Source organism: Mycolicibacter heraklionensis, assembly GCF_001021505.1.
Classification (GTDB): domain Bacteria; phylum Actinomycetota; class Actinomycetes; order Mycobacteriales; family Mycobacteriaceae; genus Mycobacterium; species Mycobacterium heraklionense.
Window position 1 is genome coordinate 111,716 of record NZ_LDPO01000002.1, and the last position, 55,199, is coordinate 166,914.

The following is a 55,199-nucleotide window of genomic DNA, read 5'->3' on the forward strand; positions in this document are numbered from 1 at the left end:
AGCAGCAACGACGCTGTCGACGTCGTCAGCTCACATCGGCGAGAAAGCTCAGCCGACGACAACCCCTGCGGCGCAGCAGATAACGCCGTAAGGACGTCGACAACGCGGCGGGTCGGTGGCGACTTCACCCAGGGTCGCCTATCGCGTCCACCATTGACCGGCCTCCCGCCACGGACTTACCATCTGTCCGGATTATCGACGACAGTATCCTAATATTTGGAGAAAAAGTGGTCAAGGTAGGCGTTTGGGGTACCGGTTCCATGGGCGTGATCGCCCTACGCGGGGTGCTCGACCATCCAGAGTTGGAGCTCGTCGGACTGGTCGTACACAGTGACGCCAAGGCGGGACGCGATGCCGGGGAACTCTGCGGCGTCGATGCCGTCGGTGTCATCGCAAGCCAAGACCCCGCTGAACTGCTGGCCGGCGACGCCGAGGTTGTCGTCTACGCGGCGGCGGCCAATCTCCGGCCGTTCGAGGCAGTGGCCGACATGGCATCGCTGCTTCGCGCAAAGAAGAACGTCGTCTCGTGCTCGGTCGTACCGCTGGTGTTTCCCCACGCAGTCGATGACGCCATCGCCGGGCCGCTGCGCGAGGCTGCGCTAGCCGGCGGCTCCTCGTTCTTCACGACCGGCATCGACACCGGCTTCGCCAACGACGTGTTACCGCTGGTGCTTTCAGGAGTCACCCGAAGCATCGAATCGATCCGGGTGACCGAGATGTTCAACTACGCCACCTATCCCGACCGTCAGGCGGTCTATGAAATCCTCGGCTTCGGCAAGACGCCCGAGACCGAGGCGTTCGCGGCAATGCCCGGCGTCTTCACATTCGGTTGGGGGCCCGTCGTTCACCAGTTGGCTGACGGACTCGGGGTGGAAGTCGACGACATCCAGGAGAGCAACGAGCGCCTGACCACCGACACCACGTTCGACACACCCACCGGCCGGATCGAAGCCGGCACCGTCGCCGCCATGCGCTCGACATTGACGGGCTATGTCAACGGGAAGCCCACCATAGTCGTCGACCACGTCACCCGCATGCGTGACGACATCGCGCCCGACTGGCCACAGCCGCGAATCGCCATGCCGCCCAATGACCTTGGATACGGCACCGCATCCGGACAGGGCTGCTACCGCATCGAGATCGACGGTTCGCCGAATATTCGCTGCGAGTTCGAGATGGCCGAAGACGGCGACCACGACTTCGGCGCCCGAATTGCCGGTGCGATACGCATGGTGAACGCCATTCCGGCCGTAGTGGCCGCCAAGCCCGGGTTGCTGTCGGCGCTGGACCTGCCGACTGTGACCGGAAAAGGGTTGGTGCGGTCATTGCCGGGCCCGCCGCCCGACAGCCGCCTCTTTCGCTGAGCCGCTTCGGGTCCTGTCGTAAGCAGTCAGACCCGGCGCGATCGCCGTAGTATTCACACCGTGACTGCGATGTCTCCGGACTCTGCGGCCATGGCCGCCGCGACGCTGGATCTGCTGATCGCCGCCGTCGACGAGATTCGCCCTGGCGACTGGGACAAGCCCTCGAATCTCGAGGGCTGGAGCGTGCGCGAGTTGGTGGCGCACACAACCGGAAGTACCGCCAAGATTCGCGCACTGGTCCGGGGCGATGACATCTGGACTGCCCCGTCGGCGCCCGCCGACTGGATGGACGCCGATCCCGCCGGCCGACTCCGTGAGCTTGCCGCAGAATTGCACGAGTTGCTGCCCGGTGCAGACCTCGAGGCGCCCCGACCTTCACCGCAAGGCGAGGTCCCGCTGCGTCGTGCGCTTGCCTTCCCGGTGGCCGACCTCGCCCTGCACAGCTGGGATATCTACCGATCGCTGGGCCGTTCCGCGGAGTTGCCGGATGACGTTGTGGCGTTCTGTCGCGCACTGGTTGATGCGGTGCCCGAGAAGGCGTTGCGCCGTCCGGGCGGGTTCGGGCCAGCGCAGCAAGCACCGGAGCCGGCAACGCCTACATCCCGGCTGATGGCCTACCTGGGCCGTGCGGTTGGCGCGTCACCGTAGTGGCCACGAACCGGCCGGTCGCCGCATGGCCGGTGTACCTGCGGTGCAGGTGTAGTACTTCTCGAAAAGTGGTAACCCTCCTGGATGCCGAGCACAGGTCTGCGTCATGAGGTGGTCGAGATTCCCGAGCTGGCGCTGCCGGTAGGTGGTGCTCAGCTAGGACAGGGCGTGTCGCGATGATCACGTTGGTGGCGGAAGGATTCTTTACCGGAGCAGGCCAGGGAGCCCGCCAGATCGTCGAGTTGGTGGCTGCGTTCGGGCTGACCGCGCTCATCGGTCTGGAACGCGAGATCCGGGGTAAAAGCGCCGGGTTATGCACGCAGACGATCGTCGGTACGTCAGCGGCGTTGATTCTGCTGGTCAGCAAGTACGGGTTCGGCGACATTGTCGCCGCAGGCACGGTGATTCTGGACCCGTCGCGGGTAGCGGCCCAGATCGTTTCGGGTATCGGTTTTCTCGGCGCGGGCCTCATCATCACCCGCCGCGGCGCGGTCATCGGGCTGACTACCGCGGCCGCAATCTGGGAATCAGCTGCAGTCGGGATGGCCGCCGCCGCGGGGCTGCTGCTCTTGGCCGTCGTCGTGACCATGCTGCACTTTGTGATCGTGATCGGCATCGCCCCATCGGTGCGAAGAATGGCGACCAGGTTGCCCGGCTCGGTACGCGTGCATGTCATCTACCAGGACGGCCGGGGGATCTTGCGGCAGCTGCTGGAGACGTGCGATGCCCACGGTTGGCATCTGACCTCCCTGATCACCGACTCCTCACCTGTCACGGCGGCTTTGCCACTCGGACAGCGCACCGCGACTGCCGATCACGTCGGTGTCACGATGACCTTGTCGGGTTCCCGCGTTATCGAGGCACCGCGCATCCTTGCCGATATCGAGGGTGTTACCCGGATCGACCAACTGCACGATGACGCCGACTGACGTCACGTGACGGTTTCAGTTGGGCAAAGGTACTGCAGGGGAGCGGCGGCGACAGGGCCGATCTCGCGCGTTCGGTCTTAGTGTTGGCCGCTATGGCGGGGATCCACAGTTGCGTGAAACGCTGCCGTGCAGCGCTTCACGTTGCTGTTGCGGCAGTGATGGTTGTCATTCTCGGATTTGCGACCACCGCGGTGGCTCATGCGGCAGCGGCCAGGGCGACGTTGTCGGTGACCTCGACGTGGCAGACCGGTTTCATCGCCCGCTTCACCATCACCAACTGGAGCACGGTGCCGATGACCGATTGGCGCCTTGAATTCGACCTACCGGCCAATGAATCCATCTCGCACGCGTGGAACAGCAGCGTTGGCCGATCAGGCACACACTATGTTCTGGCCCCGGCGAATTGGAATCGGATCATCGCGCCGGGCGGTTCCGCCACGGGAGGCTTCCGAGGGGTGTTGTCCGGGACGTACTCGCCACCGGTCAACTGCATGCTTAACAGGCAGCTTCTCTGCAGCTAGAGGTCCGTTCAGTCCTGCTTCGCTTCGTAGCGCAGCAGGACCGTTCCGCCGGGGAAGGTGCGGTTCTCCAACAGCCGCAGCGAGATCCATGACGGCAGGCTCGGGAAGAACGGGGTGCCGCCGCCGACGGCGGTGGGGGCGATCACGATCCGATACTCATCTACCAGTCCGGCCTGCACGATCGGTGCGGCCAGCGTCGCGCCGGCCACCTCCAGGTTGCCCTCGGTTTCGGCTTTCAAATTGGTCACCACCGCGACCGGGTCGCCGCGCTCCAGCCGGGAATTCCAGTCGACAGACTCCAGCGTGCGCGAGAACACGACCTTGGGCATGGCGCGCCAGATGTGGGCGAAGTCGACGATCAACGGGGGAGCATCCGGGTCCTCATCGGCGGTCGGCCAGTATGCCGACATCAGTTCGTAGAGCCGGCGCCCGTAGAACGACAGGGCGGTCTCGCGCTCGAAGTCGTTCCAGTACTGGTGCAGTTCGTCGCTCGGCTCGCTCCAGTCGATGCTGCCTTGTGCGTCAGCGATGTAGCCGTCCACCGACACGGTGAAGCCGTAGATGAGCTTGCCCATGGAGATCAGTCTGCACTGGACACCTCCCGGGGCAAGGGGAGAATTGCTGCATGTCGCACGCGCTCTGGATCATCGTTGCCTTGCTCGCCGTCGGGACGATCGCCGGCGGACTGATGCGGATGCGGGTCTGGTTGCAGAGGCCGGTGCCGCCTGAGGTGATCGAGGCTGCGCACCGCGATGACGCCGAGGACGATTAGTCAGCGATAGCGTCCTGGAACGCGCGGCGATTCAGCCGACGAAAACGGCTATATCGCCGGTGAACCGCCTATTCGATTCCGTCGTATTCCCGCGGCCTTGTTCGATAGGCGAGAGTCGTTGCCTGGCAATGCAGTACAACGCAATTTGCCGGCAACCGGCCGTACTCGATCATGCCGTATTGCGGCCGATGCGCAACAGCGCATCACGCCAGATGCGGCAGGGGAGAGTCCCACCCGATCCGGGATCGATTCACATCCCAGTTAGACATTCTTTGGAAGCCGCCAGGCGACACTTATGCGCGCCCTCGCATATTTCCATGTGGTGCCGGTAGATGTTCATATCGGTGAACAGCAGATGACTTTAGTGGTTACCGGTACATGACTCAGCCTCGTTGTCTCAGTCCGGCGGCGATCACGTCAAGAACTGAATCGGAGGAGTAATGGACGTCGTTCTCGGTGTAGCCGCCGGGTCATCCGTACCCACGACCCTGCCGCGACTGGAGGCGTCGGCCGGACAGGCGGTGAGCGCGCCCCGTGATCCCGAGGCGGCGCTGGCGCAGGGCGCGGCATTGGCCACGGCCGGCTTGGCCGCAGCCGCCGAGGCGTCCACCGGTGCCCTGGCCTACACGCAGGAAGCCGAGTTCGGCCCGATCACCCCCGGCTACTACGACATCCCTGCCTGCCTCACCGGTTTCGCGGCCAACGATCTTGCATACAGCGCCGTTCCCGACGAGCAGGCGGATGCCGACACCGAGGCCTTCTACACCGCGCCCCAACCGGTGCGCCGTCCGCTGCTGGTCGGCGGAGCGGCACTGGCGTCCACGGCGTTCGCGGCAGCATCGGCACTCATGGTCTCCATGACCCTGGACGTCACTCCTAAATTGGTTGCGCTGCGGCCGGATATCGTTCGCACACTGACCATGCCGACTATTCCGTTCCGGATCCCCAACCTTCAGATTCCCGGCTCCAGACACCTCTCTGGACAGCCACCGGTCATGGGTCAGGCGCCGGTGAACCCACCGCCGCCTCCGTTGAACAGACCGCAGACTCTGCCGGCCCCGGTGAACTCATCGCCAGTGCCACCGGCCCCACCGGTCCCACCGGTTGCCGCGCCGTCGCCCGCTAGAGGGGCTGTCGCGCCGGAGTTCCAGAGGCTTCTCAATGACCCGTTTTTCAATCGGCCGCCGGAGTTCCACAGGTATTACAACGAGCCGTTTTTCGGTCGGTCGCGGGCGTTCGACAGTGTTTTCAATGATCCGTTCTTCACTCAGCCGACCCCGCTATCGACCTGGTATATCAATCAGCGGATGTGGGGACTGCCGCCGGGAACGGAGGTTCAAGAGTCGCACATCTCGTGGACTTTCCGGTCCAACGGGCCTTCCGGCTTTGTGCTGAGGGAGTCTTCTGGCGACTCAATGCGGCGGTCGGAGCCCCGGGGGATATCACCCGGGGTCGTACCAGCGCCACCGAACGTCATACCCGACCCGCCGATGGTCAATCCCCATCCACCCATCGAGCTTCCGCCTCCGCCTCCGCCCCCTCCGCTCGACCTTCCCGCACCGCCTGTGGTCGAACCCAACCCGGGCATTCCGCTTCCCGACCTTCCGGTCAAGATGCCCGAGGCGCCCGCCGCCAACCCCAACCCGGCGTAGTCGGGGGCCGGCGGCTGGTCACTTCAATGGCTCGGGCATGAAGGTGACGTCGACTCCGCCTACGGACATCGTCACCTGGCCTTCGATCACCATTACCTGCGCCGAGACCCGTCGATCGACGGTCTGGGCCAGTTGCTGCACCGATGCGTGCGGTATCTGCACCACCGACAGGTTCGGCAGCCCCGCCACTTTGGGGCCGACGGTGCGCCACCAGGTGGCCACGCCAGCGGCGAACGGGAAGAGCAGCACCTGGTCGGACTGGCTGGCCGCCTTGCCCAAGGCGCGTTCGTCGGGCTGGCCGACGTTGATCCACTCCAGGATCCGGCCGGTGTAGTCGGCGAGCGCCAAGTCCGGTACGCCGGGGGTGGACAGGCCCGGCCCGAACGCCAACTCACCGTCGATGTCGCTGAGTCGGTGCGCGCGCAGCCCAAAAGCCAACAATCGCACGACCATCCGCTCATCGTTCTCACTCGGATGACGGGCCACGGTCAGCGTGTGATCGGCGTAGTAACCGTGATCGATATCGGAGACGCCAAGTTCGACTTTGAAGACTGTTGCAGAAAGGGCCACGTCCATAGTGTCCACCCAGGTGGTGCCTCCCGGGGCAGTCGGGCCACGCTAGATCTGCGTTTGGTCGCGCACCCGGATCACTGATTCAGTGCGCCCTCTCGGTGCTGTGGCTGTCGTCGATCAGAACAGCGCGGTGAAATCGGTCATAAGCTGACTAAAATCTGATGCCGCAGAGGCAGGTTCAACCGTGGGAAACTCAAACACCGTCAAAAATGGCGGCTGCCCCTCAAAACTGAGCACGTCTTTGAAGCCCGCCGCGTCGCTGATGAAGGTATTGGTCAGTCCGACCCCGTTTCCGAAGAACCCCTGCACGGTGAATGCGTCAGCGAACCCGACTATAGGGTCGTTCAGATAGGAATTGACGAACATCGGCTCCACACCGCTCAGCCCGAGTTGCACAGGGGTGAACGGGAATAGTGCCAACACATCTTCAGTGGTCCCGACGTGGGGGAACGTGGAGTCGTCCAGCAGTGCGGTAACTTCTGAATGACTCACGCTTCCCAGAATCGGTATGTCGTACGACGGCATATAAGAAATAGTCGCGTGGGCCGTGTACCACCCATCAGTCACCGGCACGCCAACGGGATCGAGATGGTGTGTGTATGTCGCGACGTTTCCGTTAGAGGCTGTGGGCAATATGGTTAGTTCGCCGGGGAGTGTCGCCACCGGATACGGCGTTGACGACATCGAGAGATAGGGCCAGGCGTCGTCGATGGCGTCAGCGCCGGCGACTGGACTCGCAGCGAGGGCCACACCAAGACCGGTGCCGAAAGTGACTCCGAGAAGCACGATTACGCGGCGCGAGTGCAACAACGGACGAGTCGGCATCGCGGGTTCTCCCATCGGATGTCACCGGTACGGTACTGCCGAAAATGGATACGCTTACAAACAATACTACGTATTACGAACAGACGCACTGGTTACTATCGGGGGTGCCATCGCAACATGTCCTCGACAATCCCAGTCAAGGGGCATGCTCGACGCGTCGGACGGTGATTCTGTCCGGCCCGGCCGCGTAGGCTCAGCGTTACATGTAACATGTTGGCATGGCAGTGCGGGAAAGAGTCAGTGAGTACCGGCGGCGGATGCGCGAGCGGGGCCTGCGACCGCTGCAGGTCTGGGTGCCTGACGTGCGCACTGAGAGTTTTGTCGCCGAGGCGCATCGTCAGGCGTCGATGGTCGCACGAGCGGACGTAAGCAACGATGACCAGGACTTCATCGAGGCCATCTCGACGCCATGGGACGAGGAGTGAACAGAGGGGAGATCTGGACCGTAGCCGGGGGCGTGTATGCGAACAAACCGCGTCCAGCCGTCATTGTTCAGGACGATCTCTTTGATGCCACGAGTTCGGTGACCGTTGCTCCGATGTCCAGCACACTGTTGGATGCGCCGTTGATGCGCATCCGGATAGCCGGCGGAGACGGCCTGTTATCCGGACTTGATCACGATAGTGACGTGATGATCGACAAGCTCACAACCGTTAAAAGGTCGAACGTCCACACCCGGCTCGGTCGGCTGACAGCTGAGCAACTCGTCGAGGTCGAGCGAGCGATGATGGCATTCCTCGGCCTTGCGCGATAAGCGAGAGCCGTTGCCCGACAGTGCAATACGACGTACTTAACCTGACATAATGTACGTTATCGGCGTTAGGCGATACCTGCTGGAAGTGGTCAGATCGATCCGGTAACGTCGCTTTCTTCGCCTGATCTGCGGAGTCACCCTCTGGAGCGACGCAATGCCCAACCATCACCCGTCTCGATCCTGGCGCGGATGTCCGATGTGCAAGCCGCATAAGCGCCGTGGCGCCGGCCGCGCGACCAAGGACCCAGTAGCTATACGCCGCCGCCTTGGGTATGCCCGTCGCTATTCGCGTCGCTCTACCGGGCGCAACTGAAAACCTTGAGTCGACCCCTCGCTCACCCGCCCGACTGGCGTCAATACGTCACAGTGACGAAATGGTGATGACGCCCTGTGACGGGCGATCCGTGCGAAATCGGTTCTAGGAGTGACGAATCAACTGCGACCACACTCCACGAAGCGATTCGACAATCTCAGGCGACTCATCGGGCTGCGATCCGTTGAGGCCCTTGGCCGGGATCGAGAGTTCGATATCGTCGGGCACCTGAGCGCCGGCGATCGCGAGTGACTTGCGGGCATCGGCGTGGGCCCACGCCCCGCCGTACCTACCCAGAGCGCAACCGATAACCGCTGCCGGCTTGCCTTTCAACGCGCTGTTGCCGTACGGACGCGAGAGCCAGTCGATTGCGTTCTTCAGTACGCCGGGCAGGCCTCCGTTGTATTCGGGAGTGACCACTAACAGGGCGTCGCAGCTGGCCGTCTCGAAGCGAAGCGCTTCGGCCGCGGCGTCCGCTGGAGCAACATCGATGTCTTCGTTGTAGTGCGGCAACTCGCCGAGACGGTCGAACAGAATCGGCTCGATCTGAGCGGGTGCGTGAGCGATGGCCGTTGCAGCCAGCTGACGATTGAGTGACCCGGATCGCAAACTGCCCACGAGGACGAGAACACGGATGGTGGTAAGCGATTGGGGCATGGATAGCTGCGCATTCCGGGATAGGCGTCGCCGCCGCGGGCGTGGGTCTCGCTGATTGATGCTAGTTGGCGGTTGCTGCGTTCCGGCGGGGCCCCACCACGGCAGGTATCGCTGCCCTCCCCGCTCTCCCGCTGCGCCTGAATAGATACGTCACAGTGACGAATTGCCATGCCGGGACTCTGACCGACTGGATCACGCCAAAACAGTTACAGCAGAAGATAATTGACAGCTTCTGGCCGAGGCGCGCCGGCTGCGGCAACATGGAGTGCGGACCGCTGGCTCGACGCGGGCCGCCAAGGCGCGGGCGGCGGCTGCCGGTGTCACGCCATGGATCACCGGGCCGGGTCGGTTGGCCCTGGTGCTCGGTGATCGCACCACATCGATGACCGGATCACTGCATGTTAGCGACGCACACTTTCGCAAGGCCACAGGATGAGCGCCTCGCTATCGAAGTGTGCGAGAAGGCTATCGAGCCAGGGCGGCCATTGCCGGTGGCAGATGACCGCCAGGCCCTGTGTCGCCCCTAGCCGGGCGGTGGCGGCGTTACAGGCTGGCACCCATTGACGGCCGGATTCCACCAGTTGCCCGGACCGCAATTCGGCGGTGCGGTGGGCTGGCACGCGTTAGCTCCCGGGTTCCACCAGTTGCCTGGACCGCAGTCCGGTGGCTGAGCCGAGACCACACCAGGTGATACTGCTGCCACGTAGGACATGGGTGCCAACGCAATCGCGACGGCGCATGTCATGCGACGTAGGAACACGTTCATCGGTCCCCTCCTTCGGAAGTGCCCAGACCCTCAGTTTGGGCGTCGATCTACTAGCACTACCCCTTCCGGCGGTGTCACAATCACCAGGCCTTGATGCGCAGCCAGGTGTACATGAAACTGCTTGCAGAAGTGTCTAACTCGAGACAAAGACCGGACTGGCTATGAGGCCGCTGCTGCGACACTCGGTGGATATCGCCTTTGTTAGCCGAACAGCGCCGGATCTGCGACAGTGACGGTTGTCGGGACCTCTCCGGTGCGTACTGCGGTGACAGGGACCTCGAACCATGATCCGCGACCGCCGCATTCATTCGAATTGATCGTGTACTTGTACGTCCCCTTGAGGGTGCCATCTGGTAGCGGATCCAGCGTCAAAGAATCTTCCACTGTGTGCTCGCGGGTGTTGTCGTAGGCGCATGGGACACGGATTGGTGTTGATGTCTGGTCCCAGTGGCCATCGACCAGTCGCAGAACACTGGCGCGCCCCGTGGCTTCGGCGGGGTTCGCCTCGTCGAGCTTGGCTGCGGTAGCTACGCATCCTGACGCAGTGCATCGAGATCGATAAGCCCACCACCTGCGTTCCACGCCGCTACCGTGGCCGAATGTCCCATCCGAACGGGTCTGGCCGATATCGAGAGCCAGTTGATACAAACCCGACAAAACGGGCCCCGGCACAGTTTCAGGTGTGGGTGGCAGATCGTCGATTATCGGGTCTGGAATGGCGATCTCAGGCGGGTTGTCGCCGATTCGCACTGCTGTGAACGGTGTTTGGTAAACCATGCCTTGCCGTCCACACTCACCGGTAACCGCTGTCATGGTCAAGGCGCCCTGGAACGATCCGTCAGCTTGAGGTTGCAAGCGCCAAGCTGTCACGGTCGTGTCCTGTCCTTTCTGCATCGTGCCGTCATCGCCGATGGAACACTCGGCAATATCTTGGCGTTCCCGCCTCGGGAGTTCGGTCCAGTTGCCATCGGCAAACTGAAGGCGCACGGTATTGCCGTTCTCTTTCAGCCGACTGTGGTCGCCGGGATCCAATTGCAGTCCAATAGCGAAGCAGGTGGACTGGTTGCAGCTAGTCCGCATTGCCCACCACCGCTCGGAGTCATCGTCCGGCATGGGATTGGGCGCACCCATGAAGGTTGACTGCGCGGGATGGTATTGAACGCGAAATATTCCGTCGAGCGGGGCCGCCGCGACTATTGGGTGAAAGTGCTCGGTGTGGGTAGCGGCGTGGTTTCGGATATAGACGCCCATGGCGACCACAGCGGCGATCAGGATGGTTGTCACGGACAAGATTGCGACGCCGCGTCTCCGGACGCGTGGCCGATGGTTCTCCTGGGTTTGGACTGCGGCGGGGGTACCTGTGACCTGGCGTCTCACGGTCGAAGGGCCAGCATTATTTTCGGCCCGGCTCCGTAGTGCCGACGCGAACTCCGCACAGGTTGCGAACCGATCTGACGGGGCCTTGGACAGTGCTTTCCCGAGTACCTCGTCAAGAGCCGCCAAATCCGGACGTAGCGCGCTCAACCGGGGCGGCGCAGCGGTGAGGTGCTGCCCAATCACGGCTGCCGGGTTTGAGTTGCTGTACGGCGGCGTGCCGGTAAGCAGGTGGTATGTGGTGGCGGCCAGCGCGTACTGGTCAGCCCGCCCGTCGAGAGCCTGCCCCAGCAGCTGTTCTGGTGCAGCGTAGGCAACGGTCCCGACGGTGAGATTCGTTGCCGTGAGCCCAGCAGAGTCGACAATCTCCCGAGCTATCCCGAAGTCAGACAGGGCGATACGAGGCGGGCCGGAGGACGGGGTTTCGATCAAGATGTTTCCCGGCTTGACGTCGCGGTGCAGCAGACCGCGCTGGTGCGCGTAGTCCAACGCGTCGGCGATCGCCGAGACGATGGTTGTCACCTCGGCTACCGGCATGCCAGCTGGGTACTCAGTACGCATCAACTGGCCCGCGTCGCACCCGTCGACGTAGTCCATGGTGATCCACAGCCGGCCGTTGAACTCTCCGCGATCGTGAACGCCGACGATGTGAGGGTGCCAAAGGCCTGCGGCAAGATCGGCTTCGCGAACAAACCGATCCCGAAACTCGTGATTGCCAGTAAGCGCTTCGGGCAAGATCTTTAGGGCGTCACGCCGGGGTAGCCGTGGATGTTCTGCGAGATATACCTCCCCCATCCCGCCTACGCCAATACTTCTAATGATTGTGTAACCAGCGAATTCTGTGCCGGCCAGCAGCGCCATGTTGTTTCGTCCTAACGAGAAGGGGCCCAGAGCGCAGCGTAGCGGTTCGGTGCACAACGCTTGGCCGTTGAGCCGAATAAACAGAAGGTCGACGGCATTTCGGGCGCAGTCAGGTGGCATAGCGGCTGAGGCGCGATGTCGGTCATTGGGGTTACCAAGAGGTGCGGATAGTCCGATTCTTGTCGGTAGGTCACGCACGGTCACGACACCCATAGACAAAAGTTGGGCTGCCGCGTTCTTCTGGGCGGCCACCGGCGGGGCAACATTCGATCGGTCGGGAACCTCCATCGTGAAGGTGACCTCCCAGCTATCGTCGGTCAAACCTGCAGTGCGTCAAGCCCGACGGGAACCCGAAGAGCAACAGTAGGGGCTGCGGCCCGAAGACAAAGCCCGCTTGAACGCACAAATGCGCGCCGACCGCCCCACCGCGATGGTCGGTGACGGCGTCAACGACGCTCCGGCCCTGGCCGCCGCGGACCTGGGAATCGCGATGGGCGCCATGGGAACCGACGTCGCCATTGAGACCGCCGATGTTGCCCTGATGGGCCAAGACCTCCGCCATCTCCCCTATGCACTGCGCCATGCCCGTCGTTCCCGCCAGATCATGCTGCAAAACGTCGGTCTGTCTCTGGGCATCATCACGGTGCTGATGCCGCTGGCAGTCTTCGGGACTCTCGGGTTGACCGCGGTGGTGTTGGTTCACGAGCTCGCTGAAGTGGTCGTCATTGCCAACGGTGTGCGCGCCGGACGCATGGGTCCCGCCGCGCTGGGCGCACATCGCTAGGCGGAGCGCACCGCGGCAGGATGGCCGGCGCTGTCCGGCGCGGCATCCACCAGGTCGTGGTGCACCCCGTAGCGCTGCCGTTGTTCGGCCATCAGCCGCGGGTAGTTGGCCAAGGCGCGTCGTGTCCGCAGTTCGTTCATGCCCGGAATACGCGCCAGCACTTCGTTGACCCCGCCGACGGCCGGGCCGATCACCCGCGGCAGGTATTTGAACGGTGTATCAGCCACGCCCAGCCGGCTGGCGTCGGCATCACCGAGAAATGCCCGGGTCATGCCGTTGATGATGTTGACTCCCACGCGGTGCTTCCAGGAGCCGCCGAACGGAAGCAACTCGGCGATCTCGCGCGCCAGATAGTCGTGCGTCAACGCGCGGACGAAGTCGCGGTCTCCGTCGTCGGGTTCCACCGCGGTCAGTGCATACAACTCCGCGATACGGATCTGATCCGCCTCGGTGGCCGGATTCAGTTCGTCGCCAACGCCGTTGAGCCGACCGACGTAGCGCCAGAAGTGGTAGATGTCGTCGAGTTCTTCTCGCGTATAGCGGACCCCCAGTTGGTGCATCGCCGCCAGGGCGATCCGACCGAACTCGACGATGGTGAACGCCATGTAGCTCTGCGGAATCGGTGCGCCCCACGCCTCACTGTCCCAGTCGCCCTCGGTCAGCAGATGGCGCCGGACGAATGCGTGAATCATTCGGACCCGCAACGTCGTCGCCAACCCGGCGCCGTCGCGGCGCAGCCCACCGGGCGTGAGGATCTCCTCCAACCACGCGCCGACCTCGATCGACCGCACGGCCGCCTGGCTGGTGTAGCGACCGGTCAGCACCAGCGGCATCCCGGCGACGGAATTCATGGCTCCGGCCGTCAACGAGGCCGCACCCAAGACGATGCCGTAGGACGCGGTGTGGCGGACGATATGCCCCGCAGCGCGATTCAGACGGTCGTGGTCGAGCCAGTCGGGCTCGTGGTCGATCGCGGCGAACAACGCCCGCAGCGACTCCGGCGGCGACTCGACAGCGTCGATGCCGTGCTGGATCGCGGTCCGCAGCATGGTCATCCCCGCGCCGCGAGGCAACGTGGCGAAATCAGCGACCACGGCGTCGGCCAGCGGATCGGCGATCCGCGTTCCGTCGATCCAGTCGCGGCCGGCCTGGCCGTATCGCGCGACGGCGAGGTCGGCATTGGGAGTGTTGGGCACATCTGCCATACAAATATGGAAACATGAGAATGTCTCACTTACTACTCACTTTGATGCGGAGGTGAAATGCCCGTCCAGGCACGTTCGCGGCCGCAGCAGCAGCGAGCCCGCGAGATGCGCACCCGGCTGCTCGACACCGCCCGCCAGCTGATCGCGCGCCGCGGTGTGGAAACACTGACCACGCAGGCCATCGCCGATGCCGCGCACGTCAGCATCGGCACTGTATATCGGTATTTTCCGGACCGCGCCGCCATCATCGCCGAGCTGGTGGACAACGCGACCAGAGAGATCTCGTTCGAGTTGGTGCGCAGTGTCGGACAGGCCATCGACCTCGAGGTGGACCAGGCGGCGTTGCTGGTCGTCGACACCCTGACGACGGTCTATGAGCAGCACGCCCCGATCCTGCTGGCGGCGCTGACATCCTCATCTTTTGACCTGCCGCCGTACCTCAACCACACTGCGATGGACGAGATCGAGCGCAGCCTGCTGCCGCTGGGCACTGTGATCCCGAGCAGGTCCCGGCCGGACCTGTCACCGGCAGAGTTGGACGACCTGGTGTTCGTGACCATGGGCGTGACGTCGAGCGCCTGCCTGCGCATCGCATTGCAGCGGCCCGCTACCGCAGACCGCGACGCGATGGTGCGGCTGACGGCGACCATGCTGGCCGCTGCGCTCAAGACCCCCGGCGCCGCCTAAGCTTTACAATTCTGCGGCAAACTGTCACGCTTGCGGCCGGACGCGGGGCGGGCGGATTCAATCGGTTGGTCCGCTGCCGCAAACGTATCGACGACGACGAGGAGCCGGCAGTTGGCAGGCACCGAATTCTCCGGCCGCACCATGGTGGTGTCCGGCGCAAGCCGCGGTATCGGACTGGCCATCGGACTGGGTGCCGCACGCTTGGGCGCCAATGTGGTCCTACTGGCCAAGACGGCCGAGCCGCATCCCCGCCTGCCCGGAACGGTGCACACCGCCGCCGCCGAGATCGAGGAAGCCGGCGGCAAAGCTCTTGCCGTCGTGGGTGATGTGCGTAGCGAAGAAGACGTGCAGCGGGCGGTCGACGCCGCGGTGGACCGATTCGGCGGCATCGACATCTGCGTGAACAACGCCAGCTCGATTGCGACCGAGCCGACGGAACAGCTGTCCGCCAAGAAGTTCGACCTCATGCAAGACATCAACGTCCGCGGGACGTTCCTGTTGACCAGGGCATGCCTGCCTCATCTGCGGAAGTCCCCCGCGCCGCACGTGCTGACGATCGCGCCCCCGCTCAATATGAATCCGTACTGGCTGGGCGTGCATCCCTCCTACACGCTGTCCAAGTACGGGATGACGTTGTTGACGCTGGGCTGGGCGGCCGAATACGCCGAAGCCGGGGTCGCCTGCAACTGCCTGTGGCCGGAGACTTACATCGCGACCTCCGCGGTGGCCAACTCCCCCGACGGCGGTGAGTTACTCGCGAAGGCACGCAGCCCGCAGATCATGGCGGATGCCGCCGTGGAGATCCTGCGGCGCCCTGCCGCTGAGGCCAATGGCCAGTGCTACATCGACGCCGACGTGCTCGCCGAGGCCGGCGTGACGGACTTCTCCGGCTACGGGGGTGGCCCAGAGCCGCTGATGGATTTCTTCGTCGACCGGCCGCTGGGCGTCGGGGTCAACGCGGGCTGACCGTCAGGTCGGTCCTCAGCGCAGGTAGACCTCGCTGCCGCTGGGATATCCGCCGCCGGTGGTGGTGACGTGGACGTGGTCGTAATGGCCGTAGCCGCCGCGTTGCGCCCCGCCGTCGGGCGTGTAGTAGACGCCGCGCCAGATGGCGTCTTGGAGGCCGAACCGGCCGGCGTTCTCCATCACGTAGGCCACGATCGAATCACCGAGCGCGATGCCCTCCGCGCTGCCTGGATTGGGAATCATCACATCGAGCGCCAGCCCGTTGGGGTGCCACCGCAGCGCGTCGGCCCGTACGCCACCGATCTGCATGATCTGGGGAAAGGCGTCGCTGATGCTGCGAGCGGCCTGGATGGTTCGGACTTGCAGGCCTCGCTCCGGGGCGACTCCTGCGGGCAGGAACCGGGGCACGGTGCGCGTTCGTGACGCCACGGCGAACCGCGCCGGTGGACCCGTTTCCGGCGTCGCTGCCGGTGCTGCCACTAGCTGCAAACCGCCTGGTGAATTGTCTTCAGCAACCACCGCAATGGATTCTTTTGACACCGCAGGATTGGCGCTGCCGCCCACAGCAAAGAACAATGCCGTTGGTGCGAGGACTGCAGCCATCAATACCGAGGATCGTTTGCGCTGGCTGGCTAACTCGTGTCGGCCCACGGAGAGACACAATACGAGAAATTTGGCTAATAGTCACAAATTTATAAACCTCATAAATTCCTTATGTCTTGCTCGTCACATCTGAATGGGCGACGAGCGCCACATTGCGCGCGATTCGCGCAGGTGAGCGGGGCACTGCGGCCGGCCCCGCCGCCTGCAAAGGAAGACCACCTAAGCAGATGGGTCTACACTGCATCTCATGAAATCGACGACCCTCGCCGCAGCGGTCATGGGCTTGGCCGTGGCACTGGCAGCACCCGCCCACGCTGACCCCGACACCGATTTCGCCCGGGAACTGCACACCTACGGCATCTACGGCCCGCGGGACTACAACGCCTGGCTGGGCAAGATCGTGTGCGAGCGGTTGGACAAGGGTGTCGACGGCGACGCGGCCAAGTCGGTCCGCTTCATCACCCCCAACCTGCAGAAGGGCACCAACCAGGCGCAGGCCTGGCAGTTCCTCGGCGCCTCGGTCAACACCTACTGCCCGGACAAGCGCCCGGTGCTGGAGCGCGCGGCACAGCAAGGCTGATTGAGGGCCTTCTCCCCCTGGTCCCACCAGGAATGCGGACCTAGGGTCGGTGGTAACCGATCCGACCGGTGGGAGGGCCCGCGATGGCCACAGACAGCAACCTCGACAGCTTCGGAACCCGGGGCGAGCTCAGCGTCGACGACACCACGTATCAGATCCGACGGCTCGATCGCGTCGACGGCTCGGCGCGACTTCCCTACAGCCTCAAGGTTCTGCTGGAGAACCTGCTGCGCAACGAAGACGGCCGGCTGGTCACCGCTGAGCAGGTCAACGCGATGGCCGCCTGGGATCCGAGCGCCGCGCACGGCCGGGAGATCGCGTACACGCCGGCGCGGGTGTTGATGCAGGACTTCACCGGGGTGCCGTGCGTGGTCGACCTGGTCGCGATGCGCGACGCAATCGCCGACCTGGGTGGCAAGACGACCCGCATCAACCCGCTTTGCCCCACCGAGCTGGTGATCGACCATTCGGTGATCGCCGACGTCTTCGGCCGCACCGACGCGTTCGCGATCAACGCCGAGCTGGAGTTCGAGCGCAACGCCGAGCGCTATCAACTGCTGCGCTGGGGCCAGCAGGCGTTCGACGACTTCTCCGTGGTTCCGCCCGACACCGGCATCTGCCACCAGGTCAACCTGGAATACCTGGCTCGCGTGGTGTTCACCCGCGACAGCGCGGAGGGGCCGTTGGCCTACCCCGACACCCTCGTCGGCACCGACTCGCACACCCCGATGGTCAACGGCCTCGGCGTCCTGGGCTGGGGCGTCGGTGGGATCGAAGCCGAAGCGGCGATGCTCGGTCAACCGATGAGCATGCTGATCCCACCGGTGGTCGGCCTGAAACTGACCGGTGAACTACAGCCCGGTACCACCGCCACCGACCTGGTCCTCACCGTCGCCGAGCTGCTGCGCGCCACCGGGGTGGTCGGCAAGTTCGTCGAGTTCTTCGGCCCCGGCGTGGCCAACGTTCCGCTGGCGAACCGGGCCACGATCGGCAACATGAGCCCGGAGTACGGGGCTACCTGCGCGATCTTCCCGATCGACCGCGTCACCTGCGACTATCTACGCCTGACCGGCCGCTCTGAGCATCAGATCAAGCTAGTGGAGGCCTACGCCAAAGAGCAGGGCATGTGGCACGACCCGGATCGCGAACCCGTCTATTCGCAAACGCTGGAACTGGACCTGAGCAGTGTCGAGCCGTCGATCGCCGGCCCCAAACGCCCACAGGACCGCATTCCGCTGCGGCTGGCCCCGCACACCGTCGCCGCCCTGCTCGACGGCGCCGAAACCACCGCTCAGGCACTCTCGGACCTGGACAAGGCGTCGGCCGATTCGTTCCCGGCCAGCGACCCGATCGCGTTCGGTCACTCCCAAGCGACAGGCAAACCGCGGGAGCCGTGGGCCGGTGGTGAAAAGCTCCCCTGGCGGACCGATGCCCAGCCGATCGAGCTCGCCGACGGCACCCGCACCGAGATCGACAACGGCGACGTCGTGATCGCCGCGATCACCTCGTGCACCAACACCTCCAACCCCTCGGTGATGGTCGGCGCGGCACTGCTGGCGCGCAATGCCGTCGACAAGGGGCTGTCGCGCAAGCCGTGGGTGAAGACCACGCTGGCGCCGGGGTCGCGGGTGGTCACCGACTACTACGAGCGGGCGGGCCTGACGCCCTACCTGGATGAGCTCGGCTTCAACCTGGTGGGTTACGGCTGCACCACCTGCATCGGCAACTCGGGCCCGCTGATCCCCGAGGTGAGCAAGGCCGTCGTCGACAACGACTTGACTGTGTGCTCGGTGCTGTCGGGCAACCGCAACTTCGAGGGCCGCATCCACCCAGAAGTCCGAATGAATTTCCTCGCCTCCCCGCCGCTGGTGGTCGCATATGCACTCGCCGGCACACTGCGCGTCAACCTGCTCACCGATCCGCTGGGCACCGGCAGCGACGGCGAACCGGTGTACCTGCGCGACATCTGGCCCACCACCGACGAGATTGCCGCCGTGGTGGACGACAACCTGCAGGCCGCGATGTTCACCACCAGCTACGGCGACGTCTTCACCGGCGACGACCGCTGGCGTTCCCTGGATGTCCCCGACACCGACACCTTCTCCTGGGCGCCGGACTCCACCTACGTGCGCCAGCCACCGTACTTCGACGGCATGACCCGCGACCCGGCGCCGCTCACCGACATCACCGGGGCCCGAGTGCTGGCCAAACTCGGCGACTCGGTCACCACCGACCACATCAGCCCGGCCGGGTCCATCCGCTACGACTCGCCCGCTGGAAAGTACCTGTCGGAGCATGGGATTGAGCGCAAAGACTTCAACTCCTACGGCTCGCGGCGCGGCAACCATGAGGTGATGATTCGCGGCACCTTCGCCAACGTGCGGCTGCGCAACCAGTTGGCGCCCGATACCGAGGGCGGCTTCACCCGCGACTTCACCCAGCCGGACGGTCCGGTCAGCACCATTTACGACGCGTCGGTGAACTACCTCGCCGCCGGCACGCCACTGGTGATTCTGGCCGGTAAGGAATACGGATCCGGGTCCTCGCGCGACTGGGCCGCCAAGGGCACCGTGCTACTCGGTGTGCGGGCGGTGCTGGCGGTGTCCTACGAGCGCATCCACCGCTCCAATCTGATCGGTATGGGGGTGCTTCCCCTGCAGTTCCCCGACGGCGCCGACGCGGACTCGCTGGGCCTGACCGGTGAGGAGACCTTCGACATCACCGGGGTGACCGCACTGGGCGACACCATCCCCGACACCGTGCACGTACAGGCCGGTGACATCGAATTCGACGCGACGGTGCGCATCGACACCCCCGGCGAGGCCGACTATTACCGGCACGGCGGCATCATGCAATACGTATTGCGGCAATTGCTCGACTGATGGGCGCACCAGCAGGGATGGTGCCGGCGACGGGGACCCGCGAGGCCATCCGCACACTCAACCCGGGCTATTTCGCGTTGGTGATGGCCAGCGGCATGGTGTCGACAGCCATGTACCACCAGAACTCCCACTGGGTTTCGGTGCTGCTGTTGTGGGTGACGGTGGCCTCATACCTGGTGCTGATCGCGGTATCGACCGTGCGCGTCATTGCCTTTCGGCGCGAATTCCTGGCCGATCTCTACGATTCCGGACGTGCATTCGGCTTCTTCACGTTCGTCTCCGCCACCAATGTGCTCGGCGCTCGGCTGGTCATCGATGGGCACAGCAGTGTCGCCGTTGGCCTGCTGGTGGTCAGCACGCTGACCTGGCTGGTGCTGGGTTATCTGATTCCGTGGACCGCCGTGCTGGGCACCGCGGAGCGGCCGGTGGTGCGCCGGGCCAACGGCACCTGGTTCATCTGGGTGGTGGCCAGCCAGTCCATCGCGGTGTTGGCCGCGGTACTCGAGGTGGAGGTGTCCGAGCCGTGGCGCCAAAGCCTGGCGCTGCTCGCGGTGACGTCCTGGTCGGTGGGAGTGTTCCTCTACGGCGCCGCCGGAATCTTTGTCGCGCTGCGGCTGCTGCTCTATCCGCTGCTTCCCGAGGACCTCGTTCCGCAGTACTGGGTGGCGATGGGCGCCACCGCGATCACCGTGCTGGCCGGTGCTCATATCGTCGAGATGGCCGAAGCGCCGATGGTCCACGCCACCCGCGGTCTGATCGCCGGAACGTCGGTGGTGTTCTGGGCGTTCGGCACGTGGCTGATCCCTCCGATGATCGCCGCCGGAGTGTGGCGCCATGTTGTGCATCGCATTTCACTGCGCTACGAAGCGCCGTGGTGGAGTGTGATCTTCCCGCTGGGCATGTACGGGGTGGGCAGTCACTACCTGGGACAGGCCGACCATCTGCCGATCGTCTACTACATCGGATCGGTCGAGAGCTGGATCGCGCTGGCCGCCTGGAGCATTACGTTCGTCCTGATGCTGCACCACTTGGCGGTCACCCTCGGGCCCGGGCGGAGTGCCAGGGGCGGCCGCTCAGCCCAGCCGGGCGCCGTCGGTGCCGAAGAAGTGCAGATCGGTCACGTCGAAGCCCAGTGACAGCCGGGCGTGCGAGCGCACCTCGGTGTTGCCGGGAACCCGGGCGACCACTGATTGCGAGGCCTGGGAATCAGCCGCCGTGCCGTACAGGTAGGTGTCGGCGCCCAGTTCCTCGACGAAGTCCACCTCGACACCGATCCCGCGATCGGCGATCTGCAGGTGCTCGGGGCGAATACCGACGACCAGCTGCGTTGCCGCAGAAGATATTTCCACAGGTACACCGACGCGATAGCCACCCAGCGTCACCGCGCGGTCGACGACGGGAACGGTGAACAGGTTCATCGCCGGAGATCCGATGAACCCGGCGACGAACACATTGGCCGGCGTGCGGTAGAGCTCGCGTGGCGGGGCACACTGCTGCAGCACCCCGTCGCGCAATACCGCGACCCGATCGCCCATCGTCATGGCCTCCACCTGATCGTGGGTGACATAGACGGTGGTGATCCCCAGCCGCCGCTGCAGTTCGGCGATCTGGTTACGGGTCTGCACCCTCAGCATGGCATCCAGGTTCGACAGTGGCTCGTCCATCAAGAAGACCTGCGGGCGTCGTATGATCGCGCGGCCCATCGCGACTCGTTGGCGTTCGCCGCCGGAGAGATCCTTGGGCTTGCGCCCCAAGAGTTCGGTCAGGCCCAGCAGCTGGGCGGCTTCCGATACCCTGGCGCGGATCTCGGCCTTGGGGGTCTTGGCCACCTTGAGGGCGAAACCCATGTTCTGCGCCACGGTCATGTGCGGATACAGGGCGTAGTTCTGGAACACCATGGCGACGTCGCGATGGCCGGGGTCGGCCGCGGTGACGTCGTGGTCGCCGATGTAGATATGACCGGCGTCAACGGGTTCCAGGCCGGCCAGCATCCGCAGCGTCGTCGTCTTGCCGCAGCCCGACGGCCCGACCAGCACCATGAACTCTCCGTCGGAGACCGCCAGATTCAATGCGTCCAGGGCGGGGCGGTCGGCGCCCGGATAGCGCCGGGTCACCGAGTCGAAGGTCACTGAAGCCACTGCGTTCTCCTGACTACCGTCCACCGAAGCCCGTCGCCGCGATCCCGCTGACGAAGGCCCGTTGGGCGACCGCGTAGATCACCACCAGCGGGGCCAACATCAGCATGGAAGCGGCCATCAGCACCGGCCATTCGGCGACATACTCCCCCTGCATCCACACCAATCCGAGGGTCAGGGTGGCGATGCCCTTGCGCTGAATCATCAGCAGCGGCCACAGAAAGTCATTCCAGACATTGATCCAGGTCAGCACCGCCAGCACCATCACCGCAGGTTTGGCGTGCGGCAACAGAATCCGCCAATAAATCGCCCACGGTGAGCAGCCGTCCAAGATCGCGGCTTCCTCCAGATCGACGGGCAGGGTGGCGAAGAACTGCCGCATCAGATAGGTGCCGAAGGCGCTGCCGAACAACCCGGGAATGATCATCGCCCACATGGTGTCGGTCCACCCGAACACTCGCATCAAGATGAACTGCGGAATCACCGTGACCGTCAACGGCACCATCAGGGTGGCCAGATACACCACAAAGAGGGTGTCACGGCCGGTGAACGGCAGCCGGGCGAACGCATACCCGGCGAGCGAACAGAAGAAGACCTGCCCGGCCGTCACGCAGCCGGCGTAGAGAACGGTGTTGAACAGCATCCGCCAGAACGGCATTCGGGCGAATACCTCGGCATAGTTCGACCACTGCGGATGGGCCGGCAACAACATGGGCTGGCTGATCTCGGCTTGGCGCTTGAGCGAGCCCGACAGCGCCCACAGAATCGGGAACAACGCGCAGGCGGTGACGGCGCCCAACCCTGCGTAGACGCCCAGCAGCCCGGCGATGCGGTGGCGTGCCGGTGGACCGGTCACTGGTCCACCGCATTCCTGCGCGACAAACGCAATTGGATGACGGTCAGGGCCAGCAGCACGGCAAACATCACCCAGGCCAGCGCGGACGCATATCCGAAGTCCAAGAAGGCAAAGGCTTGCTGGAACAACATGATGGCCAACACGTAGGTGCCGGTCTCGGGCCCACCGCTGCTGCCGGTGAGCACGTAGACCAGATCGAACGCCTGGAACGCGTTGATCACCGAGATCACCACCACGAACCACACGGCACCGCGGATCATCGGCACCGTGATGGAAAGGAAGCGCCGCACCTCACCGGCGCCGTCGATGCGTGCCGCCTCGTGCAGGGAGTCGGGCACGCCCTGCATGGCCGCCAGCAGGATCACCGTCGCGAACGGCACGCTCTTCCAGACGCTGACCAGACACAACGACGCCATCGCCCAGTGCGGTTCGGTGAGCCACGGCACCGCGGCGATGCCGAACCAGCTGAGCATGATGTTGAGCAGTCCGCTGTCGGTGTTGAACACGAACTGCCAGACCACGGCGATCACCACCGATGACACCGCTAACGGCAGAAAGGCGATTGCCCGAAACAGGCCGATTCCCTTGATCTTCCGGTTCAGCAGTTCAGCCACCGCCAGACTGATGAGCACCGTTGGGACAACGGTGCCGATGGTGAACACCGTCGTGTTGCGGACCGCGATGCCGAACAACGGGTCACCGGTGAACAGGTCGCGATAGTTCGTGGCGCCGACGAACGTCGGCGGTGTGAACAGGTCCCAGTGTTGGAAGCTCATGTAGAGCGAGAAGGCCAGCGGGAAAGCCATGAACACCGCGACCGCCGCCAGGTTCGGGGCGACGAACCAGCGTCCGGCGCGTGCTCGTCTGCGGGTGGGATTCATGCGGTGGCCAGCACTTCGTCGATCTGCGGTGTGAGCCCGTGCTTCAGGCTCGTGGCGGGCCGCTTGCCGCGCAGTACCGGCCCGATGGCACGGTCCATCAGGGCGTGGACTTTCTGCCACTCCGGGGAGATCGGCAGCCCCTCGGAATGCGCCGGGCCACCGGTCAGCACCGCGAGGTTGCGAATCCCGGTGTGGGCGGCAGCGAAGCCGGGTGAGTCGATCGCCGAGCGCAGCACCGGTACGAAGAGCCCGGACTCCCCGATCAGCGACTGTCCCACCGGCCCCGCGGCGAATTTGAGGAATTCCCAGGCCTGTTCCCGGTGCCGACTGTCGGCGGCGATGGCCAGACCGGTGCTGCCGATGGCGGATCGAGCGGCCATGCCCTTGGCTGCGGCACCCGGACCGGTCGGCAGCACCGCCACGTCGAATTCCAGCTCCTCGGCTTGGACAAAGGTCTGGTAGCGCCAGTGCCCACCGAGCGCCATCGCCGCGTTTCCTCCGGTGAACAGCCCCATCGTGGAGATCGACTGGGTATCCGCGGCGGCGGGCGCCACGCGATGCACGTTGGCCAGATCCGCGTAAAACTGGATGCCGGCCAGGAAGTCGTCATCGTCGAAGTTCAGGTGAGTCGGGTTGACGCGCGGCACCGCCCACGGCACCCCGTTGTTCATACCGAACAGCGCTGCGGAATACGGCGGCGACCAGGTGTCGACGAAGCCCCACCGGGTGACTCGGCCGTTGCCGGACCGTTGGGTCAGTTCGCTCGCGGTGGCCAGGAATTCGTCGAACGTCCAGGGCGTGTCCCAGCGGCCCGGCGGTGGCGCCACACCGGCCTCGGCGAAGATTCGGGTGTTGTAGAACAGGAACGCCCCCGACCACTGCTCCGGGAACGCGTACTGGCCGCCGTTGAAGCCGAACGTCTCATACAGCGCGGGGATGCTGTCGGTGCGCAACGCCGCCGCGAACTGCCGATCCCGATCCAGCAGGGTGTTCAGATCCGCCAGCACGCCGCGCTCCGCGAGCCCGGCATAGTTGAACTCCCAGGCCATCAGCACATCCGGGCATTTCCCGCCGGCGCAGAACGTCGACATCTGCTGGGTCGGGTCGCCGCCGGCCAAAATGGTGCGCACCCGGATATCGGGGTGTTCGCGCTGGAACGCGTTGACGATCCGCATCCGGGCGTCGGCTTCTTCGGGGTTGGCCGCGAAGAAGAAGGTCAGTGCGTCGTCGTCGCTGCCGCAGGCCGACGTCGCAGGGAACAGCGCTGCCGCCCCCATCGCCCCGGCGCCGCGCAGCACGCTGCGTCGCGTGAGCGATGGTGTACCGGAGGACAGCACCCGCGAAACCGTCAGACTTCGATCGGCGGGTAGAGGCGTTCGAGGGTGTACTGACGATCTCGCCGCGCAGCCCAGGAGCTGGCAGCAAGTGACACCACCAGGATCCCGGCCAGTACGGCCACCGACGTCCACAGCCGCTCGTCGATGCCGCCGACGGTCAGCTGGCGTAACCCGTTGACGGCGTAGGTCATCGGGTCGTAGGGATGCAATATCTGGAACGGTTTGGCCGTCGTCTCCACCGGATACACCCCGCCGGACGACACCAGCTGGAACATCAGGAAGGCCAGGGTGAACACCCGACCCACGGCCACACCGAGCACCGCGTTGAACGCCTGGATCATCGCCAGGAACGATGCGGCGATCAACGCCAGGAACGCGACCATGCCCGCGGCGTGGCGGGCCTGCAACCCCACCCCGAAGTGCACCACCGTGTACATCAACAGTACCTGGCAGACCCCCAGCAGCAGGGCGGGCCAGTAAGACGCGAGTACCACCCGCAACGCGCCCAGGCCGTTGACGATGGCGCGAGTCTGCAACGGGGTCAACAACATCCAGACGATCAGCGAGCCGATGAACAATGCCAGCGGCAGGAAGAACGGGGCGAACCCGGTGCCGAAGGTGGCGGCGTGATGGGTGAAGTCCATATCGACGCCGACCGGGCTGGCCAGGATCTGGGCCACCTGGACACGTTCTTGGTCGGTGATGGTCGAGGCGCGCTGGTCCGCCTGCCCCAGACCCGATGCCAATTGCGCGGCACCGTCTTTGAGTTGGTTGCTGCCGTCGCTCAATTGCACCAGGCCGTCGCTGAGTTGGTGAGCACCGGCGGCCAGCGCGGCCGCTCCGTCACGCAGCGAGACCACATCGGATCTGAGGCCGCCGTCTAGGAGATGAGTCATGAAGGTGCGCAGCGCACTGTTGGGATCGGCGAGGTCATTCTCCAGCTGTTGGGTGTTCTCCCGCAGCTCGGCCAGCCCCTCGTCAGTGGCCGGGTCCATGCCCTCGACGTCGAGGAGCCGCTGGGCGCCGGCCAGGGTGTCGGCGAGCCCGCGCACTGCCGGGTCGGGGTTGGACCGCAGTCCGTCGACCACCTGATTGACGATCCCGGCGGCCTGCTGGTAGTTGACGTTGAGTGACGCGATCCGGTCGGTCACCGTCTTGAGGTTGCCGCTGAGATTGGCGGCGGCCGCGCCGGCGGCGTTCGGGTCGAATCCCATGGCGGCGAGGTCGTCGGTGACCTTCAGGATCGGGTCGGTGGCGTGCTGAACACCCGTCGACAGCTGACGGATTCCGTCGGCGAGCGCACCTGACCCATCACGCGCCGTCCCGAGGTTTTCGGCCAATGTTCTCGAGCCGTCCGCGAGCTGGCCGGCGCCATCGGCCGCCTTCTTGACCTCGTCGGTCACCTGGGTCAGCGCGGTGCCGATCACCTGTTGGCCGACTTTGGCGCTGACCTCGTTGAGCACCTCGCGGGCGGCGTTCTGCCCCATCACCGAGGCCAGGTAGTTGTTCGCGTCGTTGAACCGGAATTGGATCTGCGCCTTCTGCGGGTTCGGGCCCGCCGGAGACACCACCGCTTCGCTGAAGTCGGTCGGCAGGGTGATCGAGAAATAGTAGGTGCCGTCGGAAACACCTTTGACGGCTTCGCTTTCCGACACCTGGTGTAGATCGAGCTGGCGGGAGTCGACCAAGGCGCGGGTCACTTCGTCACCGGCCCGCAATTGGTTCCCGGAGACGGTGGCGCCGGTGTCTTCGTTGACCAGGGCGACGGGGATCTTGTCGATGGCGGCGAACGGATTCCAGAACGCCCACAGGTACATCGCGCCGTACAGCAGGGGCAGCACGATGATGGTGATCAGGGCCAGTCGCGGCATGGTGCCGCGCGAATAGCGTTTGAGGTCGGTGCCCAGCGACATTCCGGCGAGCATGGTCAGCGGTTCCCCTTCTCGTGTCGGCCGGGAACGAGCTCGGCGCGCTCCAGACGGTCGACGGTTATCTGCCCGGCGAGCCCGAACCCGTCGGGAATCGGGTTGGCCGACGAGGTGATCACGGTCTGCTTCTCCCCCAGCGCGACCAGCCGGGTAAGCAGGATGGCGCGGTCGCGGCTGTTCTTGATCTCGTCGATGCTGCCGACCACAAGCAGCGGTGGACGTGCGGTGTTGGCCAGTGCGATGCGCAACAGCAGTCCGGTCATCTCGTCGAGGTGCTCGACGTAGTCGTGCAGTTGGGGTACCGGCAGGTCGCCGAAGACCGGGCCGCAGATCGCGTCGCGCTCGGCGTCACCGGCACGGCGGACCAACTGGTACCAGGGTGCATCCCAGCGGATCTGTTCAGTGATCAGGTCGGCAACCGTCACCGACTCGAAAATCGCGTCGATCTGTTCGATCCCTGCCAGGGCGGCGACGTCGAAGATGTCGCGGGCTTTCCGGTGTCCGAGCACGGTGAGCGTGCCCGACGACGGCTTCATTCGGCCCGCCAGGTTCATCATCAGGGCGGTGCGACCCGACCCCGGAGGGCCGACCAGCACGGTGGTACCGCCGGCAGGGATATCCAGGTCCAGTGGCCCGAAGACGCGCCCCCACGGCCCGGTCATCGTGATGCCGCGCGCCGTCACCGCCGGCGGTGACGGCGCGGGCGCCGTACTCTCCCCTGCCGCCATGGTTTCCCCTGCGGCCGTCGTTTCATCTGGCACGGGACGTCCCCTTCACACATCGGTTCGCGTGACCCATCAAAGCAGAACCCGACGGTTCAGCGACGCTCGACGCAGGAGAGGCGAGCCGCATGACGCCCGCGCTGTGAGCGGCCGTCAGGTGTTCTTACAGCCGATTAGGACCCTGGGAGTTGCAGCGTCGCGGTGCGCAATCTGTCGGGGTCGCCTGCGATGTCAATGGTATGGATGCGTCCGTCGTCGCCGATTCCGATACGCAACAGGGCCAGCAGGTGCCCTCCGGGCGCGATCGCGATCCCCGGTGCGCCGTCGATGAGCAGCACGGCACCGGCTCGTGCCCGCCGGGTGAAGCGCCGGGTCTCGGTGGCCACATCGCCGGCGCCGCGCATCTCGATGGGCACACCGGCCGGCACCAGCACGGAATCGACCCGCCGCACCACGTCGGGCGCCAACAACTCCAGCAGCGCGGGGATGTCGCCGCCACGAGAGGCAGCCAGAAACGCGCTCACGACCGCGAGATGTTCGGTGCGGTGTCGCGGTTGCTCGGCCGGCCCGGCCTGCAGTCGGGCCCGGGCCCGACTGGCCAGCTTCTTGGCGGCGTCCGGTGAGCGGTCCAGTACCGCGCCGATCTGCTCGAACGGCACGTCGAACACGTCGTGCAGCACGAAGGCGACCCGCTGCGCCGGCGACAACCGGTCCAGCACCACCAGCAGTGCGCGGCTGACCGCCTCGGAGCGCAGCAGCTCCTCGTCGGCGGCCGGTGCGGCCAGGGCCGGGGCGTTGTCCAACTCCGGTGAGTCCGACAGCGATTGCTCAACGCGACGCGAACGTGCTCGCAGCTGGTCCATGGCGACGTGTGCGGTGATGGTGGTGAGCCATCCAGGCAGATTGTCCACCGTGGCGAAGTCGGCACGGCTGGCCTTCAGCCAGGCTGATTGGACCGCGTCATCGGCGTCGGCCGCCGAGCCGAGCAGATGAAACGCCACCGAATGCAGACGCCGGCGGTTGTCTTCGAACCGGCGGGCCAAAACGTCGGTGTTGCCCATGGGTCACCTTTCCCGTTCGGGAGTCGTCACACGGATATAGCCACATCCACCGACGAGGAGAGCAACATCATGAGCGTACCGACTGTCTACCTGGTGACGGTCGCGGTCACCGCGGCCATCACCATTGCCATCGCGGTCGCCGACTTCATTCCGGCGCAGTTCGTCTTGGCCAATTCCGCGCAGGTTGGCGTGCCGCGGTCGTGGTTGCCGCTGCTCGGTGCGCTGAAACTGGCTGGGGGCGTTGGGCTGATCATCGGGTTGGCGGGGGTTCCCCTGATCGGCGTCGCCGCAGCGGCCGGACTGGTGGCCTTCTTCGTCGGGGCCATCGCGACACACGTACGTGCCGGGGTGTTCTACAACATCGGGTTTCCGGCGTTGTTCCTGCTGGCGGCGACGGCGTCGTTGGTGATGCTGGTCTGACCTACCCGAATTCGGCGGCCGGGTCAGTGTGGCTGGCCGAGCCGGCCCGTCGCGGTAGTTCGACGACGACGTTGGTGGCCTTGACCGAGGCGACCACCAGGCTGCCGGGCTGCAGCTGCAGTTCGTCGGCGGCCTCCCTACTGACCAGCGAGACCAACCGGAACGGGCCGGCCTGAACCTCGACCTGTGCCATCACCGTGTCGCGGGTGACTTTGGTGACCAGACCGACCATCCGGTTGCGTGCCGACTGGCCCACCACCGGATTGCGTGACACCGGTTCGACGGACGCGCGCTCCTGGGCGAACCGTGCCAACTCAGCACCGTCGACCATGCGGGGCCCACTGCCCGCCGTCAGTGACAGGCGCCCGGAGTCGATCCACCGGCGGACGGTGTCGTCGCTGACCCCGAGTAGCTCGGCGACTTCGGCAATTCGAAAGCTCGGCACGTACGTGAGTTTATCGTCGTCGTCGGGCCTGCTCAGGCTCCTGGGAAATACCGCGAGCCCACCGGATCCTCCCGTCAGGCCGCCTCCACCACCGTGACACCGGCGCTGCGCATCGCGGCCAGCGCGGCGGCCGTCGACTCGGCGGACACGCCCGCGGTCAGATGCGGCAGCACGGCGGTCGAAAACCCTGCGGCGACAGCGTCTTTGGCGGTGGCGCACACGCAGTGGTCGGTGGCGACACCGGCTACGTCGACGCTGTCCACATCGTGCCGGTGTAACCAGTCGCCCAGCGAGGTGCCTTCGTCATCGACTCCCTCGAATCCGCTGTATCCCGCGCTGTAGGCGCCCTTTTTGAAGACCGCCTCGATCCGGTCGGTGCTCAGTGCGGGATGAAACTGCGCACCGGTACTTTCCGCGACGCAGTGCGGCGGCCAGGATGTCTGGTGGTCGGGGTGCTCGGAGAAGTGCGGGCCGGGGTCGATGTGCCAGTCCTGGGTGGCCACCACGTGCGCATAGCGGGCCTGGCCGGCCGGGCTGTCCACGTAACGGCTGATGTCGCGGGCGACGGTGACAGCGCCTGCCACCGGGAGGGCTCCCCCGTCGCAGAAGTCGTTCTGCACATCGACGATGACCAGCGCCCGCATGGGTCCACAGTATCGTCGGCGCCGCAGCGCTTCTCGCCCATACAGCAGCCAAGAACCGAGGACGGTCACCAGCACCGCGACGTCGACTTCGGTGGTCCAAGCGGGCGGGTAGAGCACACCGGCCAGATAGTGGGTGATGAATCCGTCCGGCGGCAGCGGGGCCATCCCGCCGGCGGCGCGAGCCCGTCGTTCCAGCCAGGTCAGCGGGCAGTCCAGATGCGCTACCACGATCAGCGCCGCCCAGAAGGCCGCTACACCGTGCAGCCACAGAGTGCGCGGCCACCGCACGGCGAGAAAGCCGCCGACCACGACGTAGCCGACGAACGCAAGGTGCGACGCGACGATGAGCGCCACCGCGATCTGGTACATCGGCCCGCCGTTTCGCCCTCCGCAGAAACCGCTTCCGCCCCTGATCGTCACGGTACATTGGCGGACATCCAACGTGGTCAGGAGCGAAACTGATGACAACCGGCGATTTCGGCCCGAACGGTCCAGGCTATGGTCCTGGAGGCCCCGGATATGGCCAGCCCGGCGGTTATCCGCCGCCGCAGGGCTGGGGGCCGCAGCCCGGATGGGGACAGCAACCGGGTGGGCTGGGCCGGCGCTTTTGGGCCCGCGTGCTCGACGGTGTGCTGGTCGGGATCGTGTCGTTCTTCCTGTCGGTGTTCGTGTTCTCCGACGATTACCCGTTCCTGGTGACCGGCCTGTTCTCCGGGGTGCTGACGTTCGGCTACTTCGTGCTGTTCGAGGTGTCCCAGGGGGCCACCCCCGCCAAGCGGCTGCTGGGCCTGGCGGTGCATGGGCCCGACGGGGTGTCGAAGCCGACGGCTTCGCAGTCGGCCATCCGCAATTCGTTCACCTTGCTGGCCGTGGTCCCCTACATCGGTCCGCTGCTGGCTTTCGTCGCCTACATCGTGATTGCGGTGACGATCAGCGGCAGCCCGACCAAGCAGGGCAAGCACGACGAGCTGGCCGGCGGCACCCGGGTCACCCGGGCCTGACGCGGAAGGTCAGCGGGCCAGCGAAAAGCCCTGCCAGGCCTTGCGTCGCTCCGGCGCCGGGTCGAATTCCAGACGGGTCTTGCGGTCGAACACCATGACGGCGCGCTCGTCGGCTGTGTAGGCCGGCCAGCCGTCGCCCGGTACTCCCGCCCGGCCGAACGCGCCCCAGCGTCGCTGCACCTGCTTGCTGACCTGCAACGCCGTCCGGCGGTCGGCGCCCGCGGTGAGCAGCCGCCCAAACCCGCCGCTGCGATACACGTCGAACACCGCGAACAACTCGGTGGCGTGCGTGGCACCCATACCCGACCAGCGCAGCATCCGCGGCGCGTAGTCGTAGCGGTAGACGTAGGTGGGGGCGTGGGCGCCGTGGGCTTCGGCGATCTCCCACACCGCCGCGTTGAAGGCGAAATCACCGCCGAGCTGGATGCAGGCCGCCCGCTTCGGGTAATCGGGATAGGCGGCGATGATGCGGTCACGCACCCCCGCGTCGGCGCCGGCCAATACCGCCTCGACCATCGGCTCGTCGACCGGCAGCATCCTCAAGAACCGAGTGAACAGGCGTCCTTCGTCGGCGTTGCTGCCCACGATGAGCGGCACCCCGTGGGCCGATCCCTGCCGCATCGCCTCGACCGGATCCACCGGCAGCACGTCGTCGCCGCTGACCGGGCCGATCGGGAACGCCCCCAGCATGTCCCGGTTGCCATCGGCGATCAACCGGTCCTGTGCGGCCAGCAGCTCCGACGGCGTCACCCGCAGCAGGGCCTGGGCGCCGTCGGACGGGCGTACCCCGAGCAACGCGGCGAATCGCTCTGCGAATGCGGCGGCGATGTCGGTGTTGCGCACCAGCCCCGCGGCCGGGCTTTCGGCGATCGCACGAGTGAACAGACCTTGCGCGGCGGGAACCGCCAACAGGGTGGCAACGGCATGCGCACCCGCACTTTCCCCGAAGATGGTGACGTTGCTGGGATCGCCGCCGAACGTCGCGATGTTCTCCTGAACCCAGCGCAGGGCGAGCACCAGGTCACGCAGGTACAGGTTGCTGTCCAAGGTGACGTCGGCAGTCGACAGGGACGACAGGTCCAGACACCCGAGCGCACCCAACCGGTAGTTGACCGACACGTACACACAGCCGCGCCGGGCCAGCGCCGCGCCGTCATAGATGGGGGTGGCCGAACTGCCCATGATGTAGCCGCCACCGTGGATGAACACCATGACCGGCAGTGGGCCTGCGCCGGTGTCCTCCGGGGCCACCACGTTCAGCGTCAGGCAGTCCTCACTGGTCGGCTGGAACCGGCCGGGGCCCAAGACGGTGTAGAACCGCTCCTGCGGCGCGCAGTTGGCGAATCCGTGGCAATGGCGCACCCCCGACCACGGCTCGGCCGGCTGGGGCGCGCGGAACCGCAGCGGGCCGACCGGCGGGCGGGCATAGGGGATGGACCGCCATCTGCGCACCCCGTCACGGACGAAACCCTCCACAACGCCGGTGGCGATGCGGGCCTGCACAGGGTGGTTATGCATGAGGCGAACGGTAGCGAATCACCCGGTGGTTAGCGAACCTCGACGAAGGAGAGGTGAGGCTGGACCGCCGCATGAGCCCGGTGGTTAGCGAACCTCGACGAAGGAGAGGTGAGGCTGGACCGCCGCATAAGCAGGGCCGGTTAGCCTAACGGCATGCGTCTCACCGGGCTGATCGCCGTACTGCTGTTGATCGCCGGATGTTCTGGCGCCAAGGTCGAAGAGCCGGAGCCCACTTCGACTGGGCCGGTCACCTCGAGCGCGGCACCGCCGTCGACGTCGGGGACGTCAACCTCAGCCAAGCCGGCGGGGCCACTGGCTCCCCCTGCTGCGGGCGCGGCGATCGCCGACGTCATCGCCTGGATCGAGGCCGGCCGGCCGGTCGACGCCGCCGAGTACCACAAGACCACCCGCGACGGTGAGGTCACCGACCTCATCGACGACGTCGCCTTCACGGTGCCCGCTGCGCCCCGCCGCGCCACCAGCTGCATCACCGATTCCGGTTCCCCCGACAGTGCCCTGGCGTGTGTGGTGGACCTGGCGAACCCGCCCGCGCAGCCAGCCGACGTCTACGGGGAGTGGAAGGGCGGCTGGGTCGACTTCGGCGGCAACACGCTGCGGGTGGGATCCGCGCACGGCGACCCGGGCCGGTTCGTGCACGGCGAGGGGGCGCAGCTGCCGGACGGATCGGCCTTGTCGTTCGGCGACTATCGCTGCCGGGCGGATCGAGTCGGGCTGATCTGCGTGAACTACGCCCACCGGTCGGCGGTGCTGTTCAGCCCGCAGGGCATCGGAACATTCGGCTGCCTGCACCCGGTGCCGCCACCGGCCGACGCCGGCGAGCTGTTCAGCTGCGCAAGCTGACCGTCAGCGCCAGCGGTCGGCCGAATCGACGGCCTGCAGCAGGATGTCGCACAGCTGCCGCAGCTCGTCGTGGGGAGCGTTTTCGGACAGCGCGGTTGCGATGTCCTCGGCCGCGCACCGCACCTGATAGACCCGGTCGGACAGTGCGGTCGCTTCGTCGGCCGAGAGCACCACGGAATCCGGCGTCAGCGCGGTCGTCTTCCCGCTGCTGATCAGGGCGCGCTGCTCGTACGCGCGCTGCCGGCACGACTGTCGGCAGTACTGCCGGCGCCGACCGATCCCGGCATCACCCACGTCGCGGCCACACCATCGGCACGGCTGCGGGCGGGGGCTGCGGGGCACGTCTGCACACCTTAGTCCGGGGACCGCGACGTTCCCGGTATCATGAGAGGTCGCGCCACGTGCGCCGGGAACTTCACAGGGTCCGCTCGCGTTGACACTCGCGAGGCATTTTTCACCAATAGGCATAAGGAGAGTGGGTCATGGCTGATCGTGTTCTGCGGGGCAGTCGGCTGGGAGCCGTGAGCTACGAGACCGACCGCAACCACGACCTGGCGCCGCGCCGCATGGCGCGCTACCGCACTGACAACGGTGAAGAGTTCGAGGTGCCCTTCGCCGACGACGCGGAGATCCCCGGCACCTGGATGTGCCGTAACGGCCTGGAAGGCACCCTGCTCGAGGGCGACCTGCCCGAGCCGAAGAAGGTCAAGCCGCCGCGCACCCACTGGGACATGCTGCTGGAGCGCCGCTCGGTCGAAGAGCTCGAAGAGCTGCTCAAGGAGCGCCTGGAGCTGATCAAGACGAAGCGGCGCGGCTAAGCCTTCGCCGCTCTTTCGGCCCCGGCGCTGTGCCCGCGGCGAACTAGCCGCGGGCGCCCCGGAGCCGGTTCACCCGGCCGCCGATCCCCCACCGCGCGACCTTGACCATCGCTTCGCGGATGTTGGAACCGCTCATCTTCGACACGCCCAGCTCACGCTCGGTGAACGTGATCGGCACCTCGGTGATGGTGAAGCCGCTGTTAACGGCCCGCCAGGTGAGGTCGACCTGGAAGCAGTAGCCCTTCGAGTCGACCGCGTCCAGACCGATCTTCTCCAGCACCCCGCGACGGTACGCGCGGTAGCCGGCGGTGATGTCGTGGATTCCGACGCCGAGCAGCAGACGCGCATAGGTGTTGGCGGTCTTGGACAGCACCAGCCGGCGCACCGGCCAGTTCCGCACCGTCCCGCCGTCGACGTAGCGCGAGCCGATCGCCACGTCGGCTCCGGCGTCGACGGCGTCCAGCAATCGGTAGAGCTGCTCGGGTGCGTGGCTGCCGTCGGCATCCATCTCCACGATCACCTCGTAGTTGCGCTCCAGCCCCCAGGCGAAACCGGCCAGGTAGGCCGCGCCCAGGCCGGCCTTGGAGGTCCGGTGCATCACGTGAATGCGGGCGGGGTCGGCGGCCGCCCGCTCGTCGGCCAGCTTCCCGGTTCCGTCCGGGCTGCCGTCGTCGACGACGAGGACGTGCACGTCGGGGCGAGCCTGCTGTAGCCGGTCCAGGATGAGCGGCAGGTTCTCCAACTCGTTGTAGGTGGGGATGACCACCAGCGTGTGCAGGCTGGGACGCTCACTCATCGGCGCCGTTCCTCCCGTTCTCCGCATCGGCGCCGGTGCGGCCCCGCTTGACATGACGTCGCGTAATCCGACCGCGCATGAACGTTCCATTTTGCCGTATGGCGGCCAGCAGGGCCGCAACGGCCGCTCCGAGCAGCACCCATTGGATCACTGGCGCCCACCGGGTCGCGGGCGTCAGCGTGGTCTTGAGCCGCAGGTGGCTGTCGAGATAGGCGGGCTGGAAGAAGGCGGTGCGGGCCAGCTCGCGTCCGTCGGGGGCGATCACGGCACTGATTCCGGTGGTCCCGGCGACCACGACGTAGCGGTCGTGCTCGACTGCGCGCACCTTGGCGAACGCCAGCTGCTGGTCGCTCATCGTCTCGTCGAACGTCGCGTTGTTGGTCGGTACGGCCAGCAGCTGGGCGCCGGCGAGCACCGACTGGCGCGGCGCGCGATCGAAGATCACTTCCCAGCAGGTGGTCACCCCGATCGGGACGCCGGCGACATGCACCACCCCATTGCCGTGGCCAGGAACGAAATACCCTGCCCGGTCGGCATAGTCGGACAGGTGGCGGAAGAACCCGCGCCACGGCAGGTACTCACCGAACGGCTGCACGATCCGCTTGTCGTGGCTCTCCCCCGGCCCGGTGCGCGGATCCCACACCAGCACTGAATTCGACGCCACCGGATTGTCCCGGCTCCAGCCGGACGCGGCACGTACCGTGCCCACCAGGATCGGGGCGTCGATCGCTTGGGCGGCGACGGTGATCTGCTGCGCGGCATCGATGTTCGTCAGCGGATCGATGTCCGAGGCGTTCTCCGGCCAGATCACGAACAATGGCTGCGGGGCGCGCCCGGCCGCGACATCCTCTGCCAACCGCAGGGTTTCGCGGACGTGATAGTCGAGCACCTCGCGGCGCTGGGCGTTGAAATCGAGGCCGAGCCGCGGCACGTTGCCCTGCACGGCGGCCACCGTGATCGTCGGTTCGTCACCCGCGCCCACCCCGGAACGGCGCACCCCCGGCCACACCACGACGGCGGTCAGCATCACCAGGCAGATACACAGTCCGGGCACCAGCACCGCCGGTGGGCGGTCGGCGGATCCGGGTGCCGGCGGATGCCGCAGCCAGCGCACGATCTCGATGGTCAGAGCGGTGCCGGCGCAACCGATCAGCACCACGCCGGTCGATAACAGCGGAACGCCGCCGAGCGCCACCAAGGGCAGCAACGGTCCGGCGGTCTGGCCGTATCCCGCGGCACCCCAAGGGAACCCGCCGAACGGGAATACCGACTTCGCCCATTCCTGGGCCGCCCACAGCAGCGCGAACCAGATCGGCCAGCCGGCCAAAGAGCGCACGGCGACCGCCGCCGATCCGAACAGCGCGGGAAACAGTGCACACATCAGGGCCAGCATCAGCCAGGGCAGCGCGCCGACCAGCCCGCCCACCCACGGCAGCAGCGGCAGATAGAACGCCAGGCCGAACAGCAGGCCGTAGCCGAAACCTCCGGCCACGGTGGTCTCGCGGCGAACGAGCACCCAGCTCAGCAGCGCGAAGGCCAAAATCGCGGCCCACCACCAGTTCAGCGGGGGAAAGCTGGAACGCAACAGCATGCCCGCGCCCACCGAGGCGGCCAGCTGCGCCCAGCGATCCGCGGCGGCGAAGCCCAGCCGTTCCAGTCGGTTCGGCCCCGGCGGGTCGGCGTGGGTGAGAACGTCACCGGCCGATTGGGTTGGCACCCCATCGGCCGGGTCGGCGGGGGTTTCGGCAGCCGGTTCGTCGGTGGTCTCAGCCATGCAGAACCACACCACGGTGCACAGTGCGACGGCATCGGGGGCTGGCGCCGGGCTCGATCACCGGCAGCACGGGCACCCGTGCGCGCGGATCGGTCGACCACCGCTGGACCTTGTCGCGGGGCGCCTCGACGGCCAGGGCGCTGGTCTCCCAGACTGCGTACGACGCGGGTGCGCCGGCCACCAGGGTCCCGGTGATGCCGTCGTTGATACCGGCTGCCCGCCAGCCACCCCGCGTCGACGCGGCGAAAGCGGCCCGCATCGACACCGCACTGCCCGGCGTGCGGTGGTGGGCGGCTGCGCGCACGGCAGCCCACGGATCCAATGCGGTCACCGGGCTGTCAGAACCGAACGCGAGGGGCACGCCTTGGGATGCTAACAGCGCGAACGGGTTCAGCCCGGCGGCTCGCTCGGCGCCCAGCCGCTGAGCGTACATGCCGTCCTCGCCGCCCCACAGGGCGTCGAAAGCCGGCTGCATGCTGGCGATCACGCCCCAGGAACCCAGCTTCGCGGCCTGTTCGGCGCTGACCATCTCCAGATGCTCCAGGCGGTGCCCGCACCGGGCCACCGCCGGCACCCCGAATTTCTCCACCACCCGTTCCAGTGCCGAAACCACCGTGGCGACCGCGGCGTCGCCGATCACGTGAAATCCGGCGGTCACCTCCGCCTCGGTACAGGCGCACAGGTGGGCGGTGACCGCGTCGATGTCCAGATGACTCACCCCGGTACAGCCGGGTGCATCGGCGTAGGGCTCGTGGAGCCAGGCGGTGTGCGAGCCCAACGCCCCATCGACGAACAGATCGCCGCCGAGCCCGCGGGCGCCGGTGTCGGCGATCAACTCACGTGCCCGGGCTGCGGTGGTGACCGCTTCGCCCCAGTAGCCGACGACCTCGACACCGTGGCCGGCATCGCTGCGGGCCCGTAGTTCGCGCCAGTCGTCGAGGCCGCCGATGTCCGGGCCTGCGCATTCGTGTACCGCGACGATCCCCGCCGCGGCGGCGGCATCCAGTGCCGCCGCCCGGGCTTCGGCGCGCTGCGAGGCGGTGAGCAGGGTGCCGGCCACGGCGCGGACGCGGTGGTGGGCGTCGCCGGACAGCGGGGCGTCGGCGTCGATACTCGGCGGCAATCCCGGGACCAGGTTCCGCAGCGCGGTGGAGGCCAGCGCGGAGTGGACGTCGGCGCGAGACAGGTATGCCGGTCGATCCCCCACCGCGGCGTCGATGGCCGCGGTGTCCGGGGCACGGCCCTCAGGCCAAACGGATTCGTCCCAGCCGTGCCCGCGGATCGGCTCGCCGGGATGGGCCGCGGCGTAGTCGGCGATGAGTTGCAGGCAGTGCTGCGCCGAGGTCGCCGGCCGGAGGTCCAGCCCGATGCGGCACAGCCCGGTCTCGGTGACGTGGAGATGACTGTCCACGAAAGCCGGTGTCACCAGCGCGCCGTCGAGTTCGATCACCTCGGCCTGCGGGAACTGCCCACGGCCGACGTCGTCGCTGCCCAGCCAGGCCACCACACCGTCCCGGACCGCCATCGCGGTGGCGTCCGGATGACTCGGGCTGTGGATTCGCCCGCCGAGCAGCAAAGAGACAGGTCTGCCGGTCACAACGGTCACGACGTAGAAAGTACGGGTTGGCGCAGGCTGCGGGTCAGGCGACCGGAAGGGCGCGCTGCCCGACCTCGGTGACGTCGACAAATTCGGCGTCGATGTAGTCGGCTCGGCTCCCGGGTGTGCGCCGGGTGGTGTACCACTGCCGACCGACCGCGGCCGCAGCCACCAGCGGGGTGTGCCTGCCCAGCGCGGTGGCGGCCACCGCGGCCAGCAGCGGGCGGGCCGCGGCCCGAGTCGGGGGCGCCAACAGCAGCAAACCCACCAGCGAGGTCACGGGTCCCGGAACGAGGACCAGCACGGTGCCGACCGTGACCAGCCCGCTGTCGGCGAGAACGCCGGGGTCGGCGGGCTTGCGCAGGCGACGGATCTGGCGCCTGATCTGCCCGCTCGCCAGCACCAGGCCGGCCAGGAAGGTGCCCAGCAGCACCAACGTCGTCCAGCCGAACCCGATGGTCCAGATCAACGCGACAACCGCCGCCACCTCGACCAGGGCGTAGAGACCGAACATTCGCAGCACAGTGCTCACCATGCCATCCCAACGTTCGGGCCGGTCATGTGGTTCCAGACCGTCGCGGCGACGCACTGGGACGGCAATACTGATGCGATGACGACGATCCACATCGACGCGCCCGCCGGACCCATCGACGCGCTGCTCGACATTCCCGCCGGGCCCGGACCGTGGCCCGGTGTGGTGGTGATCCACGACGCGATCGGCTACGGCAGGGACATGCAGTCCATCTCCGGACGTGTCGCGGGCGCGGGCTACCTCGCGCTGTCGCCGAACCTGTACTCCCGGGGCGGCCGGGCGCGCTGCATCACCCGGGTGATGCGGGAGCTGCTCACCCAGCGTGGCCGTGCACTCGATGACATCCTGGCCGCCCGCGATCACCTGCAGGCCATGCCGGAGTGCTCCGGCGCGGTCGGTATCGCCGGCTTCTGCATGGGCGGCCAGTTCGCATTGATCCTGGCGCCCAAGGGGTTCGGGGCCTCGGCGCCGTTCTACGGTGTGCCGCTGCCCCGCCACCTCGAGCAGACCCTCGACGGCGCCTGCCCGATCGTGGCCAGCTTCGGGGGCCGCGACCTGATGGGCCGCGGCGCCGCCGATCGGCTACGCCGGGTGGTCGAGGACAAGGACATCGCGCACGACATCAAGGTGTATCCCAGCGTCGGTCACAGCTTCGCCAATCAGCTGCCGGCCCAGCCGCTGATCCGCATCGCCGGCTTCGGCTACGACGAGGCCGCGACCGCCGATGCCTGGGCACGCGTGTTCGGCTTCTTCGGCGAGCACTTGCACGCCACGGCCTGACCGGTCAGGCCGGACCGCCGGCCGCTGCGAGCACCCGCGGGAACAGCACGTTGTTCTCCTTGTGCACATGCAGATGGATGTCGGACTCCAGGTCTGCAAGACCGGCCAGCATCGCGGTGTAGCTGGCGCAGGCATCCGCCGGGACGGTGTAGCCGTTGGTGAGCTCACGCAGTTCGGCCAGCAGATGACCGGCATTTTCGTGTTCCTGTTGGTTCTCCGCCAGTTCGGTGCGCACCTCGTCGGGCAGCGGGCGGTCCGGGCGCCCGGCGTGCAAGCTGATCTCGGGGAACAACAGCGTCTCTTCGGTGCGCAGGTGCGGCTCCATGCCGGCTCGAAGCTGGTGGAACACTTCCCGGACCCGGCGCAGTTCGCTGTGCTTGGGGCCGTGCACGCGCGCCACTTTGTCGACCAACTCCGCCAACCGCGGGAACTCGTCCCACAGGAACCGATGGTGGGTGCTGACAATGTGGGCGATCAGCGAGGTGTCGTCGTACTGCGCCCAGTCGGCCGGCCGGCCCGGTTCGTTGGCGTTGAGCGCGGCCAGCAGTTCGTCGGCGTCGACTCCGTCGGCGGCGCACGCCGCCGCCAGGGAGCGCTGACCGTGGCAGCAGAAATCGATCCCGAATCGGCTCAGGATGCGGGTGCTCGACGGGTCGGCGGTGACGATGTCGCCCAGGATCTGATCGGAAGTGACGGTGACCATGGTGGCTCCTAGCGGTCGGGGTTCCGATCTAACAATGCTAATTTTGATGAGCAAAATCCATTATATGTGACGCAGTCGATCACGCAGGGTCGGCCGGGGTCAGGGCCAGCCCGACGTTGGTGCGCATGCCACCACGCAGCTTGCTGAAAAAGTTGAACACGGGCCCGATGAGCTTGTAGCGCTTGCCGATCGCCGCATAGACGGCGCCGTTGTGCGACTTGTCCAAGACCGTGGCGACGGCCTCGATCGCCTCGCTCTTGGGTCGGCCTCGCACATCGCAGACCGCCAAGGTGACTCGCGGGGTGTTGCGGATTCGCTTGACTTTCCAGGACGACTCCTGGGTGATCACCAACAGCCGGTCTCCGTCGGCCGCGGCCCACACCGGGGTCGGCTTGGGCCGGCCGTCCTTGGTGAACGTGGTCAGCAGCAGATAGTCGGACTTGGCGATCTGGGCGAAAGTGGGGGCCATGCCCGCGAACCTACCCGCCCGGAGCCCCGGCGACAGCGACGCACACGGAACAGCCGAACGGCTACAGCGGTGGGCGGCTCGCGATTGGATGCAAGTCGGCGAGCTTGGGCAGCTCGGACTTCGGCTGCTCGGCTTTCGGCTGCTCGGCATCCACGAATGCGGCTACGGCATCAAGCGTGATCAGTCCGTAGCGGACCAGCAGATCAACCGCGTTCAGGCCGAAATGGGTGGCAACCCGGATCAGGTTGTCGGCGGTGATCAGACGCCCTTCATGCGCAGCCTTGTAATAGGCAGACTTTCGATAGCCGAAGGCCTCGTATACCTCGGTCGCCGGGAGCGGCCTACCGACCAGGTAGGGCAGCACAACCGACGGATCCTTTTTACGATCGTCCATGGTTTTACACGCTAGTCCTGTCAGGCTGGAATAGGTCAGTAAATTATATCGAAATTCTTCGGGTATTCCCACAACCTGGGAATGTCGGGTTCCGTGACATCGTACGTAACGCCCAGTCGCGGCCCTGGGCCGGGTCCCGCTTTGTTAACGCGGCATCCGGCGCCAAACGGCCTGCGGCAGCAGTCGCAGCGCGGCGAACAGCGGGCGCAGCTCCCACGGCACCCACACGGTGCGGCGGCCCCTGCGCAGGGCCCGGGCCGCCGCGAGCGCCACCTGCTGCGGGGTGCTCGCCAGCGGTGCGGGATCCATGCCGACGGTCATCCGGCCGACGACGAAACCCGGTCGCACGGTCAGCAGTCGCACACCCGTGCCGTGCAGTGCGTCCGCGAGCCCGCTGGCGAAGCCCTCGAGACCGGCTTTGGCCGAGCCATAGACGTAGTTGGCCCGTCGTACCCGCACCCCTGCCACCGAGGAGAACACCACCATGCGGCCCCGGCCGGCGGTGCGCATAGCCGTGGCCAGATGGGTGAGCAAGCTGATCTGGGCGACGTAGTCGGTGTGCACGACGGCCACCGCGTGCGCCGCGTCGGACTCCGCGCGGGCCTGATCGCCCAGGACGCCGAATGCCAACACCGCGGTGCCGATCGGGCCGTGCTCGGCAATCAGTGCCGCCACCAGGGGGCCGTGGGCGGTCAGGTCGTCGGCATCGAACTCTTTGGTGTGCACCGCGACCGCGCCCGCGTCGCGCACCGCGGCGACTTCGGCGTCGAGCCGATCGGCGGACCGGGCCGCCAGCACCACCGTCGCGCCCGGCGCGAGCTGCTGCGCCAGTTCGAGGCCGATCTCACTGCGTCCGCCGAAAATCACCACCGGCCCGTGCACCGTGTCGTTCACGGCTGAGATTATCGCCTGCGCTAGCGTGGGCGGTGATGGCGAACGCGACGACTCGACTCACCAGTGACGCGTTGGCGTTTCTCACCGAACGTCACCTGGCGATGCTGACCACCCTGCGGGCCGACAATTCGCCGCACGTGGTGGCGGTGGGTTTCACCTTCGACCCGAAAACCCACATTGCCCGCGTGATCACCACCGGCGGTTCGCAGAAGGCAGTCAACGCCGAACGGGCCGGGGTCGCCGTGCTGAGCCAAGTCGACGGGGCGCGCTGGCTCTCGCTGGAAGGCAGCGCCACCGTTAACGACGCCCCCGCAGCGGTTCGTGACGCCGAACTCCGTTACGCCCAGCGCTACCGCACGCCCCGGGTGAATCCGCAGCGTGTGGTGATCGAAGTCCAGGTGGAACGGGTGCTGGGTTCTGCCGATCTGCTCGACCGCGGCACCCGCTAGTCAGCCGACTCTGGCACCGGCACCACCACCAGCTCGTGCGGCCGATTGTTCAATGACTCCGCACCGTCGGCGGTGACGATCACGATGTCTTCGATGCGGGCACCCCACTTGCCGGGAAAATAGATGCCGGGTTCGACCGAGAACGCCATCCCCGCCCGAAGCGCCTCCTCATTGCCGGCGACGATGTAGGGCTCTTCGTGCACGGACAGGCCGATGCCGTGCCCGGTGCGGTGCACAAAGTATTCGGCCAGCCCGGCGCCGGCCAGCACGTCGCGCGCTGCGGCGTCGATCTGCTGTGCCGTCACCCCCGGGCGAACACTGGCAACGGCGGCACGCTGCGCCTCCCGCAGTACCGAATAGTGTTGTACCACATCTGGACTCGGTTCACCCAGGCTGTAGGTCCTGGTCGAGTCGGAATTGTATCCGGGCTCGACCGGTCCGCCGATGTCGACGACCACGATGTCCCCGGTCTGCAGAACTCGCTCGGAGCATTCATGGTGCGGGTCGGCGCCGTGCGGGCCGGAACCCACGATGATGAAGGCCACCTCCGAATGTCCTTCGGCCACGATCGCTTCGGCGATATCGGCGGCGACGTCGGCCTCGGTGCGGCCCGGCACCAAGAACTCCGGCACCCGGGCGTGCACCCGGTCGATCGCCGCGCCGGCCTTGCGTAGGGCATCGATCTCGCTGGGGTCCTTGATCATTCGCAGATCACGCAGGACTCCCGTCGCCAAGACGGGCGTGGTGCCGAGCACGTCGACCAGTGGTAGCAGATGCAGAGCCGGCATCGAGTCGGTGACAGCGACCGCCGACGACGAAACTCCACCCAGCGCCTCGCCCACCATGCGATAGGGGTCCTCACCGTCGACCCAGTCCCGCACCGCCACACCCAGGTCGGCCACCGCGGATTCGCGCAGCGCCGCCAGCTCCAGGCGCGGCACCACCATGGTGGGCGAACCCGCAGCCGGCAGCACCAGCGCGGTGAGCCGCTCGAAAGTCTGGGCCCGCGACCCGATCAGGTAGCGCAGGTCGTAGCCGGGGGTGATCACCAGGCCGGCCAGGCCGGCGTTCGCGGCGGCCGTGGCCGCGGCGCTCAAACGATGGGCATAGACGCTGCTTTCGAACCGGGAAGTCACGCACATCAGGCTATCGGGCGGGAAATAGGCTGGCACCCATGACTGCTCCCGTGTTGCTGCTCGACGGTGCCAGTATGTGGTTCCGCTCCTACTTCGGGGTGCCGTCCTCGATCACCGCACCCGACGGCCGGCCAGTGAACGCGGTGCGCGGCTTCTTCGACTCGGTGGCCACCCTGATCACCCGTCAGCGTCCGGGACGGTTGGTGGTCTGTCTGGACCTGGACTGGCGGCCGCAGTGGCGGGTGGACCTGGTCGAGTCCTACAAGGCGCACCGGGTGGCGGAAGAAGCGCCCGCCGGTGCCGACGCCCCCGACATCGAGGAAGTGCCCGACGAGCTGAGCCCGCAGGTGGAGATGATCGCCGAGCTGCTCGACGCGTTCGGGATCGCCACGGGCGGGGCGCCGGACTTCGAGGCCGACGACGTGCTGGGCACCTTGGCGGCCGCCGAACGACGTGACCCGGTGATCGTCGTCAGCGGTGACCGCGACCTGCTGCAGGTGGTCGCCGAGCAGCCCGTCGAGGTATCGGTGCTCTACCTGGGCCGGGGGTTGGCGCGGGCCACCCTGTTCGGCCCGAAAGAGGTGGCACAGCAATACGGTGTGCCAGCCGAGCGCGCCGGGGCGGCCTACGCCGAAATGGCGCTGCTGCGCGGCGACCCCTCCGACGGGTTGCCCGGGGTGCCCGGCATCGGCGAAAAGACAGCGGCCGGGTTGCTGACCCAGTACGGCTCGCTGGCTGCGGTGCTGGCCGCCGCCGCCGACCCGGGATCGCCGATGGCCAAGGGGGTTCGGGCCAAACTGCAGGCCGGGCAGGACTACATCAAGGCCGCCGGTCCGGTGGTGCGGGTGGCCACCGACGCGCCGGTCACGTTGTCCACACCGTCGGACACCCTGCCGCGGGTCGCCGCCGACCCGGCGCGGGTCGCCGAATTGGCGGAGCGCCTGGGGGTTGGATCCTCGATCGCCCGGCTCCAGCGGGCCCTCGACACGCTCCCGGACTAGGCGAGGCCGGGGCTAGAGGCCAGGCCTACTTGGGCCGGCCGACCTCGTAGGTGCCCGAGTTGTCCTGGAAGGTGACGGTCACCTGGCGTTTGGTCCCGTCGATGCTGACCTCGCAGTTGAACGTGTCGCCCTGCTTGACCACCGGGCTCTGCCCGTTGTTGCAGCGGACGTCCTTGACGTTCTTGGCGCCGTAGCCGTTGGTCTGGTCGGCCAGGATCTGCTGCACGCCTTCCTGGGCCTTGTCGATGTCGAGCTTCGTGGTGACGAAGAAACCGGGCTTCCAGAATCCCAGCACCAGCAACACCAGCACCGCGATTCCCACGCACGCCGCGAGCACCGTGCTGACGAGCCCGGACGGGCGCTTGGTCGCGGTGCCCGGCGCAGGGTATTGGCCGGGCTGCTGCGGGTACTGACCGTACTGGCCCGGCTGACCGTATTGCCCGGGCTGGCCATACTGTCCGGGCTGGCCGTACGGAGACGGCTGGCCGTACTGGCTGGGCTGGCCGTACGGAGACTGCTGACCGTACTGCTCGGGCTGTCCGTAGCCGGGATACTGCTGCGGCGCCGAGGGGTACGCGCCCTGCTGGGGGTATTGGGGGTACTGCTGCGGCGTGTAGGCCGGAGGCTGCCACTGCTGCTCAGCGCCGGTTGCGGGACCCTGTCCGGTGCCCGGCTGTTCCTCGGGCTGACCGGGCTGCTGAGGCTGCCACGGCTGCGTCGGGTCGTATCCCTGCGGTCCGCTCATCGTTGTTCCTCAAGTCCTCTCACGTAGCGGGTGCTGATCACCGCCGGCTCTCCACCGTAGCGCCCGGACCAGCCTACCCGGCGTCAACGGCAACGACGCCGCGCAAAACCGTGTCGATCGCCTGTTTTGCTGTGGCCCGCAACTCCGGACTGGGCGCCGCGTTGCGCAGCTGATCCAGCAGGTCGAGCACTTGGCGGCACCAGCGCACGAAATCACCCGCCGACAGCGGCGTCCCCCCACCGGCCGCGTCGCTGGCGGCCAGCGCCGACGCCAGATCGCCGCTGCGAGCCCACCGGTAGACCGCGGCGACGAACCCGTCGTCGGGTTCCCGGGTCGGGTTGATGCCATGCCGGCGCTCGTCGGCCCGCAACGCCGCCGAGAGCTTGCGGGTCTGTTGTAGCGCCTTGCGTATTGCTTCTGTGGGTGGCTGCAGCGTCGGCGGCCCACCGGGGCCATCGGCGCCGCGTGTCTCGTAGAGCACCGCGGAGACCACCGCAGCCAGTTCCGGCGGCTTGAGGTCGTGCCACGCCCCGGTACGCAGGCACTCGGCCACCAAAAGGTCGCTCTCACTGTAGATCCGGGCCAACATCCGGCCGTCGTCGGTGACTTTCGGATCGCCATCCTCGGCGCCTTCACCGATGAAGCCGCGTTCGGTCAGCAGCCCGACGATCCGGTCGAAGGTGCGCGCCAGCGAGTTGGTGGCGGCCTCGACTTTCCTGCGCAACTGCGCGTTGTCGGCCTCCACCCGCAGGTAGCGCTCGGCGACACGCACCTGGGTTTCGCGATCGGGCGCGTCGTGCACGGGATGGTCGCGCATGCGCTGACGCAGGGCCGCCAGCTCCGGATCTACCGGTGCGTCCTCTGCATCGCCGCGGCGTTTGCGCGAGCTGGGTACATCGAGGCCGGCGGCCGCCGACCGCAGTGCCGAGGCCAGGTCGCGGCGCACCCGCGGCTGGCGGTGCTCCACCCGCTTAGGCAGGCTCATGGTGCCGATCGGTGGAGCGGTGCCCGAATAGTCCGCCGAGGAGATACGACCGGCCCAGCGATGCTCGGTGAGCACCAGCGGCCGCGGCTCATCGGAATCCCGGTCGGCCTGCAGCACCACCGCCAATCCTCCGCGACGGCCGTGGCTGAGGTTGATGATGTCGCCGCGGCGCAGCGCCGCCAACGCATCACTGGCCGCCCGCCGCCGCTGCAACCGCGAGGCGCGGGCCTGGGCGCGTTCGCGTTCGGAGATCTTCGCCCGCAGCCGGGCGTAGTCGAGCACCGGGGAGTCGCGCCCGCCGATCTCGGCGGCGATCTCGTCGAGGGTGCGCTCGCCGCGGTCGGCGCTGCGCACCAGGCCGACGACAGACCGGTCGGCCTGGAACTGGGCGAACGACTGCTCGAGCAGCTGGTGGGCCTGCTCGGGCCCCATGTGCTGAACCAGGTTGATCGTCATGTTGTACGACGGCGCGAACGAGCTGCGCAACGGAAAGGTACGGGTGGACGCCAGCCCGGCGACCTGGTCGGGATCGGCGGTGCTCTCCCCGGGGTGCCACAGCACCACCGCATGGCCTTCGACGTCGATGCCGCGTCGGCCGGCTCGTCCGGTCAGCTGGGTGTACTCCCCCGGTGTCAGCGCGGCGTGCTGCTCACCGTTGAACTTCACCAGCCGTTCGAGCACCACCGTGCGGGCCGGCATGTTGATGCCCAGCGCCAAGGTTTCGGTGGCGAACACGGCTTTGACCAAGCCCGCGGCGAACAGCTCTTCGACGGTGTGGCGAAACACCGGCAGCAGTCCGGCGTGGTGGCCGGCCAGGCCGCGCAGCAGACCCTCCCGCCATTCGTAGTAACCCAGCACCTCCAGGTCGTCGTCGGCCAGATCCCCGCAGCGATGGTCGATCACCTCGGCGATCCGGGCCCGTTCGGACTCGGTGGTCAGCCGCAGTGGGGAGCGCAGGCACTGTTTGACCGCGGCGTCGCAGCCGGCCCGGGAGAACACGAACGTGATCACCGGCAGCAGACCTGCGGAGTTCAGGACCGCGATCACGTCCGGGCGCATCGGCGGCCGGTAGGTCGGCCGATCAGGGCGGCCCGAGCCTCCGTGCCGTTGTCGCCGGGAGCTGCCCCAGTCGGTAAGCCGGTCGGCTTCCCGGCGATGGGCGATGTGGCGTAGCAACTGGGGATCGACTCGTGGCCGGCCGCCGGCCGCACGGGCGTCGGACCCGGATTCGAACAGATCGAAAAGCCGTTTGCCGACCATCATGTGCTGCCACAACGGCACCGGGCGATGTTCGTCGACCACGACGGTGGTGTCGCCGCGCACCGTCTGAATCCAGCCGCCGAATTCCTCGGCGTTGCTGACCGTCGCCGAGAGGCTGACCAGTCGCACCTCCTCGGGCAGGTGCAGGATGACCTCCTCCCACACCGCACCGCGCATCCGGTCGGCCAGGAAGTGCACCTCGTCCATGACCACGTGGGAAAGACCTTGCAGCGCAGACGAATTCGCGTACAACATGTTGCGCAGCACCTCGGTGGTCATGACCACCACCGGCGCATTCGCGTTGATCGACAGGTCACCGGTCAAAAGGCCCACCCGGTCCTTGCCGTACCGGGCCACCAGGTCGGTGTGCTTCTGGTTGCTCAACGCCTTGATCGGCGTGGTGTAGAAGCATTTTCCGCCCCCGGCCAGAGCCAGGTGGACCGCGAACTCGCCGACGACGGTCTTGCCGGCGCCGGTGGGCGCACACACCAGCACTCCCCGACCGTCCTGGAGGGCCTCGCAGGCCCGACGCTGGAAGTCGTCGAGGCCGAAGGGGAGTTCCGCGGTGAACCGACTCAGCTCAGTCATGCCGACGAGCCGCCGGTATTGTGTGCCGAGGTCGGCTGAGCGTGCACAGTTGTACAGCCAAACCGGCGTGTCGCCGTACAAACACGCTCCCCCGCAAGCGGGAGGTGCCCCCACCTCGCGGGGATGGCTGCGGGGATAGGGGCGGGGATACGAGACTACTCATGCGGCGCGGTGACCGGTGTGGGCGCTTCGATGGGCGCCGCTTCGTCGTCGGCAAGCGCGGTGGCTGCTTCCCGCTTGGCCTTGCGCTTGTCGTGCAGCCGGGCGATCTGGATGGCGAACTCCTGTAACAGGGTCAGGGTGCAGCCGAGCACGATCATCGAGAACGGGTCCGAGCCCGGGGTGAAGAACGCGGCGAACACGAACATCGCGAAGATCAGCCCGCGTCGCCACTCCTTGAGCCGGGCATAGCTCACCACACCGACCATGTTGAGCATCACGATCAACAGCGGGAACTCGAAGCTGATCCCGAACACCACCAGCAGATTCAGCAAGAACCCGAAATAGCGATCACCCGACAAGGCGGTCACCTGGACGTCGCTGCCGACGGTGAGCAGGAATCCGAGCGCTTTGGACAGCACCAGATAGGCCAGGATGGCGCCGGTGACGAACAGCACCGCCGCCGAGACCACGAAGGCCACCGCGAAGCGCCGCTCCTTGCGGTAGAGCCCCGGGGTGATGAACGCCCACAGCTGGTAGAACCAGACCGGACAGGCCAGCACGATTCCGGCGGCCAACCCCACCTTGAGCCGCAGCATGAACTGGTCGAACGGCGCGGTGGCCAACAGCCGGCACTGTCCGTCAGGCCCGATCGCCGCACGTGATGAGGCCGGCAGCTCGCAGTACGGGTGGCGCAGCCACTCGCCGAGGCTTTCCAGCCCGAAGAGCGGTTGGGTGTACCAGACGAAGCCGATGATCGTGGTGAGCACGATCGCGGCCATCGAGATCAGCAGCCGGGTTCGTAGCTCCCGCAGGTGGTCGACGAGCGACATCGTCCCGTCGGGATTGGTGCGGCTACGCCGCTGACGGGGGTCGAGCCGCCGCAGAACTCCGAGCGTGCGCACAGTCGAATGGGGCGCGGTCGCCGCGACGGCGGGACCGGGTTACGCCGACTGGCCGCCGGCCGCCGGCGGATCGATCCGCTCGGACTGGACGGTGGTCGAGGTGGCAGTCGAATCCGGCTTGCTCTCGTTCTGCAGCTCGCGGACCTCGGACTTGAAGATGCGCAGCGACTTACCCAGCGAGCGTGCCGCATCGGGCAGTCGCTTGGCGCCGAACAGAATGATCACGGCGACGGCGAGGATCGCCAGGTGCGACGGTCCTAAAGCGTTCACTTTGGTTACCTCCAGACGTCGCCACGATGCTACCGCAGCTCAGGAAGCCGGCGGTGCATCCCGCGGCCGGGTGGCCCCCGTCCAGTTCTGACCATCGAAGTAGCGCAGCAGCTCTGGGTCATCCGGATCGGGATACCAATTCGGCACAGCAGGTAGTTGACCAGCGCTCTTCGCCTTGGCCTTGACCAGGAAAACGATGCCTACCACCACTCCTGTCATCAGGGCCAGGAAGGCGATGTCGGCTACGAGGGCTCCGACGCTATACAGCGTCAAGGGCGTACCTGCTCATACATCGCCAACGCGGCCACCGACGCCTCGCGTACCCCGGCCACCACCGATTCGGGCGCCATCACCTGCACCTCGTCGCCCATCCCCAGCAGCAGCCGGATCAGCCACTCCTGCGACGCGTACGTCAGCTGGGCTTCGCGCCAGCCATCGGCCAGCTCCCCGAGGGCCTGCATCGGGTAGTACTCGAACATCCACGCCGCCGACGGCGCCACCCGCACGATGGCGACCGGCAGCGACGGGTCGGCGTCGAACAGCGAGGTGTCGGTCTCGGCCTGGCGCACCGGCTCCGGCGGCGCCGACGGCTCGTCGAGCAGCCGGGCGTCGTCAATGCGGTCGAACCGGAACAATCGCACGCCCTCGGATTCGCGGCACCAGGCCTCCAGGTAGCTGTGCGCCCCGATCAGCACCACCCGGATCGGATCCACGATCCGATGCGACACGCTGTCCCGGGATGCCGCGTAGTAGTCGATTGCCAGCGCGCGACGCTGCCGGACGCCGTCGCGGACGACGTCTTGTCGGACAAAGTCGGCGGCGGACTCGTCGTGCACGGCGGAGGCGGGCGCCGCCGGTGCCGCGGCTCCGGCCGCCGCCTCAACCTTGGCTATCGCACTGCGCGCGGCCCGCGGGTCGACGATGCCGGGCATGTCGACCAGGGTGCGCAACGCCATCAGCATGGCCGTGGCCTCCCGCGACGTCAGCCGCAGCGGCCGATCCACGCCGGCGGACTCGAACACGTCTAGGCGGTCGTCGTAGAACGTCACGTCGATCAGTTCGCCGGGCCCGTAGCCCGGCAGGCCGCACATCACCAACTGCTCCAGATCGGTCTGCAGCTGACTCAGGCTCACGCCGAGTTCGGCGGCGGCCTGCTCCTTGCTGATCCCGGGGCGAGCCTTCAGATACGGCACCATGTTCAGCAGCCGGACCAGGCGCTTCGACAGCTGGGTCACACCGGCACCTCCCCCACGCGAGCACTCAGTCGCGCCACCACATCGTCGCGCAGCGACGGCGGGTCCAGCACGACCGCGTCGGCTCCGTACCCGGCGATCTCCCGGGCCAGCCGGTCATGGGTGCCCATGTCGACGCCGATGACGTCGCCGTCGCGGCCGGCGAGCTCCTGACGAGCCAGCACCGTACCGGCCCGGCGCAGCGCCACGGCGCGGCCATCGGCGACCCAGATGCGTGCCTGCACCCCGCTGGGCGCATCGCCGACGGCATCGGCGACGATCGCTCGCAGATCGGCGGTGTCGGGTCGGGTGACGGCGTCGGTCGGCCCGATCGGCCGTACCTCCGGCCCGATCCGCGACATCCGGAAGGTGCGCACCGCGTTCCGGTCGCGGTCATGGCCCACCAGATACCAGCGGCCGGCGTGGGTGACCACTCCCCACGGCTCCACGGTGCGGGTGACGGACGGCTCGACCGGTGAGGGTCGGTGCTCGAACTGCACGGCCTGCCCGGCCTGGACGGCATCCATCAAGGCGCCCAGCGCCGGCTCGGCCCGGTGGATTCCCGGGAGCGCGGCCGGCGCCGCAACCAGCACGTCGGCCCGGTCCGGGTCCACCTCGACGCCGGCGGCGTGCAGCTTGGCGACCGCGCCCTCGGCGTTGGCGCGCAACTCCGGGGACTGCCACAGCTGAACCGCGACCGCGACCGCGGCGGCCTCTTCGCGGGTCAGGTCAATGGCCGGCAGGGCGTAGGCGTCGGGGTTGATGCGGTAGCCGTCCACCGTGTCGAACCCCGAGGCTTTGCCGGTCTCCAGCGGAATGCCCAGGTCACGCAGCTCGTTCTTGTCGCGCTCGAACATCCGCGAGAACGCGTCGTCGCTAGGGCTGTCGCCGTAGCCGACGACGGTGGCCCGAATCCGCTCGGCGGTCAGGTAGCTGCGGGTAGCCAGCAACGCGATGACGAGATTCAGGAGTCGTTCGACTTTGGCGGTCGCCATGACAAGAGAGGATATGCCTCGCGGGTTGCCTGGTTGTTCAGATGTGGGTTGCCGGCGTGCATGTCATACCCGGGAAGTCCCAGGTGCTGCACTGGTAGTCCGCGAATGCGGGGTCGTCGGCGCTCGGCTCGCCCGGAAGATCGGTGCGTACCGATGCTTTCGCGCCGTAGACCCCCGGGTACAGCGGCATCAATCGGTCATCGTTGGGAAACGACACCGAGAAACTGTCCCCGTTGTGCACCTCACGGGTCTCGGAGTAGGTGAGGGTATGCGACGGACCGGCCAGCTCCAGCGGCGCGCCGGAGGCGGTCAGGTGCATCTGCAGGGTCAGCGGCGCAGCGGGAAGATCGGTCCGGCAATCGCTCACATCGACACGGCTGCCCATGTAGTCGGCCCCGTTGACCGAGTAGACGAACGGCTTGGCCACGCTGAACTGACAGCTGACGACGCCGTCTGCGTGCGCGGCCGGCGCTGCGGTCAGCGCGATCCCCAGCGTGATGAGCGCGGCCAGGCCGCTGGTCCGAGTCATCGCTGGTGCGCTACATGCTGGCGATCAGGCGCTTGACGCGCTCGTCGACCGACCGGAAGGGGTCCTTGCACAGCACGGTGCGCTGAGCCTGGTCGTTGAGCTTGAGGTGCACCCAGTCGACGGTGAAGTCGCGGCCGGCTGCCTGTGCGGCGCTGATGAATTCGCCGCGCAGCTTGGCGCGGGTGGTCTGCGGCGGGGTGTCGACGGCCTCATCGACGTCCTCGTCGGTGGTGACGCGGGTGGCCAACCCCTTGCGCTGCAGCAGGTCGAACACCCCGCGGCCGCGCTTGATGTCGTGATAGGCCAGGTCCAACTGGGCGATCTTTGGATCCGACAGCTCCATGTTGTAGCGATCCTGGTAGCGCTGGAACAGCTTTCGCTTGATCACCCAGTCGATCTCGGTGTCCACCTTGGCGAAGTCCTGGGTTTCGACGGCGTCGAGCTGACGGCCCCACAAATCGATGACCTGCTCGAGTTGGGGGTTGCTGGCCCGGGTCTGCACGTACTCCACGGCCCGCCCGTAGTACTCGCGCTGGATGTCCAGGGCGCCCGCTTGGCGTCCGCCGGCCAGCCGCACCGGCCGCCGGCCGGTGACGTCGTGGCTGACCTCGCGGATCGCCCGGATCGGGTTGTCCAGCGAGAAGTCCCGGAAGGGCACTCCGGCCTCGATCATCTCCAGCACCAGCGCCGCGCTGCCCACTTTGAGCAGGGTCGAGGTCTCGGACATGTTGGAGTCGCCGACGATGACGTGCAGGCGCCGGTACTTCTCGGCGTCGGCGTGCGGCTCGTCGCGGGTGTTGATGATCGGCCGAGAGCGGGTGGTCGCGCTCGAGACGCCTTCCCAGATGTGCTCGGCGCGCTGGGACAGGCAGAACGTGGCGGCCTTGGGGGTTTGCAGCACCTTGCCGGCGCCGCAGATCAGCTGGCGGGTCACCAGGAAGGGCAGCAGCACGTCGGAGATCCGGGAGAACTCCCCGGCCCGCACGATCAGGTAGTTCTCGTGGCAGCCGTAGGAGTTGCCGGCCGAGTCGGTGTTGTTCTTGAACAGGTAGATGTCGCCGCCGATGCCCTCATCGGCCAGCCGCTGCTCGGCGTCGATCAGCAGGTCTTCGAGCACCCGTTCCCCGGCCCGGTCGTGGGTGACCAGCTGAATCAGGTTGTCGCACTCGGCGGTGGCGTACTCGGGATGACTGCCGACATCGAGATACAGCCGAGCTCCGTTGCGCAGGAACACATTCGAGCTACGCCCCCACGACACCACCCGGCGGAACAGATAGCGCGCCACCTCGTCGGGCGACAACCTCCGATGGCCGTGGAAGGTGCAGGTGACACCGAACTCAGTCTCAATGCCCATGATTCTGCGCTGCACGCCATCGAGCGTACTGGTTGAACCAACGCAGCGGGGCTCAGCGCCGATGGTGGCGTGGCGGTCAGGCCGGTGGGTTGACCGGGGCCTCGACGTTTTCCAGCACCACTTCGGCCACCTGCCGCATGGTGGTCCGCTTGTCCATCGCGGCGCGCTGGATCCACTTGAAGGCCTCGGGCTCGGTGAAGCCGTGCGCGGTCTGCAGCACGCCCTTGGCCCGCTCGACGAGCTTGCGGGTCTCCAGCTGCTCTGACAGGTTGCTGACCTCGCGCTCCAGGGCGGTGATCTCGTCGGCCCGGCTGACCGCCAGCTCGATGGCTGGGACCAGGTCACCGGCGGTGAACGGCTTGACCAGGTAGGCCATCGCCCCGGCGTCGCGGGCACGTTCCACCAGGTCGCGCTGGCTGAACGCGGTCAGGATGACGATCGGCGCGATGCGCTTGGCGGCGATCTCGGAGGCCGCGTCGATGCCGTCGCGGCGCGGCATCTTCACGTCGAGGATCACCAGGTCCGGGTGCAACAGTTCGGCCAGCTCGACGGCTTCCTGCCCGTCGCCGGCCTCGCCCACCACCTCATAGCCTTCTTCGCGCAGCATCTCGGCGAGATCCAGCCGGATCAGCGCTTCATCCTCGGCGATCAGCACCCGCCGGGCTGGGCGCGGGCTGCTGTCGGACGTGGGCTCGGTCATCCCCCCATTCTGTCGTGGCTGCCGGCTGGGGCAACAGTGAGGGGCATCGTCTAAGGTAGGAAGCCGCGCGTCAGCGCCGGGCCCTCGTATCCCAACTGGCAGAGGAAACGGATTCAAAACCCGTGCAGTGTGAGTTCGAATCTCACCGAGGGCACCGTCGGTAACAGGTCTGGACGGATCTACACCGTGCTCGACATGCACTAGGATCTAAACGCGCAGCTCGAGCAAGCGTGGTCGACGTGTGGCATCGGCCAGCGCGACAAGGCGAACAGGTCTACTACCCCGCCGACGAGGCAGACGGCGCGGGCTGGTGTATCGAGCGGACGCACTTCAAGCAGCCGGGAGCAATGGTCTGCACCACCCGGTACGGTCAGGGCAGCGCTGGCGTGCGGCATGTGTTGACGACGAGGGCAATCAGCGTGCGGCGGTGTTCGCCAAAAGGCACCTCAATGGGGCTTTGCTGCCCGCCGAGCAAGCCGGAAGCTAAAAAGTCCGACTACTTAACGCATCGACAACCGCACGGCGGGTGAACCGTCCGTGCATCAAATGCGGGACACTGATAACCAAGGACAGCAGATGCGCCGGCTGCAAACTGCTGCACCGCACAGC

At 66.8% G+C, this 55,199-nt stretch carries 58 protein-coding genes, 1 tRNA gene and 2 pseudogenes (1 of these 61 cut by a window edge); 22 read left to right on the top strand and 39 right to left on the bottom strand.

Features of this window, described 5'->3' with window-relative positions:
- Positions 1–128 carry the start of a MarR family transcriptional regulator gene (locus ABW16_RS03910; RefSeq protein WP_047317843.1) on the bottom strand. The gene continues 736 nt to the left of window position 1, outside the view, so 128 of the gene's 864 nt are visible here — the first part of the coding sequence; its start codon is at positions 126–128; its stop codon lies beyond the left edge, outside the window.
- Between the two features lie 99 nt (positions 129–227).
- Here ABW16_RS03910 and ABW16_RS03915 point away from each other — a divergent pair, with 99 nt between their 5' ends.
- The 4 genes from ABW16_RS03915 (at position 228) to ABW16_RS24160 (ending at position 3,462) form a co-directional block, all read left to right on the top strand.
- Positions 228–1,364: an NAD(P)H-dependent amine dehydrogenase family protein gene (locus ABW16_RS03915; RefSeq protein WP_082133943.1), complete on the top strand. Its 1,137-nt coding sequence runs from the start codon at positions 228–230 to the stop codon at positions 1,362–1,364.
- A gap of 69 nt (positions 1,365–1,433) precedes the next feature.
- Positions 1,434–2,012: a TIGR03086 family metal-binding protein gene (locus tag ABW16_RS03920; protein ID WP_047317845.1), complete on the top strand. Its 579-nt coding sequence runs from the start codon at positions 1,434–1,436 to the stop codon at positions 2,010–2,012.
- Between the two features lie 176 nt (positions 2,013–2,188).
- Entirely contained in the window at positions 2,189–2,941 is a 753-nt protein-coding gene (locus ABW16_RS03925) for an MgtC/SapB family protein (RefSeq protein ID WP_047317846.1), read from the top strand.
- A 92-nt stretch (positions 2,942–3,033) separates the two neighbouring features.
- Positions 3,034–3,462 carry a cellulose-binding domain-containing protein gene (locus ABW16_RS24160; RefSeq protein ID WP_082133944.1) on the top strand — a complete coding sequence of 143 codons (429 nt, stop codon included), beginning with the start codon at positions 3,034–3,036 and terminating at the stop codon, positions 3,460–3,462.
- An 8-nt stretch (positions 3,463–3,470) separates the two neighbouring features.
- On the opposite strand, the gene ABW16_RS03935 is transcribed toward ABW16_RS24160, so the two are convergent.
- Positions 3,471–4,037: a dihydrofolate reductase family protein gene (locus tag ABW16_RS03935; RefSeq protein WP_047317848.1), complete on the bottom strand. Its 567-nt coding sequence runs from the start codon at positions 4,035–4,037 to the stop codon at positions 3,471–3,473.
- Positions 4,038–4,087: 50 nt separating this feature from the next.
- On the opposite strand from ABW16_RS03935, the gene ABW16_RS25240 reads away from it, so the two are divergent.
- Positions 4,088–4,234, top strand: a complete 147-nt coding sequence (locus ABW16_RS25240) for a hypothetical protein (protein WP_109519472.1) — start codon at positions 4,088–4,090, stop codon at positions 4,232–4,234.
- A gap of 440 nt (positions 4,235–4,674) precedes the next feature.
- Positions 4,675–5,886, top strand: a complete 1,212-nt coding sequence (locus tag ABW16_RS23790) for a hypothetical protein (RefSeq protein WP_052956784.1) — start codon at positions 4,675–4,677, stop codon at positions 5,884–5,886.
- 18 nt (positions 5,887–5,904) lie between these two features.
- On the opposite strand, the gene ABW16_RS03945 is transcribed toward ABW16_RS23790, so the two are convergent.
- Both ABW16_RS03945 and ABW16_RS25945 read right to left on the bottom strand, forming a co-directional pair.
- Positions 5,905–6,456: a YaeQ family protein gene (locus ABW16_RS03945; RefSeq protein WP_047318096.1), complete on the bottom strand. Its 552-nt coding sequence runs from the start codon at positions 6,454–6,456 to the stop codon at positions 5,905–5,907.
- Between the two features lie 120 nt (positions 6,457–6,576).
- Positions 6,577–7,284 (bottom strand): hypothetical protein, encoded by a 708-nt coding sequence (locus ABW16_RS25945; RefSeq protein WP_131721466.1) that lies wholly within the window; start codon positions 7,282–7,284, stop codon positions 6,577–6,579.
- Between the two features lie 218 nt (positions 7,285–7,502).
- Between ABW16_RS25945 and ABW16_RS03955 the strand changes: the two genes are divergently transcribed.
- Together ABW16_RS03955 and ABW16_RS03960 are read left to right on the top strand one after the other, a co-directional pair.
- Positions 7,503–7,709 carry an antitoxin MazE-like protein gene (locus ABW16_RS03955; protein WP_047317851.1) on the top strand — a complete coding sequence of 69 codons (207 nt, stop codon included), beginning with the start codon at positions 7,503–7,505 and terminating at the stop codon, positions 7,707–7,709.
- Positions 7,706–8,038 (top strand): type II toxin-antitoxin system PemK/MazF family toxin, encoded by a 333-nt coding sequence (locus tag ABW16_RS03960; protein ID WP_047317852.1) that lies wholly within the window; start codon positions 7,706–7,708, stop codon positions 8,036–8,038. Before ABW16_RS03955 ends, ABW16_RS03960 begins: the two co-directional genes overlap by 4 nt.
- Before the next feature lie 418 nt (positions 8,039–8,456).
- Here the strand turns inward: ABW16_RS03960 and ABW16_RS03965 are convergent, their stop codons facing one another.
- Both ABW16_RS03965 and ABW16_RS24170 read right to left on the bottom strand, forming a co-directional pair.
- Positions 8,457–9,008 carry an NAD(P)H-dependent oxidoreductase gene (locus tag ABW16_RS03965; protein WP_047317853.1) on the bottom strand — a complete coding sequence of 184 codons (552 nt, stop codon included), beginning with the start codon at positions 9,006–9,008 and terminating at the stop codon, positions 8,457–8,459.
- 967 nt (positions 9,009–9,975) lie between these two features.
- Positions 9,976–12,009 carry a serine/threonine-protein kinase gene (locus tag ABW16_RS24170; protein ID WP_109519474.1) on the bottom strand — a complete coding sequence of 678 codons (2,034 nt, stop codon included), beginning with the start codon at positions 12,007–12,009 and terminating at the stop codon, positions 9,976–9,978.
- Positions 12,010–12,379: 370 nt separating this feature from the next.
- Between ABW16_RS24170 and ABW16_RS03975 the strand changes: the two are divergent.
- Positions 12,380–12,793 (top strand): annotated as a pseudogene (locus tag ABW16_RS03975) (HAD-IC family P-type ATPase); the annotation flags it as partial.
- Here ABW16_RS03975 and ABW16_RS03980 read toward each other — a convergent pair.
- A complete protein-coding gene (locus ABW16_RS03980) occupies positions 12,790–13,998 on the bottom strand; it encodes an oxygenase MpaB family protein (RefSeq protein ID WP_047317856.1) in 1,209 nt (402 codons plus the stop codon). The pseudogene ABW16_RS03975 and the gene ABW16_RS03980 overlap by 4 nt on opposite strands.
- Before the next feature lie 57 nt (positions 13,999–14,055).
- On the opposite strand from ABW16_RS03980, the gene ABW16_RS03985 reads away from it, so the two are divergent.
- Both ABW16_RS03985 and ABW16_RS03990 read left to right on the top strand, forming a co-directional pair.
- Positions 14,056–14,685, top strand: a complete 630-nt coding sequence (locus ABW16_RS03985) for a TetR/AcrR family transcriptional regulator (protein ID WP_230987553.1) — start codon at positions 14,056–14,058, stop codon at positions 14,683–14,685.
- Positions 14,686–14,796: 111 nt separating this feature from the next.
- The gene (locus ABW16_RS03990) at positions 14,797–15,651 is read left to right on the top strand and encodes an SDR family oxidoreductase (protein ID WP_082133947.1); all 855 of its coding nucleotides are present in this window, start codon (positions 14,797–14,799) and stop codon (positions 15,649–15,651) included.
- 15 nt (positions 15,652–15,666) lie between these two features.
- Here the strand turns inward: ABW16_RS03990 and ABW16_RS03995 are convergent, their stop codons facing one another.
- Positions 15,667–16,302, bottom strand: a complete 636-nt coding sequence (locus ABW16_RS03995) for a hypothetical protein (RefSeq protein WP_200900610.1) — start codon at positions 16,300–16,302, stop codon at positions 15,667–15,669.
- 199 nt (positions 16,303–16,501) lie between these two features.
- Between ABW16_RS03995 and ABW16_RS04000 the strand changes: the two genes are divergently transcribed.
- From ABW16_RS04000 to ABW16_RS04010, 3 genes are all read left to right on the top strand, one after another.
- Positions 16,502–16,834, top strand: a complete 333-nt coding sequence (locus tag ABW16_RS04000; protein WP_047317858.1) for a DUF732 domain-containing protein — start codon at positions 16,502–16,504, stop codon at positions 16,832–16,834.
- An 83-nt stretch (positions 16,835–16,917) separates the two neighbouring features.
- Positions 16,918–19,716 carry an aconitate hydratase gene (acnA, locus tag ABW16_RS04005; protein WP_047317859.1) on the top strand — a complete coding sequence of 933 codons (2,799 nt, stop codon included), beginning with the start codon at positions 16,918–16,920 and terminating at the stop codon, positions 19,714–19,716.
- The gene (locus ABW16_RS04010) at positions 19,716–20,852 is read left to right on the top strand and encodes a tellurite resistance/C4-dicarboxylate transporter family protein (RefSeq protein WP_233424698.1); all 1,137 of its coding nucleotides are present in this window, start codon (positions 19,716–19,718) and stop codon (positions 20,850–20,852) included. The genes acnA and ABW16_RS04010 overlap by 1 nt, the downstream gene beginning before the upstream one ends.
- On the opposite strand, the gene ABW16_RS04015 is transcribed toward ABW16_RS04010, so the two are convergent.
- The 7 genes from ABW16_RS04015 to ABW16_RS04045 form a co-directional block, all read right to left on the bottom strand.
- A complete protein-coding gene (locus ABW16_RS04015; RefSeq protein WP_047318099.1) occupies positions 20,790–21,854 on the bottom strand; it encodes an ABC transporter ATP-binding protein in 1,065 nt (354 codons plus the stop codon). The genes ABW16_RS04010 and ABW16_RS04015 overlap by 63 nt on opposite strands.
- 13 nt (positions 21,855–21,867) lie before the next feature.
- Positions 21,868–22,707 (bottom strand): carbohydrate ABC transporter permease, encoded by an 840-nt coding sequence (locus tag ABW16_RS04020; protein WP_047317861.1) that lies wholly within the window; start codon positions 22,705–22,707, stop codon positions 21,868–21,870.
- Positions 22,704–23,588, bottom strand: coding sequence for a carbohydrate ABC transporter permease (locus ABW16_RS04025; protein WP_047317862.1), 885 nt, complete (start codon positions 23,586–23,588; stop codon positions 22,704–22,706). The genes ABW16_RS04020 and ABW16_RS04025 overlap by 4 nt, the downstream gene beginning before the upstream one ends.
- A complete protein-coding gene (locus ABW16_RS04030; protein WP_047318100.1) occupies positions 23,585–24,865 on the bottom strand; it encodes an ABC transporter substrate-binding protein in 1,281 nt (426 codons plus the stop codon). Before ABW16_RS04030 ends, ABW16_RS04025 begins: the two co-directional genes overlap by 4 nt.
- Positions 24,866–24,936: 71 nt before the next feature.
- Positions 24,937–26,850: a YhgE/Pip domain-containing protein gene (locus ABW16_RS04035; RefSeq protein WP_047317863.1), complete on the bottom strand. Its 1,914-nt coding sequence runs from the start codon at positions 26,848–26,850 to the stop codon at positions 24,937–24,939.
- Positions 26,851–26,852: 2 nt separating this feature from the next.
- Complete coding sequence (locus ABW16_RS04040) at positions 26,853–27,581, bottom strand: ATP-binding cassette domain-containing protein (protein ID WP_047317864.1); 729 nt, start codon at positions 27,579–27,581, stop codon at positions 26,853–26,855.
- A gap of 167 nt (positions 27,582–27,748) precedes the next feature.
- A complete protein-coding gene (locus ABW16_RS04045) occupies positions 27,749–28,636 on the bottom strand; it encodes a sigma-70 family RNA polymerase sigma factor (protein WP_047317865.1) in 888 nt (295 codons plus the stop codon).
- A gap of 69 nt (positions 28,637–28,705) precedes the next feature.
- Between ABW16_RS04045 and ABW16_RS04050 the strand changes: the two genes are divergently transcribed.
- The gene (locus ABW16_RS04050) at positions 28,706–29,056 is read left to right on the top strand and encodes a DoxX family protein (protein WP_047317866.1); all 351 of its coding nucleotides are present in this window, start codon (positions 28,706–28,708) and stop codon (positions 29,054–29,056) included.
- Between the two features lies 1 nt (position 29,057).
- Here the strand turns inward: ABW16_RS04050 and ABW16_RS04055 are convergent, their stop codons facing one another.
- From ABW16_RS04055 to ABW16_RS27085, 3 genes and pseudogenes are all read right to left on the bottom strand, one after another.
- Positions 29,058–29,501 carry a TOBE domain-containing protein gene (locus ABW16_RS04055; RefSeq protein ID WP_047317867.1) on the bottom strand — a complete coding sequence of 148 codons (444 nt, stop codon included), beginning with the start codon at positions 29,499–29,501 and terminating at the stop codon, positions 29,058–29,060.
- A 74-nt stretch (positions 29,502–29,575) separates the two neighbouring features.
- Positions 29,576–30,145, bottom strand: a complete 570-nt coding sequence (locus ABW16_RS27080) for an isochorismatase family protein (protein WP_047318101.1) — start codon at positions 30,143–30,145, stop codon at positions 29,576–29,578.
- 54 nt (positions 30,146–30,199) lie between these two features.
- Positions 30,200–30,514, bottom strand: a pseudogene (locus ABW16_RS27085) (DUF2784 domain-containing protein); the annotation flags it as partial.
- A 92-nt stretch (positions 30,515–30,606) separates the two neighbouring features.
- Between ABW16_RS27085 and ABW16_RS04065 the strand changes: the two are divergent.
- Entirely contained in the window at positions 30,607–31,146 is a 540-nt protein-coding gene (locus ABW16_RS04065; RefSeq protein ID WP_047317868.1) for an RDD family protein, read from the top strand.
- Positions 31,147–31,155: 9 nt separating this feature from the next.
- On the opposite strand, the gene ABW16_RS04070 is transcribed toward ABW16_RS04065, so the two are convergent.
- The gene (locus tag ABW16_RS04070; protein ID WP_047317869.1) at positions 31,156–32,664 is read right to left on the bottom strand and encodes a carboxylesterase/lipase family protein; all 1,509 of its coding nucleotides are present in this window, start codon (positions 32,662–32,664) and stop codon (positions 31,156–31,158) included.
- 153 nt (positions 32,665–32,817) lie between these two features.
- Between ABW16_RS04070 and ABW16_RS04075 the strand changes: the two genes are divergently transcribed.
- Complete coding sequence (locus tag ABW16_RS04075; protein WP_047317870.1) at positions 32,818–33,525, top strand: hypothetical protein; 708 nt, start codon at positions 32,818–32,820, stop codon at positions 33,523–33,525.
- Positions 33,526–33,528: 3 nt separating this feature from the next.
- Here ABW16_RS04075 and ABW16_RS04080 read toward each other — a convergent pair whose 3' ends face one another.
- Positions 33,529–33,867, bottom strand: coding sequence for a hypothetical protein (locus tag ABW16_RS04080; protein WP_047317871.1), 339 nt, complete (start codon positions 33,865–33,867; stop codon positions 33,529–33,531).
- A gap of 140 nt (positions 33,868–34,007) precedes the next feature.
- Here ABW16_RS04080 and ABW16_RS04085 point away from each other — a divergent pair, with 140 nt between their 5' ends.
- Entirely contained in the window at positions 34,008–34,343 is a 336-nt protein-coding gene (locus ABW16_RS04085; RefSeq protein WP_046284032.1) for an RNA polymerase-binding protein RbpA, read from the top strand.
- A gap of 43 nt (positions 34,344–34,386) precedes the next feature.
- Here the strand turns inward: ABW16_RS04085 and ABW16_RS04090 are convergent, their stop codons facing one another.
- The 4 genes from ABW16_RS04090 to ABW16_RS04105 all read right to left on the bottom strand — a co-directional run bounded on the left by ABW16_RS04090 (position 34,387) and on the right by ABW16_RS04105 (position 39,042).
- Positions 34,387–35,139: a polyprenol monophosphomannose synthase gene (locus ABW16_RS04090; RefSeq protein WP_200900611.1), complete on the bottom strand. Its 753-nt coding sequence runs from the start codon at positions 35,137–35,139 to the stop codon at positions 34,387–34,389.
- Positions 35,132–36,913 (bottom strand): apolipoprotein N-acyltransferase, encoded by a 1,782-nt coding sequence (gene lnt / locus ABW16_RS04095; RefSeq protein WP_082133950.1) that lies wholly within the window; start codon positions 36,911–36,913, stop codon positions 35,132–35,134. Before lnt ends, ABW16_RS04090 begins: the two co-directional genes overlap by 8 nt.
- Entirely contained in the window at positions 36,906–38,438 is a 1,533-nt protein-coding gene (locus ABW16_RS04100) for an amidohydrolase (RefSeq protein WP_047318103.1), read from the bottom strand. The genes lnt and ABW16_RS04100 overlap by 8 nt, the downstream gene beginning before the upstream one ends.
- Before the next feature lie 115 nt (positions 38,439–38,553).
- Positions 38,554–39,042: an FxsA family protein gene (locus tag ABW16_RS04105; protein WP_233424699.1), complete on the bottom strand. Its 489-nt coding sequence runs from the start codon at positions 39,040–39,042 to the stop codon at positions 38,554–38,556.
- A gap of 78 nt (positions 39,043–39,120) precedes the next feature.
- Between ABW16_RS04105 and ABW16_RS04110 the strand changes: the two genes are divergently transcribed.
- A complete protein-coding gene (locus ABW16_RS04110; RefSeq protein WP_047318104.1) occupies positions 39,121–39,822 on the top strand; it encodes a dienelactone hydrolase family protein in 702 nt (233 codons plus the stop codon).
- A gap of 4 nt (positions 39,823–39,826) precedes the next feature.
- Here the strand turns inward: ABW16_RS04110 and ric are convergent, their stop codons facing one another.
- The 4 genes from ric to ABW16_RS04130 form a co-directional block, all read right to left on the bottom strand.
- Positions 39,827–40,525, bottom strand: coding sequence for an iron-sulfur cluster repair di-iron protein (ric, locus tag ABW16_RS04115; RefSeq protein WP_047317874.1), 699 nt, complete (start codon positions 40,523–40,525; stop codon positions 39,827–39,829).
- Between the two features lie 79 nt (positions 40,526–40,604).
- Entirely contained in the window at positions 40,605–40,994 is a 390-nt protein-coding gene (locus ABW16_RS04120; protein WP_047317875.1) for a PPOX class F420-dependent oxidoreductase, read from the bottom strand.
- Positions 40,995–41,055: 61 nt separating this feature from the next.
- On the bottom strand, positions 41,056–41,388 hold the full coding sequence (locus ABW16_RS04125) for a hypothetical protein (RefSeq protein ID WP_047317876.1): 333 nt from the start codon (positions 41,386–41,388) through the stop codon (positions 41,056–41,058).
- A 144-nt stretch (positions 41,389–41,532) separates the two neighbouring features.
- Positions 41,533–42,282: an SDR family NAD(P)-dependent oxidoreductase gene (locus ABW16_RS04130; protein ID WP_047317877.1), complete on the bottom strand. Its 750-nt coding sequence runs from the start codon at positions 42,280–42,282 to the stop codon at positions 41,533–41,535.
- A gap of 35 nt (positions 42,283–42,317) precedes the next feature.
- Between ABW16_RS04130 and ABW16_RS04135 the strand changes: the two genes are divergently transcribed.
- Positions 42,318–42,731, top strand: coding sequence for a F420-dependent biliverdin reductase (locus tag ABW16_RS04135; protein WP_047317878.1), 414 nt, complete (start codon positions 42,318–42,320; stop codon positions 42,729–42,731).
- Here ABW16_RS04135 and ABW16_RS04140 read toward each other — a convergent pair.
- A complete protein-coding gene (locus ABW16_RS04140; protein ID WP_047318105.1) occupies positions 42,728–43,873 on the bottom strand; it encodes a M24 family metallopeptidase in 1,146 nt (381 codons plus the stop codon). The two genes, ABW16_RS04135 and ABW16_RS04140, sit on opposite strands and share 4 nt — an antisense overlap.
- A 32-nt stretch (positions 43,874–43,905) precedes the next feature.
- Between ABW16_RS04140 and ABW16_RS04145 the strand changes: the two genes are divergently transcribed.
- Positions 43,906–44,868 (top strand): 5'-3' exonuclease, encoded by a 963-nt coding sequence (locus ABW16_RS04145; RefSeq protein WP_047317879.1) that lies wholly within the window; start codon positions 43,906–43,908, stop codon positions 44,866–44,868.
- Positions 44,869–44,893: 25 nt separating this feature from the next.
- On the opposite strand, the gene ABW16_RS04150 is transcribed toward ABW16_RS04145, so the two are convergent.
- The 10 genes from ABW16_RS04150 to ABW16_RS04190 form a co-directional block, all read right to left on the bottom strand.
- Positions 44,894–45,613, bottom strand: a complete 720-nt coding sequence (locus ABW16_RS04150; RefSeq protein WP_047317880.1) for a DUF4333 domain-containing protein — start codon at positions 45,611–45,613, stop codon at positions 44,894–44,896.
- Positions 45,614–45,686: 73 nt separating this feature from the next.
- The gene (locus tag ABW16_RS04155; protein ID WP_047317881.1) at positions 45,687–48,446 is read right to left on the bottom strand and encodes a DEAD/DEAH box helicase; all 2,760 of its coding nucleotides are present in this window, start codon (positions 48,444–48,446) and stop codon (positions 45,687–45,689) included.
- A 155-nt stretch (positions 48,447–48,601) separates the two neighbouring features.
- Positions 48,602–49,510 carry a twin-arginine translocase subunit TatC gene (tatC, locus tag ABW16_RS04160; protein ID WP_047317882.1) on the bottom strand — a complete coding sequence of 303 codons (909 nt, stop codon included), beginning with the start codon at positions 49,508–49,510 and terminating at the stop codon, positions 48,602–48,604.
- Positions 49,511–49,549: 39 nt separating this feature from the next.
- Positions 49,550–49,780, bottom strand: a complete 231-nt coding sequence (gene tatA / locus ABW16_RS26860) for a Sec-independent protein translocase subunit TatA (RefSeq protein WP_046300863.1) — start codon at positions 49,778–49,780, stop codon at positions 49,550–49,552.
- A gap of 39 nt (positions 49,781–49,819) precedes the next feature.
- The gene (locus ABW16_RS26865) at positions 49,820–50,053 is read right to left on the bottom strand and encodes a DUF2510 domain-containing protein (protein WP_200900612.1); all 234 of its coding nucleotides are present in this window, start codon (positions 50,051–50,053) and stop codon (positions 49,820–49,822) included.
- The gene (locus ABW16_RS04170; RefSeq protein WP_047317883.1) at positions 50,050–51,015 is read right to left on the bottom strand and encodes a helix-turn-helix transcriptional regulator; all 966 of its coding nucleotides are present in this window, start codon (positions 51,013–51,015) and stop codon (positions 50,050–50,052) included. The genes ABW16_RS26865 and ABW16_RS04170 overlap by 4 nt, the downstream gene beginning before the upstream one ends.
- A complete protein-coding gene (locus ABW16_RS04175) occupies positions 51,012–52,007 on the bottom strand; it encodes a helix-turn-helix transcriptional regulator (protein ID WP_047317884.1) in 996 nt (331 codons plus the stop codon). Before ABW16_RS04175 ends, ABW16_RS04170 begins: the two co-directional genes overlap by 4 nt.
- Before the next feature lie 37 nt (positions 52,008–52,044).
- The gene (locus ABW16_RS04180; protein WP_047317885.1) at positions 52,045–52,536 is read right to left on the bottom strand and encodes a hypothetical protein; all 492 of its coding nucleotides are present in this window, start codon (positions 52,534–52,536) and stop codon (positions 52,045–52,047) included.
- 10 nt (positions 52,537–52,546) lie between these two features.
- Positions 52,547–53,905 carry a Pup--protein ligase gene (pafA, locus tag ABW16_RS04185; RefSeq protein ID WP_109519475.1) on the bottom strand — a complete coding sequence of 453 codons (1,359 nt, stop codon included), beginning with the start codon at positions 53,903–53,905 and terminating at the stop codon, positions 52,547–52,549.
- A 61-nt stretch (positions 53,906–53,966) separates the two neighbouring features.
- Positions 53,967–54,590, bottom strand: a complete 624-nt coding sequence (locus ABW16_RS04190; protein WP_047317887.1) for an ANTAR domain-containing response regulator — start codon at positions 54,588–54,590, stop codon at positions 53,967–53,969.
- Between the two features lie 80 nt (positions 54,591–54,670).
- On the opposite strand from ABW16_RS04190, the gene ABW16_RS04195 reads away from it, so the two are divergent.
- A tRNA-Leu gene (locus ABW16_RS04195) sits at positions 54,671–54,744 on the top strand.
- The last annotated feature ends 455 nt before the right edge of the window (positions 54,745–55,199 follow it).

Bases quoted from the DNA above. Each gene is read 5' to 3' on its own strand.
- ABW16_RS03980 (WP_047317856.1), bottom strand. From the start codon at position 13,998: ATGGCAGATGTGCCCAACACTCCCAATGCCGACCTCGCCGTCGCGCGA.
- ABW16_RS04010 (WP_233424698.1), top strand. From the start codon at position 19,716: ATGGGCGCACCAGCAGGGATGGTGCCGGCGACGGGGACCCGCGAGGCC.
- ric (WP_047317874.1), bottom strand. From the start codon at position 40,525: ATGGTCACCGTCACTTCCGATCAGATCCTGGGCGACATCGTCACCGCC.
- ABW16_RS04120 (WP_047317875.1), bottom strand. From the start codon at position 40,994: ATGGCCCCCACTTTCGCCCAGATCGCCAAGTCCGACTATCTGCTGCTG.
- ABW16_RS04040 (WP_047317864.1), bottom strand. From the start codon at position 27,581: ATGGCGGCAGGGGAGAGTACGGCGCCCGCGCCGTCACCGCCGGCGGTG.
- ABW16_RS04145 (WP_047317879.1), top strand. From the start codon at position 43,906: ATGACTGCTCCCGTGTTGCTGCTCGACGGTGCCAGTATGTGGTTCCGC.
- ABW16_RS23790 (WP_052956784.1), top strand. From the start codon at position 4,675: ATGGACGTCGTTCTCGGTGTAGCCGCCGGGTCATCCGTACCCACGACC.
- ABW16_RS24160 (WP_082133944.1), top strand. From the start codon at position 3,034: ATGGCGGGGATCCACAGTTGCGTGAAACGCTGCCGTGCAGCGCTTCAC.
- ABW16_RS25945 (WP_131721466.1), bottom strand. From the start codon at position 7,284: ATGCCGACTCGTCCGTTGTTGCACTCGCGCCGCGTAATCGTGCTTCTC.
- ABW16_RS04050 (WP_047317866.1), top strand. From the start codon at position 28,706: ATGAGCGTACCGACTGTCTACCTGGTGACGGTCGCGGTCACCGCGGCC.
- ABW16_RS04090 (WP_200900611.1), bottom strand. From the start codon at position 35,139: ATGAGTGAGCGTCCCAGCCTGCACACGCTGGTGGTCATCCCCACCTAC.
- ABW16_RS04000 (WP_047317858.1), top strand. From the start codon at position 16,502: ATGAAATCGACGACCCTCGCCGCAGCGGTCATGGGCTTGGCCGTGGCA.
- ABW16_RS27080 (WP_047318101.1), bottom strand. From the start codon at position 30,145: ATGCGGGCGCTGGTCATCGTCGATGTGCAGAACGACTTCTGCGACGGG.
- ABW16_RS04100 (WP_047318103.1), bottom strand. From the start codon at position 38,438: ATGGCGGTCCGGGACGGTGTGGTGGCCTGGCTGGGCAGCGACGACGTC.
- ABW16_RS04035 (WP_047317863.1), bottom strand. From the start codon at position 26,850: ATGCTCGCCGGAATGTCGCTGGGCACCGACCTCAAACGCTATTCGCGC.
- ABW16_RS04125 (WP_047317876.1), bottom strand. From the start codon at position 41,388: ATGGACGATCGTAAAAAGGATCCGTCGGTTGTGCTGCCCTACCTGGTC.
- ABW16_RS03955 (WP_047317851.1), top strand. From the start codon at position 7,503: ATGGCAGTGCGGGAAAGAGTCAGTGAGTACCGGCGGCGGATGCGCGAG.
- ABW16_RS25240 (WP_109519472.1), top strand. From the start codon at position 4,088: ATGTCGCACGCGCTCTGGATCATCGTTGCCTTGCTCGCCGTCGGGACG.
- ABW16_RS04045 (WP_047317865.1), bottom strand. From the start codon at position 28,636: ATGGGCAACACCGACGTTTTGGCCCGCCGGTTCGAAGACAACCGCCGG.
- ABW16_RS04135 (WP_047317878.1), top strand. From the start codon at position 42,318: ATGGCGAACGCGACGACTCGACTCACCAGTGACGCGTTGGCGTTTCTC.
- ABW16_RS03985 (WP_230987553.1), top strand. From the start codon at position 14,056: ATGCCCGTCCAGGCACGTTCGCGGCCGCAGCAGCAGCGAGCCCGCGAG.
- lnt (WP_082133950.1), bottom strand. From the start codon at position 36,913: ATGGCTGAGACCACCGACGAACCGGCTGCCGAAACCCCCGCCGACCCG.
- ABW16_RS03925 (WP_047317846.1), top strand. From the start codon at position 2,189: ATGATCACGTTGGTGGCGGAAGGATTCTTTACCGGAGCAGGCCAGGGA.
- ABW16_RS04030 (WP_047318100.1), bottom strand. From the start codon at position 24,865: ATGGGGGCGGCAGCGCTGTTCCCTGCGACGTCGGCCTGCGGCAGCGAC.
- ABW16_RS03920 (WP_047317845.1), top strand. From the start codon at position 1,434: ATGTCTCCGGACTCTGCGGCCATGGCCGCCGCGACGCTGGATCTGCTG.
- ABW16_RS04190 (WP_047317887.1), bottom strand. From the start codon at position 54,590: ATGACCGAGCCCACGTCCGACAGCAGCCCGCGCCCAGCCCGGCGGGTG.
- ABW16_RS04155 (WP_047317881.1), bottom strand. From the start codon at position 48,446: ATGACTGAGCTGAGTCGGTTCACCGCGGAACTCCCCTTCGGCCTCGAC.
- ABW16_RS04085 (WP_046284032.1), top strand. From the start codon at position 34,008: ATGGCTGATCGTGTTCTGCGGGGCAGTCGGCTGGGAGCCGTGAGCTAC.
- ABW16_RS04025 (WP_047317862.1), bottom strand. From the start codon at position 23,588: ATGAATCCCACCCGCAGACGAGCACGCGCCGGACGCTGGTTCGTCGCC.
- ABW16_RS04070 (WP_047317869.1), bottom strand. From the start codon at position 32,664: ATGCATAACCACCCTGTGCAGGCCCGCATCGCCACCGGCGTTGTGGAG.
- ABW16_RS04150 (WP_047317880.1), bottom strand. From the start codon at position 45,613: ATGAGCGGACCGCAGGGATACGACCCGACGCAGCCGTGGCAGCCTCAG.
- ABW16_RS24170 (WP_109519474.1), bottom strand. From the start codon at position 12,009: ATGGCGCTGCTGGCCGGCACAGAATTCGCTGGTTACACAATCATTAGA.
- ABW16_RS04140 (WP_047318105.1), bottom strand. From the start codon at position 43,873: ATGTGCGTGACTTCCCGGTTCGAAAGCAGCGTCTATGCCCATCGTTTG.
- ABW16_RS03935 (WP_047317848.1), bottom strand. From the start codon at position 4,037: ATGGGCAAGCTCATCTACGGCTTCACCGTGTCGGTGGACGGCTACATC.
- ABW16_RS04110 (WP_047318104.1), top strand. From the start codon at position 39,121: ATGACGACGATCCACATCGACGCGCCCGCCGGACCCATCGACGCGCTG.
- ABW16_RS04065 (WP_047317868.1), top strand. From the start codon at position 30,607: ATGACAACCGGCGATTTCGGCCCGAACGGTCCAGGCTATGGTCCTGGA.
- ABW16_RS04075 (WP_047317870.1), top strand. From the start codon at position 32,818: ATGCGTCTCACCGGGCTGATCGCCGTACTGCTGTTGATCGCCGGATGT.
- acnA (WP_047317859.1), top strand. From the start codon at position 16,918: ATGGCCACAGACAGCAACCTCGACAGCTTCGGAACCCGGGGCGAGCTC.
- ABW16_RS04180 (WP_047317885.1), bottom strand. From the start codon at position 52,536: ATGACTCGGACCAGCGGCCTGGCCGCGCTCATCACGCTGGGGATCGCG.
- ABW16_RS03965 (WP_047317853.1), bottom strand. From the start codon at position 9,008: ATGCCCCAATCGCTTACCACCATCCGTGTTCTCGTCCTCGTGGGCAGT.
- ABW16_RS04175 (WP_047317884.1), bottom strand. From the start codon at position 52,007: ATGGCGACCGCCAAAGTCGAACGACTCCTGAATCTCGTCATCGCGTTG.